Source organism: Burkholderia sp. MSMB1459WGS (genome assembly GCF_001534535.1).
Classification (GTDB): Bacteria; Pseudomonadota; Gammaproteobacteria; order Burkholderiales; family Burkholderiaceae; genus Burkholderia.
The window spans coordinates 1-57,671 of sequence record NZ_LPMU01000023.1 but is presented as its reverse complement, the minus strand read 5'-3'; the positions used below and the strand labels follow the sequence as shown (position 1 = coordinate 57,671).

General features: G+C 62.1%; 50 protein-coding genes and 1 pseudogene. 34 read left to right on the top strand and 17 right to left on the bottom strand.

Features of this window, described 5'->3' with window-relative positions; all coding sequences use genetic code 11:
• Positions 1-820: 820 nt before the first annotated feature.
• The 28 genes from WT97_RS08015 to WT97_RS07885 all read left to right on the top strand — a co-directional run bounded on the left by WT97_RS08015 (position 821) and on the right by WT97_RS07885 (position 22,390).
• Complete coding sequence (locus WT97_RS08015) at positions 821-1,963, top strand: tetratricopeptide repeat protein (RefSeq protein ID WP_060036032.1); 1,143 nt, start codon at positions 821-823, stop codon at positions 1,961-1,963.
• A 368-nt stretch (positions 1,964-2,331) separates the two neighbouring features.
• A complete protein-coding gene (fliQ, locus tag WT97_RS08010) occupies positions 2,332-2,598 on the top strand; it encodes a flagellar biosynthesis protein FliQ (protein WP_060036033.1) in 267 nt (88 codons plus the stop codon).
• 2 nt (positions 2,599-2,600) lie between these two features.
• Positions 2,601-3,362, top strand: a complete 762-nt coding sequence (locus tag WT97_RS08005) for a flagellar biosynthetic protein FliR (protein ID WP_060036034.1) — start codon at positions 2,601-2,603, stop codon at positions 3,360-3,362.
• Positions 3,355-4,422, top strand: coding sequence for a flagellar biosynthesis protein FlhB (locus tag WT97_RS08000; RefSeq protein WP_082742277.1), 1,068 nt, complete (start codon positions 3,355-3,357; stop codon positions 4,420-4,422). The genes WT97_RS08005 and WT97_RS08000 overlap by 8 nt, the downstream gene beginning before the upstream one ends.
• Positions 4,419-6,482: a flagellar biosynthesis protein FlhA gene (locus WT97_RS07995; protein WP_060353264.1), complete on the top strand. Its 2,064-nt coding sequence runs from the start codon at positions 4,419-4,421 to the stop codon at positions 6,480-6,482. Before WT97_RS08000 ends, WT97_RS07995 begins: the two co-directional genes overlap by 4 nt.
• A 47-nt stretch (positions 6,483-6,529) precedes the next feature.
• A complete protein-coding gene (locus tag WT97_RS07990) occupies positions 6,530-7,234 on the top strand; it encodes a flagellar hook-basal body protein (protein ID WP_257127550.1) in 705 nt (234 codons plus the stop codon).
• A gap of 2 nt (positions 7,235-7,236) precedes the next feature.
• A complete protein-coding gene (locus WT97_RS07985; RefSeq protein WP_060036037.1) occupies positions 7,237-8,010 on the top strand; it encodes a flagellar hook-basal body protein in 774 nt (257 codons plus the stop codon).
• Positions 8,007-8,777, top strand: coding sequence for a hypothetical protein (locus WT97_RS07980; protein WP_156440231.1), 771 nt, complete (start codon positions 8,007-8,009; stop codon positions 8,775-8,777). Before WT97_RS07985 ends, WT97_RS07980 begins: the two co-directional genes overlap by 4 nt.
• Before the next feature lies 1 nt (position 8,778).
• Positions 8,779-9,369 (top strand): flagellar basal body L-ring protein FlgH, encoded by a 591-nt coding sequence (locus WT97_RS07975; protein ID WP_060036039.1) that lies wholly within the window; start codon positions 8,779-8,781, stop codon positions 9,367-9,369.
• Positions 9,363-10,484, top strand: coding sequence for a flagellar basal body P-ring protein FlgI (locus WT97_RS07970; RefSeq protein ID WP_060036040.1), 1,122 nt, complete (start codon positions 9,363-9,365; stop codon positions 10,482-10,484). Before WT97_RS07975 ends, WT97_RS07970 begins: the two co-directional genes overlap by 7 nt.
• Before the next feature lie 12 nt (positions 10,485-10,496).
• Positions 10,497-10,862 carry a hypothetical protein gene (locus WT97_RS07965; RefSeq protein ID WP_060353263.1) on the top strand — a complete coding sequence of 122 codons (366 nt, stop codon included), beginning with the start codon at positions 10,497-10,499 and terminating at the stop codon, positions 10,860-10,862.
• Positions 10,863-10,865: 3 nt separating this feature from the next.
• On the top strand, positions 10,866-11,312 hold the full coding sequence (gene flgC, locus WT97_RS07960; RefSeq protein WP_060036042.1) for a flagellar basal body rod protein FlgC: 447 nt from the start codon (positions 10,866-10,868) through the stop codon (positions 11,310-11,312).
• On the top strand, positions 11,309-11,614 hold the full coding sequence (gene fliE, locus WT97_RS07955; protein WP_060036043.1) for a flagellar hook-basal body complex protein FliE: 306 nt from the start codon (positions 11,309-11,311) through the stop codon (positions 11,612-11,614). Before flgC ends, fliE begins: the two co-directional genes overlap by 4 nt.
• 3 nt (positions 11,615-11,617) lie before the next feature.
• Complete coding sequence (gene fliF, locus WT97_RS07950; protein ID WP_060036044.1) at positions 11,618-13,093, top strand: flagellar basal-body MS-ring/collar protein FliF; 1,476 nt, start codon at positions 11,618-11,620, stop codon at positions 13,091-13,093.
• Positions 13,083-13,604, top strand: coding sequence for a hypothetical protein (locus tag WT97_RS07945; protein ID WP_060036045.1), 522 nt, complete (start codon positions 13,083-13,085; stop codon positions 13,602-13,604). The genes fliF and WT97_RS07945 overlap by 11 nt, the downstream gene beginning before the upstream one ends.
• Positions 13,601-14,320 carry a hypothetical protein gene (locus tag WT97_RS07940; RefSeq protein WP_060036046.1) on the top strand — a complete coding sequence of 240 codons (720 nt, stop codon included), beginning with the start codon at positions 13,601-13,603 and terminating at the stop codon, positions 14,318-14,320. Before WT97_RS07945 ends, WT97_RS07940 begins: the two co-directional genes overlap by 4 nt.
• Entirely contained in the window at positions 14,313-15,635 is a 1,323-nt protein-coding gene (locus tag WT97_RS07935; protein ID WP_060036047.1) for a FliI/YscN family ATPase, read from the top strand. Before WT97_RS07940 ends, WT97_RS07935 begins: the two co-directional genes overlap by 8 nt.
• On the top strand, positions 15,632-16,078 hold the full coding sequence (locus WT97_RS07930; RefSeq protein WP_060036048.1) for a hypothetical protein: 447 nt from the start codon (positions 15,632-15,634) through the stop codon (positions 16,076-16,078). The genes WT97_RS07935 and WT97_RS07930 overlap by 4 nt, the downstream gene beginning before the upstream one ends.
• On the top strand, positions 16,078-16,791 hold the full coding sequence (locus tag WT97_RS34035) for a hypothetical protein (RefSeq protein WP_156440230.1): 714 nt from the start codon (positions 16,078-16,080) through the stop codon (positions 16,789-16,791). The genes WT97_RS07930 and WT97_RS34035 overlap by 1 nt, the downstream gene beginning before the upstream one ends.
• Positions 16,781-17,188: a flagellar hook assembly protein FlgD gene (locus WT97_RS07925; RefSeq protein WP_060036049.1), complete on the top strand. Its 408-nt coding sequence runs from the start codon at positions 16,781-16,783 to the stop codon at positions 17,186-17,188. Before WT97_RS34035 ends, WT97_RS07925 begins: the two co-directional genes overlap by 11 nt.
• A gap of 22 nt (positions 17,189-17,210) precedes the next feature.
• Entirely contained in the window at positions 17,211-18,404 is a 1,194-nt protein-coding gene (locus WT97_RS07920) for a flagellar hook protein FlgE (protein WP_060036050.1), read from the top strand.
• A 212-nt stretch (positions 18,405-18,616) separates the two neighbouring features.
• Positions 18,617-19,222, top strand: a complete 606-nt coding sequence (locus WT97_RS07915) for a FliM/FliN family flagellar motor C-terminal domain-containing protein (RefSeq protein ID WP_179949759.1) — start codon at positions 18,617-18,619, stop codon at positions 19,220-19,222.
• Positions 19,219-19,551, top strand: coding sequence for a flagellar motor switch protein FliN (gene fliN / locus WT97_RS07910; RefSeq protein ID WP_060036052.1), 333 nt, complete (start codon positions 19,219-19,221; stop codon positions 19,549-19,551). The genes WT97_RS07915 and fliN overlap by 4 nt, the downstream gene beginning before the upstream one ends.
• Positions 19,548-19,895 (top strand): hypothetical protein, encoded by a 348-nt coding sequence (locus WT97_RS07905; protein ID WP_060036053.1) that lies wholly within the window; start codon positions 19,548-19,550, stop codon positions 19,893-19,895. The genes fliN and WT97_RS07905 overlap by 4 nt, the downstream gene beginning before the upstream one ends.
• Before the next feature lies 1 nt (position 19,896).
• The gene (gene fliP / locus WT97_RS07900; RefSeq protein WP_082742278.1) at positions 19,897-20,670 is read left to right on the top strand and encodes a flagellar type III secretion system pore protein FliP; all 774 of its coding nucleotides are present in this window, start codon (positions 19,897-19,899) and stop codon (positions 20,668-20,670) included.
• Positions 20,667-21,431, top strand: a complete 765-nt coding sequence (locus WT97_RS07895) for a sigma-70 family RNA polymerase sigma factor (RefSeq protein WP_257127552.1) — start codon at positions 20,667-20,669, stop codon at positions 21,429-21,431. Before fliP ends, WT97_RS07895 begins: the two co-directional genes overlap by 4 nt.
• 6 nt (positions 21,432-21,437) lie before the next feature.
• Positions 21,438-22,010 carry a hypothetical protein gene (locus tag WT97_RS07890; protein ID WP_156440229.1) on the top strand — a complete coding sequence of 191 codons (573 nt, stop codon included), beginning with the start codon at positions 21,438-21,440 and terminating at the stop codon, positions 22,008-22,010.
• A complete protein-coding gene (locus WT97_RS07885) occupies positions 21,992-22,390 on the top strand; it encodes a hypothetical protein (protein ID WP_257127553.1) in 399 nt (132 codons plus the stop codon). Before WT97_RS07890 ends, WT97_RS07885 begins: the two co-directional genes overlap by 19 nt.
• 433 nt (positions 22,391-22,823) lie before the next feature.
• Here WT97_RS07885 and WT97_RS07880 read toward each other — a convergent pair whose 3' ends face one another.
• The 15 genes and pseudogenes from WT97_RS07880 to glnT all read right to left on the bottom strand — a co-directional run bounded on the left by WT97_RS07880 (position 22,824) and on the right by glnT (position 50,784).
• The gene (locus WT97_RS07880; RefSeq protein WP_060036055.1) at positions 22,824-23,945 is read right to left on the bottom strand and encodes a DUF2827 domain-containing protein; all 1,122 of its coding nucleotides are present in this window, start codon (positions 23,943-23,945) and stop codon (positions 22,824-22,826) included.
• A 134-nt stretch (positions 23,946-24,079) separates the two neighbouring features.
• Positions 24,080-24,325: pseudogene (locus tag WT97_RS07875) on the bottom strand (transposase); the annotation flags it as partial.
• A gap of 623 nt (positions 24,326-24,948) precedes the next feature.
• Complete coding sequence (locus WT97_RS34030) at positions 24,949-25,131, bottom strand: hypothetical protein (RefSeq protein WP_156440228.1); 183 nt, start codon at positions 25,129-25,131, stop codon at positions 24,949-24,951.
• Between the two features lie 20 nt (positions 25,132-25,151).
• Positions 25,152-25,625, bottom strand: a complete 474-nt coding sequence (locus WT97_RS34025; RefSeq protein WP_156440227.1) for a lytic transglycosylase — start codon at positions 25,623-25,625, stop codon at positions 25,152-25,154.
• Complete coding sequence (locus WT97_RS34020; RefSeq protein WP_156440226.1) at positions 25,625-25,915, bottom strand: hypothetical protein; 291 nt, start codon at positions 25,913-25,915, stop codon at positions 25,625-25,627. The genes WT97_RS34025 and WT97_RS34020 overlap by 1 nt, the downstream gene beginning before the upstream one ends.
• Before the next feature lie 67 nt (positions 25,916-25,982).
• Entirely contained in the window at positions 25,983-26,780 is a 798-nt protein-coding gene (locus WT97_RS34015; protein WP_156440225.1) for a hypothetical protein, read from the bottom strand.
• A gap of 74 nt (positions 26,781-26,854) precedes the next feature.
• Positions 26,855-27,106 carry a hypothetical protein gene (locus tag WT97_RS34010; RefSeq protein WP_156440224.1) on the bottom strand — a complete coding sequence of 84 codons (252 nt, stop codon included), beginning with the start codon at positions 27,104-27,106 and terminating at the stop codon, positions 26,855-26,857.
• Positions 27,103-28,302, bottom strand: coding sequence for a hypothetical protein (locus WT97_RS34005; RefSeq protein ID WP_156440223.1), 1,200 nt, complete (start codon positions 28,300-28,302; stop codon positions 27,103-27,105). Before WT97_RS34005 ends, WT97_RS34010 begins: the two co-directional genes overlap by 4 nt.
• Before the next feature lie 227 nt (positions 28,303-28,529).
• Positions 28,530-28,850, bottom strand: a complete 321-nt coding sequence (locus tag WT97_RS34000) for a hypothetical protein (protein WP_156440222.1) — start codon at positions 28,848-28,850, stop codon at positions 28,530-28,532.
• 1 nt (position 28,851) lies between these two features.
• Positions 28,852-43,410: a LysM peptidoglycan-binding domain-containing protein gene (locus WT97_RS07860; protein WP_082751357.1), complete on the bottom strand. Its 14,559-nt coding sequence runs from the start codon at positions 43,408-43,410 to the stop codon at positions 28,852-28,854.
• 1,419 nt (positions 43,411-44,829) lie between these two features.
• Positions 44,830-46,221 carry an ammonium transporter gene (locus tag WT97_RS07855; protein WP_060036077.1) on the bottom strand — a complete coding sequence of 464 codons (1,392 nt, stop codon included), beginning with the start codon at positions 46,219-46,221 and terminating at the stop codon, positions 44,830-44,832.
• A 189-nt stretch (positions 46,222-46,410) separates the two neighbouring features.
• Positions 46,411-47,772, bottom strand: a complete 1,362-nt coding sequence (locus tag WT97_RS07850) for an FMN-binding glutamate synthase family protein (protein WP_034191060.1) — start codon at positions 47,770-47,772, stop codon at positions 46,411-46,413.
• A gap of 25 nt (positions 47,773-47,797) precedes the next feature.
• The gene (locus WT97_RS07845) at positions 47,798-48,487 is read right to left on the bottom strand and encodes a protein glxC (RefSeq protein WP_060036059.1); all 690 of its coding nucleotides are present in this window, start codon (positions 48,485-48,487) and stop codon (positions 47,798-47,800) included.
• Positions 48,475-49,383 (bottom strand): class II glutamine amidotransferase, encoded by a 909-nt coding sequence (locus tag WT97_RS07840; protein WP_060036060.1) that lies wholly within the window; start codon positions 49,381-49,383, stop codon positions 48,475-48,477. Before WT97_RS07840 ends, WT97_RS07845 begins: the two co-directional genes overlap by 13 nt.
• Before the next feature lie 12 nt (positions 49,384-49,395).
• Positions 49,396-50,784 (bottom strand): type III glutamate--ammonia ligase, encoded by a 1,389-nt coding sequence (glnT, locus tag WT97_RS07835; protein WP_179949758.1) that lies wholly within the window; start codon positions 50,782-50,784, stop codon positions 49,396-49,398.
• Positions 50,785-51,030: 246 nt separating this feature from the next.
• Between glnT and WT97_RS07830 the strand changes: the two genes are divergently transcribed.
• On the top strand, positions 51,031-51,633 hold the full coding sequence (locus WT97_RS07830) for a helix-turn-helix domain-containing protein (protein ID WP_060036061.1): 603 nt from the start codon (positions 51,031-51,033) through the stop codon (positions 51,631-51,633).
• 212 nt (positions 51,634-51,845) lie between these two features.
• Here the strand turns inward: WT97_RS07830 and hutG are convergent, their stop codons facing one another.
• Both hutG and WT97_RS07820 read right to left on the bottom strand, forming a co-directional pair.
• Positions 51,846-52,655, bottom strand: a complete 810-nt coding sequence (gene hutG / locus WT97_RS07825; protein ID WP_060353261.1) for an N-formylglutamate deformylase — start codon at positions 52,653-52,655, stop codon at positions 51,846-51,848.
• A 16-nt stretch (positions 52,656-52,671) separates the two neighbouring features.
• Positions 52,672-53,637, bottom strand: coding sequence for a LysR family transcriptional regulator (locus WT97_RS07820; protein ID WP_060036063.1), 966 nt, complete (start codon positions 53,635-53,637; stop codon positions 52,672-52,674).
• 179 nt (positions 53,638-53,816) lie between these two features.
• Here WT97_RS07820 and WT97_RS07815 point away from each other — a divergent pair, with 179 nt between their 5' ends.
• The 5 genes from WT97_RS07815 to WT97_RS07795 form a co-directional block, all read left to right on the top strand.
• The gene (locus tag WT97_RS07815; protein ID WP_060036064.1) at positions 53,817-55,001 is read left to right on the top strand and encodes an FAD-binding oxidoreductase; all 1,185 of its coding nucleotides are present in this window, start codon (positions 53,817-53,819) and stop codon (positions 54,999-55,001) included.
• 27 nt (positions 55,002-55,028) lie between these two features.
• Positions 55,029-55,808, top strand: a complete 780-nt coding sequence (locus tag WT97_RS07810) for an electron transfer flavoprotein subunit beta/FixA family protein (protein WP_156440221.1) — start codon at positions 55,029-55,031, stop codon at positions 55,806-55,808.
• Complete coding sequence (locus WT97_RS07805) at positions 55,805-56,749, top strand: electron transfer flavoprotein subunit alpha/FixB family protein (protein ID WP_060036065.1); 945 nt, start codon at positions 55,805-55,807, stop codon at positions 56,747-56,749. The genes WT97_RS07810 and WT97_RS07805 overlap by 4 nt, the downstream gene beginning before the upstream one ends.
• A complete protein-coding gene (locus tag WT97_RS07800; protein WP_082742280.1) occupies positions 56,746-57,411 on the top strand; it encodes a HutD family protein in 666 nt (221 codons plus the stop codon). The genes WT97_RS07805 and WT97_RS07800 overlap by 4 nt, the downstream gene beginning before the upstream one ends.
• 21 nt (positions 57,412-57,432) lie before the next feature.
• On the top strand, positions 57,433-57,671 hold a 239-nt coding region (locus tag WT97_RS07795), incomplete at its 3' end, for an NAD(P)/FAD-dependent oxidoreductase (RefSeq protein ID WP_156440220.1).

The window sequence follows — 57,671 nt, the reverse complement described above, 5'->3', positions numbered from 1 at the left end:
GGCCGAATCGGGGGTAACGGAATGGCGGAAGGCGGCAGACTGCAGGTTCCGTCCAGGAAGCCGTGCCAGGTTTGACTCCCATCGTTACGGACCGCCTCCTACCCACGATCGTACCCATACGTCGCATTTCGCCAGTTCCCGTCTCATCGGCAGGCCGTTGAAGAGCGCTATGCCTATCTCAGCAATTCGAGCAGCAAGGCAAACCAGGCGACCAGTTCCATGTTGCCCTGAGCACAAGCCGTCAGATGCGTCGCGTCTCGGCGAATGGAGAAAATGTAATCCGTCTGCGTTCCAGATGGGCTTCACCGCATTCTCGTGATGGGCCGCCATGGCCGTCGCGCGACTGCCGCTTTCACCGAACCTGTTGCCGAGTACGATCACGACTCCTCCACTGCCGCCGCCGGCCATCGAACGTTCGAGCACGACCCGCAACCGGTTCTGCGGGTCGATCCTCCGTCGGTCGTACGCCCACATCAGGGCTACAGCGAGCCACCGCAGGATCGCCAACGCTCCCGTGACGTGTGGTGGTCCCTACCCCACTAAACCGATTTCAATGGTGCTTGCAATTTCTTGGCCTTCGCGACTCTTTTTCGGCGCACCGCCTCAACATGAAATTCAAGGGCTCCGGCTTTCCGGCGTGCCATTGCACCATCGATTTCGGTTTCATTCCGCACTGACTGTCCAATTTGCTACACTACTGTAAAATACACTGCTCCTCAAAAATTTCGAAAGCGATCGATTCCAAGCAATTAACTCTCAACGATCGATACTCAAGAGCAATTGTCACATCATTCGTCCATTCTAGAAGGATTTCAGATTTATGGCCGTCGATCTGCAGGCGTTTCAATCCCTACAAGCCCGTCTCGATCGCCTCCTGACTTTCCTGGACGAGGATTCAGAAAACCTTTCTCTGCTTGCCGATACAGCGACTGCCGCAGCCGACGCCCACCAGTTTCAGCTTTGCAATGAATTGCTGACGCGTTACGAAGCAATTCAGCCTCTCCCGCCATCGCTCGTCAATATGAGGGGCTTGTCAGCCATGTCCGAAGGTCGGTTTGAAGCCGCATTGGCCGATTTCCGCACTCTCGTTGAACACGACGCGAATCCGGTCCTTTACTACAATTTTGCGTATGCGAGCGCCATGTCCGGTTCCTTCGCGCCTGCAGCGGACCTTGCGCCCGCCTGCCTCGACGCGGTCCCGGAGGCGGCTGCCCTGAAGTTGCGGGGCCTTCATTACCTGGGCCGCTTCGACGAAGCCACTCGGATGGGGTCGTTGATGGATCAGGCCGTCCCGCCCCCGGGCTTTGTAGGCGCTTACGCGTCGCTTTTGTTCGATCTGGGTGATCTGGAAAATGCACAACGCCATGCAGCGCGTGCGCCGGATTCTCCCGACAGTCTAGTGATCCTCGGATTGGCGGAACTCGAGGCGGGCAATATCGAACGTGCAACCGAACTGCTCGAACGAGCGACCGAAAGCAACCCGCTGGAAGCACGCGCCACGCTCGGGCGCGGTCTGTGCCTGCTCGCGCAAGAGCGATTCCCGAACGCGGCGGCGATGCTCGATCACGCCGCGGAACGACTCGGGAGCCATGCCGGCTCCTGGCTTGCGGCCGGCTGGGCCTGGCTCTTCGCCGGCAATCTGGCGACGGCAGCCGAACGCTTTCAACAAGCGGCAGTGCTTGATCGAGGATTTGCCGAAGCCCATGGTTCGCTCGCGGTGGCCCTGCAGCTTCAAGAGCGCCGGGACGATTCGCGCCGTCACGCCGATATTGCGCTGCGCCTCGATCCGCAATCGCTGTCCGGCACGCTGGCGAAGACCTTGGAACTTGAGGCGACGAACCATGCCGAATCTGCGAATACCCTCAAGGAAGCGGTGCTGAATCGTCCCCTTGGATCGACCGGCCGGACGCTGGCGCAGTCGCTGACAGCATTCGGCCTTAAGCGCACGCACAATCGATCATAACCCACGTACCCCACCACGACTTCTCCCCCGATCGCCACTGCAGAGTTGCGTGACGGGGAGCCATGGCTCGATCGTGACGATTGCAATCCACGTAGTTTCATCAGCAGACAGTCATTCGATCGCGCCGCCCGCAATATAACTTCCCGCACACCGCATTGAACCCCCGCCAGAAATAATACGTCGCCAGCGCCATGATTTAGCAATATTTATTAACTAAAAACCACCCTCCCAATGCCAGAGATTGACAACTTTCAGTTGATTTTCATCATCGATTAACTCCTTTCAATATCGTTGACATCATTACGATTGCAATTCAACATAGCAAAATAATCGTAATAAACAGTAACATCCCCCGGGGAAACGAGAGAATGTCTAGCGACAATGCCCTGGGCCTTATGGCTCAGCTAATGTGGACAAGTTTACTTGTCGCGGGTCCCATTCTCCTCGCCGCTCTGATAACGGGTCTCGTCATCAGCCTGTTTCAAGTCGTCACACAACTTCAGGAAATGAGTCTTTCCTATGTGCCGAAACTGGTTGTCGTCGGTTTCGTCATTGTCCTGCTCGGTTCCTGGATGTTGGCCCGACTGACCGGCTTTACCCAATCTCTCTTTAATCTCATTCCGACACTGGGCTAACCATGATCGCCAGTCCGAGTATCGGATGGGCTGCGGCGACGCTGTTGCTTTCGTTGCGCGTGGGCCCGGTGTTGACGCTTGCCCCACCCTTCTCGCAGATGGTGACGCCGATGCGGGTTAAAGTTGCCGCGACACTGACGTTGTCCGCCTGCCTCGCATCGACCGTCCCGTATCAGGGGCCAGTCGACGCCGGCATGATTCCCGTTGCCGCATGGGAGGGCCTGCTCGGGCTTGCGATCGCCTTTGCATTCCAGGCCAGTTTCGCGGCTCTGTCGTTCGTCGGACGCGTTCTGGATGTTCAGGCCGGCTATGGCCTGGCGATGGTCATCGATCCGGGCTCGCGTAGCCAGGCGCCGTTGCTCGGTTCCATCCTTACCATGACGGCGGGCGTCATTTTCTTCGCGTCCAACGGGCATCGCGATCTCCTCGCCCTGCTTTTCGCGCTCACGCAATCGTTTCCGCCTGCGTCTGTCCACATCATCGGCGACCCCGCATCGTTCACGTCGTACTTCGGCTCGCTGACTGCCATCGCGCTGGGCGCGACCGCCGCCGTCATGCTGACGCTGTTCCTGACGGATCTTGTGATTGCGTTCCTGGCCCGTGCGCTCCCGCAGATGAATGCATTGATGCTGGGCTTCCAGGTCAAGGCGTTCGTCACGCTTGCCGCAATGGCGTTGGCAGTTGGCACGCTCGCACCGGTCGCGTTGCGGCTCGTGCGGCTCGCGCTCGACTTCGTTCCGACCACGTTCCGACACTATGGCTGAACAAGACGAGAACCGGTCCGAAGCCGCCACTGCCTACCGTCTCGAGCAGGCGCGCAAGAAGGGCATGACGCCCAAGAGTCAGGAGCTCGGCATGCTGGCCAGCCTCAGCGCCTGTGCGGCCTACTTGTGGACCGATGGCACACACCTCGCGTCAGCCATCGCTACCCGCAGCGTTCGCCTGTTGGCAGAGATTCCTGCCGTCGCACATACGCCCGGCGCGATGACTACGTGGTTGATGACAGCAGTGTTGGACGCCTTTCGCTTGATTGCGCCGATGGCGCTGTTGTCGATGGGTGCTGGGCTGCTGGTCACCGTGCTGCAAACCCGCTTCCTTTTTGCGCCGGCTGCCGTCAAGGCCGACATGTCCAGGCTCAATCCCGTCCAGGGATTCAAACGCATCTTTTCGTTACAGACGCTCCTGGATTCGGCTCGCACTCTGACCAAAATGGCTGTTTACAGCCTGATCGCATGGTTCTGCATCGCGTCCATAATCGAGAGCGTCGCACATACGCCGCTCAATCCGCGTCGCTTGGGCGAGCTGATGCAGACGGTCGGACTGAGCTTCCTCGCGAAGCTGCTGATCGCCGCCGCAGTGTTCGCCGCACTCGACTTCGTGATCGTCCATCGCGTCTTCGCAAAGAAGATGCGCATGAGCCGTCACGAAATCAAACAGGAATACAAACAACGCGAAGGCGATCCGCGGATCAAGAATCAGCGACGCAAGATTCGTCGCGAGCTGACCCAGAATGCGCGCAGCCTTCGCAATGTCCGCGACGCGGATGTCCTGATCACGAATCCGACGCACTATGCGATCGGACTGAAGTACGTGCCGGCGCATATGGCAGCACCCAAGGTGATCGCACGAGGCGCCGGCGATTTTGCGCAACGGCTCAAGAAGGTTGCGTTCGTTTACGGCATTCCTGTCGTCGAATCGCCAGCGCTGGCCCGACGTATTTTTCGTGAAACATGCGTCGATCAGGAAATTTCCGCCGGCTCGTATCGCGACGCCGCCACGGTCTACCTGCGCATTCGCCGCCGCGTTGGCGAGGTCGCCGCATGAACGCGCTCATGTCCCGCTTCGGCCGGCAGCAAGATCTCGCGCTCGTGCTCGCCGTCATGGCGATCCTGCTGATCCTCTTTGCGCCGATCCCGGCCGCCGCTCTGGACCTGCTGATCATCACGAACTTCGCGTTCGCGTTCACGATCCTGCTGCTGACGATCTACGTTGTCCGGCCCGTCGATTTTTCGACCTTCCCGTCGCTGCTGCTGATCGCGACGCTGTTCCGGTTGTCGTTGAACATCGCGGCGACGAGACTCATCCTGTCCGGCGGCGAAGCCGGCCAGGTGATCAGCGCAATCGGCGAATTCGTCGTGCAGGGCAATTTCGTCATCGGCCTGATCATCTTTTTCATCCTGATCGTCGTCCAGTACGTGGTCGTGACGAACGGTGCACAGCGCGTGTCCGAGGTGGCCGCCCGCTTCGTGCTCGACGCGATGCCCGGCCAGCAGATGAGTATCGATGCGGACCTCAACATGGGTCTGATCGACCAGGACGAAGCGCGGGCCCGCAGAAAAGCGCTGGAAAAGGAGGCCGCGTTCTACGGCTCGATGGACGGCGCGAGCAAGTTCGTCAAGGGCGACGCGATCGCCGGCATCATCATCATGCTCATCGATATTCTTGGCGGCTGGGCAGTTGGTGTCGCCCAGATGGGCATGCCGCTCGGTCACGCACTACAGAAGTTCACCTTGCTGACGATCGGCGATGGCATCGTCACGCAGGTACCCGCGCTCGTGATCTCGGTGGCAACCGGGATCATCGTCACACGTTCGGCGTCCGACGGCGAACTGAGCAACGAAGTGTTCCGCCAACTCGCTCAGTTCCCGAAGATCCGCTTTCTCGTGACCGGGGCGCTGATCGGCCTGCTGATCCTGCCGGGCATGCCGAAATGGCCGATCCTGATTCTCGCGCCGGTGGTCTTCTTCGCGTGGTGGTTCGCACGCGGCACGTCGGCCGAAGCAGCTACGGCAATGGCCGGCGCCGACGCTCCGGCCACGCCCGCTGCCGGGAGCGACGGGCAGGCCTTGCCCGTTGCACCTGTTGAAGTCGGCTTCGGCCCGGAACTCGCGCGTGCATGGATTCCACTACAGGGCGTGCTGGCCGAACGGGTTGCCGCGTTTCGTAAGCAGTACGCCGACGAGATGGGTGTCACGATCCCGGCCGTGACATTCCGCGATGCAGCGCAGCTGGGCTCGAACGACTACCGGATCTTGCTGTACGGCAATCGCTTCGGCCAAGCCGCGCTGCATGCAGACAAAACCCTCGCGATCCACCCGAACGGCAAGTCGGGCGACCTGATGGGCATCGCGACGCGCGACCCGGCATTCGGCCTGCCCGCGCTGTGGATCGACGAAGCGCAGGTCTCCCGCGCATCGTCGCTCGGCTATACGGCCGTCGACCCGATGACGGTACTCGTCACGCACGTCACCGAGGTTGTCCGTGCAAACATCTCGACGCTCCTGTCCCGCAGCGATGTCGTCGCGCTGCTCGAAGGCGTCCGCACACGGTCGCCGGGGCTCGTCGAGGAACTTGTACCCAACATCCTATCAGTCGGCGACGTGCAGGCCGTGTTGCAGGGATTGCTGTCCGAGCATGTCCCGATCCGGAACATCGACCAGATCGTCGAGGTGCTGGCCGATGCCGGTCGGCATGAGAAAGATCCGGCATTGCTCGGGGAACGCGTACGTCAGAAGCTCGGACATAGTATCTGCCAGCGTCTGATCGGCGAGAAGGAAGCACTCGCGGTGCTGACGCTCGATCCGATGCTCGAAAACACGATTGCACACAATTTGCAGGGCGCTGACGGTAGCGGTGCATTCGTGCTCGATCCGGGGCTGGCCGAATCGTTCCTCACGCGGCTCGCTGAACAAGTCGACGCGATGCTTCGACAGAATCTCGCCCCCGCGTTGCTGTGCCGGCCCGAGCTGCGCCGGCACCTGAAGATCTTTTCTCGCCGTATCGCCCCTCGGCTCGCCGTTCTGTCGATGAACGAGATCCCGCACGCGATCAATCTGCGTTCGTTCGGGATGGTCGGTCTCGACCGTCACGCTTCCGCGGCATGACCGCCCCGCTTTCATGAACGATACCCGCCCCGCCCATGGATAACCTGATGACAACCGCCGTCGGCCTGATCTCGTCCGAGATGCGCCAGGTCGAAACCGCCGCGCAGAACGTCGCGAATCTCGCGACACCGGGCTACAAGCGGCTGATCACCTTCGCCGATGCGGTTTCGCAGGCCGAGTCGTCCGCGCAAACGGCGGCGCCACGTGCATCCACGCGCGACGTTGCAACCGACTTCACGCCCGGCCGCATGATCCACACCGGCAATCCGCTGGATCTCGCGCTGTCGAGCGGCGGCTTCTTCGCGGTTTCCGCTCCCGATGGCACCGCCTATCTGCGCGGTGGCTCCTTCCGGCTGGACGCCGATGGCCGGCTCGTCACGCGACAAGGCTGGGCGCTGCAAGGCAGTGGCGGCGGCGACATCGTCGTTCGTTCGCAGAACTGGCGCGTCCTCGCCGACGGGACCGTGCTTGACGATGGCCAGCCGGTCGCCGTGATCGGCACGGCGTCGTTCGCCAATCCGAATCAACTGGCCCGCACCAACGACGGGTTGTATCGCGCAAACGGTGCGCGACCGGTCGATCTGGCCGATCCCCGCGTGATGCAGGGCTATCTGGAAACGTCGAACGTATCGAACGCCGACGAAATGATCCGGATGATGGCCGCGATGCGACGCGTCGAGTCCGGGCAGAAGCTCGTTCATGCGTACGACGACATGATGGGCAACGTCCTGCAACGTCTCGGAGACATGTAATCGTGAACAATGTGTTCTACATCGGCGCAACCGGCCTCAACGCGCAACAGACCGCCATCGACGTCACGGCGAACAACATCGCCAACATGACCACGCCCGCGTTCAAGCGCGGCACCGTCGCGTTCTCCGAACTGCTCACCACGGTGCCGGCGCCGCTCGTGCGCGATTACGCGAACGAAACGTCGAGCATCGCGGCCGGCGTCAGCGCGGATCCATCGCTGCACGTCTATACGCAGGGCGAATTGCGGCCGACCAACAATACGCTCGATCTGGCGATTCGCGGCAACGGCTTCATCGAGCTCGCGTCCGATTCCGGCCAGACGCTGCTCTGGCGCGGCGGCACGCTGCGGGTCGGTTCCGACGGCTATCTCGCGACCGCGGACGGCCAGCGCCTGAAGGCTATGATTTCGGTACCGCGCGATGCATCGGCGATCACGATCTCGCAGACCGGTCAGGTTCAGGCGACCGTGTCCGGCCAGGCCGATCCGCTCGACATCGGCGAACTCGAAGTGCTGGTGCCGTCCGACGTGCGCTCGCTCGAATCGGTGGGCGGCGGCGTCTATCGCGCACGGGACGATGCGTCGTCGTTGACGCGCGTTCGCCCGGGCGAGGACAACGCCGGCGTGCTGGTCCAGGGATTCAGCGAGGCATCGAACGTATCGATGTCCGACGAACTCGTCGGCCTGATGCTCTACCAGCGAACCTATGCGGCCAACGCGCGGCTCGTTCAAGTCGGCGACGAGTTGATGTCCATCGCCAACGGGCTCAAGCGATGACGCGCGGTTTTTCCAGTCCGAGCAAGTCGCGCGCACCGTTGGCGGCGCGCGCTCGGCTACTTTGCCTCGGTGCGCTCGTTCCTGTGGCCGTGCTCGGCGCGCCGCCGTCGCCCGACGCAGCGATCCGTTTTCGCGCCACCGTCACCGTCGATCGCCCGACAGTCACGCTGGCGGATGTCGCCGACCTGACCGCCCTGCCTGAGTCCATCGCACCGCGCGCGGCGACCGTTCCGGTGATGTCGCTCGCGCGATCGGCAACCGCCGTTCGCGTGGACGCGCGCCGGCTCGCCGCATCCGCACGCCGCGCGATGCCAATGCTCGGCCCCTGGCTCGCGAACGTGCCGGTCGCCGACGTCGAAATCACACTTCTCCGGACCAACGCCGCTGCCAGCACGGCTTCGCCCTCGTGCGTGAGCGTGCTCGCTGATCTCCCGGTCGACGCCAGCCCGTCAGCCGGCGAGATTCAACCGGCAGGCTGCCCGGGCAACGGCGCCGTACGGGCCTGGCGCTACGACGCGGAATCACATGTAGTGCGGGCGGCCCGCGCCATAACCGCCGGCGAGATCGTGCCGGCGCCCGCCACGTCCCGTCTGGCCACCGTTCATCGTGGCGGACGCGTGTTCGACACCATCCAGGTGGGTGCCGTGACGGTGACGCGCTCTGGCACGGCACTGGCCGACGCCGGGCCACGGCATGCGGCACCGGTACTGACCGGCAATGCGGACATCCAGATCTGGCGGGCGCCGTCGGACGGACGGGGGCACTGACATGCGCCGCGTCCTTTCCTTCATCCACGCGGGCGCACTTGCAGCGTCGCTGCTCGGGACGACCGCCGCACCGGCGGCCGATCTCTATCAAGGCTCGACCTACGAATCGCTAACGGCAGACCGACGCGCGTCGCGGCCGGGCGACATCGTCACGATCCTCATCTACGAGAATTCGAGCGCGAGCAACACCGCAGACACGTCGACGAAGACCGGCTTCGGTGTGCAGGGCAACGTGTCGACGCTGTACGCGGGCAAGAATTCTGCACAGGTCGGTCTTGGCGACAACTACGGCGGCAAAGGCCAGATTCAGCGCACGGGCCGGCTGCTCGCACAGCTGAGCGCCAGCGTCACGGGCGTGACGCCGAGCGGCGACCTCATCGTTGCAGGCACGCAGGACATCGACGTCAACGGTGAAAAAACCCGCATTCGCCTCGAAGGCCGCATCCGGCCGATCGACATCGCCGCGAACAATACGGTGCTGTCGACGCGACTCGCAGACGCGAAGATCGACTACACCGGCGAAGGCTTCATCACCGATCGCTCGCGGCCCGGCCTCATTCCACGCTTCTTCGCATGGCTCGGCCTATGGTAAAGCGCTTCTTCATCCATGCCGCGTGGCTGGTCTGCGCGGTCTCGACCGCCGCTAGCGCGGCCACGGCCGACGTTCGCCTCAAGGATCTCGGCCGCTTCCTCGGCTGGCGCGACAACATGCTGGTCGGATACGGGATCGTCACCGGCCTGTCGGGCTCGGGCGACACCCCACGCAATCAGGCGACCCGCCAGGCGATGACGAACATGCTGTCGCAGTTCGATCTGAATCTGACACAAGATCAACTGCAGAGCCGCAACGTCGCAATGGTCATGATCACGGCGTCGCTGCCGCCAACCTCGGACGTCGGCGACAAGCTCGACGTCAACGTGACGTCGATGGGCGATGCACGCAGCCTGTCCGGCGGCACGCTGATCATGACGCCGCTACGCGGGCCCGACCGCAAGGTCTATGCGCTCGCGCAGGGAGCGGTATCCGTGGGCGGTTATCGCTACGATGCCAACGGCAACCTGCGCATGAAGAATCACCCTACCGCAGGCACCATTCCCGAAGGCGCGACCGTCGAAGTACCGGTCACGGCCGAACTGGTCAACCGCGACGGCTACCTCAGCTTCATCCTGAAGGACGCCGACGCGATCACGGCAGAACGCATTGCATCGCAGATCAACCGCTCGTTCGGCAGCGGGACCGCCCGCTCGACCGATGCGCGCACCGTGCGCATCCGCGCGCCGCTGGACGGCGGCGGACTGAACGGCTACGTCGCGCGCATCGAGTCCCTCGCCGTGGCCCCCGACCAACGCTCGCGCGTCGTGATCAACGAGCGCTCCGGCACGGTCGTCGCGGGTGGCGATACGCACATCGCGCCGATCACGATCTCGCACGGCGACATCAAGGTGACCGTCGCCACGCAGTACAACGCGTCGCAACCGGGCCTCATCGGAATCACGGGCCCAAACGTACGCAGCCTCGTCGTCGGCAACAGCGAGCTCTACGTCGACGAACCGGGCCAGACGGTCGCCGCATCGTTTCCGCAAGGCAGCGTCGGTGATCTCGTCCAGGCGCTCAAGGCCAGCCGGATCAGCACGCGGGATGTGATCGCGATCCTCGAAGCGATCAAGGCCGCCGGCGCGCTGCACGCCGACATCATCGTTCAATAAGGAGAGGGATTCATGTCCATCGATCTCGTCGCGTCGATCGCAACCAAGGCGCTCGACGGGCTGTTCGCGCGACAGGCCGCCACTGCGCAGAACATCGCGAACGCCAATTCGGTCGGCTACGTGCCGGTCCGCGTGACATTCGAAGAGGCACTGCGCGATGCCGCCGAAACCCATGCTGGCGACACCGTCGATACGCGTCTCGCGCGCATCCGGTCGGTCGAACCCTCGTTCGGCGCGCCGCTGCCGATCGACGTCAACACGGTCCGTCTCGACGATGAAATCGCGTCCGCGTCCGAAACCTCCGCACGCTACGCGATGCTGATTGGCATGCTCGACCGGACGCTGCAGATCCGCCAACTCGCCATCAAAGGAATGTAAGCGATGGAAAACAGCCTTTTCGCGATCGCGCGCTCGGGGCTCGACGTCGAACGTCAGCGTATGGAAGTCATCGCACAGAATCTCGCCAATGCCGGCACGACCCGCACGTCGGACGGGCAGGCGTACCACCCGTTACGCCTCGTCTCCGGCCCGAGAATCGGCGCAACCTTCGACGATCACCTGCGCAATGGCGATACGTCGCCGACCTTCGGCATGACGGGTGTCCAGAGCTACGGTGTCGAGCGCATCGATGCACCGCCACGGCTCGTCCACGACCCGGCGCATCCGCATGCGGACGCCAACGGCATGGTCGCCTATCCGGGAATCGACCATGCCGGTGAAATGGCGTTGATGGTGCAGACGCTGCGCAGTTACGAAGCCGACACCGTGATCTTCAATGCCGCACGTTCGATGTATATGCGAGCGCTCGAACTCGGGGCCCGCTCATGAGCGCCAATCCGGTCGAATCGATCTCCATGGTGCAGGGCGCCCCGCTGTCGGAAACGGCCGCCATGTCGCCGTTTGCGCAGCAGTCGAGTTTCGCGGACTGGCTCGTCGCGGGCGCGACCCGTGTCGACCAGACCACCAGGCTTGCCGACGACGCCGTCGCCCGCTTCGCGCTCGACGGCGCAGTGCCGCCGCATCAGGTCATGATCGCGCTGGAGGAAGCGCGCATGTCGCTGCAGCTCGCGTTGCAAGTGCGCTCTCGCATCGTCGAGGGATACCAGGAACTGATGCGGATGCAGCTGTAAGCCATGGAATCTCTGCTCACACGTATTCGCGCGTCGTTTGCCGACGCATCGCCGCGCCGCCAATTGATCAGCGTTGCCGTTCTGGTTGCACTCGTCGCATCGTTGATCACCGCCGGCTATTTCGCACTGCGTCCGCGCTATCAAGTGCTGTTCCGGGACCTGAAGCCGCAAGACGCGGCCACCATCGTCGCCGAACTCGAACGGCAGAAAGTCCCCTTCCGGGTCGACGAATCATCTTCTGCCGTGCTGGTTCCCGCCGCGGACGCGCAAGTCATGCGGCTCAGGCTGATGAGCAGCGACATGCGGCTACAGGGGGCCGTCGGCTTCGAACTATTCAACAACTCGGATCTCGGCATTACCGACTTCGCGCAGAAGGTCAACTACCAGCGTGCGCTGCAGGGCGAACTCGCGCGAACCATCATGTCGCTCGACGAGATCGAACTCGCGCGTGTCCATCTCGCGTTTCCCGATTCGTCGATCTTTCGGCGCGCGGACGATCGGCCAAAGGCGTCCGTCGCACTGTTCATGCGTAGCGGCCATACGCTCGGCTCCGACACGGTGCGCGGCATTCAACGCCTCGTGGCCGCCGCGGTCCCGCAGCTGTCTGCGGCCGACGTGACGGTGCTTGACCAGCGCGGGGAATCGGCTTCCGGACGCGATGTTCCCGTCGACGATCCGCACTACGCGCTCAAGCACGCACTCGAACGCGAGTACGAGCGCAAGATCGGCGTGCAGATTGCCCCGTTGCTCGGCGCGCGCCATGCAACCGTCAGTGTCGACGCAACGCTGAATTTCGATCAAGTGCGCGTCACCAACGAATCCGATCTGAATCGGCCGATCGCGAGCGCGGGGTCGACCGGCATTCCGTTGCCGCCATCGTCGGTGAATGCCAAGGGCATCGGAGTGTCCGCCCTTCCGCCGTTGCCGTCCACATCGTCGTCCGATGGCACGCGAACGGAACGCAAGCTGGAGCAGATCGTGTCTGCGCCGGGCTCGCTGAAACATCTGAGCGTCGGCGTCGTGATCGACGGCACGCTACCGGAAGAGACGCTGACGCAACTGAAATCGGTCACGGCCGCGGCAGTCGGTGCGGACGGGTCGCGTGGCGACACGGTCGTCATCTTCGCACGCTCTCAAGCAGCCGACGGGTCGGCAACCGGAATTGCATCGCCGCCGGCAGTCGATGGCGGCGCCCCCACGATGCCGGCGCCGAATCCCGTCGGCGACTTGCTCGCCGACCACACGGCCGTACGACCGGGCGGTATTCGGCAGGTCTGGGCAAGGCTCGGATTGCCGGGTCCAGTTGCCGCGTCCGCAACGGTCCTCGTGCTGCTGATTGGAAGCGCCCTGCTGTGGCGCGCGCTTGCCGGCGGCAGACGACCCGCCGGGCAGCACGCAATGACTTCGACGGAACGCGCCGAGTACGTCACGCGCCTCCGTGTCCTTCTTTCCGAGAGTCGTCAGCATCATGAAGGCTAACGCGCGTATCGACCGACGCCTGCGCGGCCTTGTTGCCGATCTCGCCCATCGGCCCGCCGACGACATCGAGGCAGTCTGGCATGCGTTATCGGACGCCGAGCGCAAGCAGTTGCGCCCGCTGCTCAAAGACGCGGCGTCGCTCGGCCAGGGAGAACCTGGCGGATTGGCGACGGTCCTGTCCGACGCACCGTTGCAAGACGACGGCGAAGGATCGCCCAATCATGCTCCTGCCATCGAGCGTCTCGCCGGCCACTGGCCCGATGCGCTGCTCGCACAACTGGCCGGCAGTGTCGACGACGCGCAGCGCACGCGCCTGTTCGCGGATCATCCGGCATGGCGGCGTCATACCGTCGCGCCACTCGCGCCGCGTGCACGCGATGCGCTGCTGCGCGCCGCTGACGAAGCGATTCGAGCGCTTCCGCCGGCCGTCGAGGTCGACACAACTTCGCAGCGTCCGCCGAGCTCGTGGAGACGGCGCTTGCTCGACGGCCTCCGCAGGAGGCGCACGTGAGCCCGATCATCAAGGCAGAACAGATCGTGCTGAGCGTCGAGCGCGTGTCTCTCGGCGCGCAGTCGGCCGTGACGGAGCCTTGTTCGTCGCCGATGGCACATTCCCCGGTGGCGCATGCGCACGACGATGGCAACACCGGCGATGCATTTGCGCCGGAGCGCGATCGCTTGCTTGCACGGATTGCCGCACTCGAAGCGACAGCATCCGGCCACGAGGCCGAACTCGCGCAATCCGCTCGAACGGCATTCGAGCGCGGCATCGAAGATGGCATTCGGCAGGCGGCGCATGCCGAGGCCGAACGACTCGCGTTGCTGAAAAGCGGCATCGATGCCGCGCGCGACACGTTCATTGCTCGGCTGGCATCGCTGGAGAAGCTCGCGGCAGAGGTCGCACTCGTCGGGCTGGAGCGCGTGCTGGGCGATCCGACCCGTCATGCCGAACTCGTCATTGATACCGTACGCCATCGCCTGATGTCGATCGCGCAGGAGTCGCTCGTCGGAATCCGCGTGTCCGCGGACGATTTCCCCGATCCGGCACGGCTCGACACCGTTCGACACACGCTCGACACGGCACCGTCGGTGTCGCTCGTCGCCGATCCGCAGCTTCCTGCTGGCGCCTGCGTAATCGACCTGACGCTCGGCAAGCTCGACGTCGGTATCCCACGCCAGTTGGCCAGCATCGCTGCGACGATCCGGGAGACGGACAGTCATGCATGAACGGCGCCCCGTGCATCCTTATATCGACGCGCTGCGCCGCCTCGACCCCGTCGCGCGACTGGGCACCGTGACCCGCATCATGCCGACCTTCATCGATGCAAACGGCCCCGGCGTAGCGGTCGGCTCGCTTTGCGTCCTGGGAGAACAGACGCCCCCGCTATATGCCGAGGTCACCCGTGCGGAAGTTGGCAGAATTACGCTTGCCCCTTATCAGGCCACCCTATCGCTCTGTATCGGAGATACGGTACGCGCGGTCGGCTCGGACGCAACACTGCCCGTGGGCGACGCGTACCTGGGGCGGATCGTCGATCCACTCGGCCGGCCGCTCGATGGCGGCGCTGCGATTGCACCGCGACATCCGTGGCCGCTTTCGGGCGTGCCCACGTCGCCGCTCGATCGCACCACCCCCGATCGTGCGCTCGATACGGGGATCCGAGCAATCGATACGCTGCTGACGCTCGGCGTCGGCCAGCGCATCGGCATCTTCGCGGGGAGCGGCGTCGGCAAAACGACGCTGCTGTCCGGACTGGCTCGCCACGTCGATGCAGACGTGTGCGTTCTGTGTCTCGTCGGTGAACGCGGACGCGAAGCCGAGGATTTCTGGCACCGGGCGCTTCAGGATGTGTCACGCGCGCGGTCGGTAATGGTGATCGCCACGTCCGATCAGCCTGCCATCCTGCGTGCACGCAGCGTATCGGCGGCACTGGCCCACGCCGAGTATTTCCGTTCGCAGGGCAAGCATGTGCTGCTGCTGCTCGACTCGATCACGCGCTATGCGCTCGCGCTGCGCGAGATCGGCCTCGCGGCGGGAGAGCCTCCCACCCTTCGAGCCTATACACCGAGCGTCTTCGCCGCATTGCCGAAGGTCGTCGAACGCTGCGGCGCGGTGCGCGACGGCGGCGCTATCACAGCGCTGATGACGGTGCTGGCCGAAACCGACGAAATCGACGATCCGATGGCCGAAACCATGCGCGCGCTGCTGGACGGACACCTCGTGCTGACGCGAACGCTCGCCGAGCAGGGGCATTTCCCGGCGATCGATGTGACGCGAAGCGTCAGTCGGGTCATGCAACACGTCGCCAGCGATGATGCGCGCCATCTGGCTGCGCGTGCCCTCGCCGGGCTGTCGCTCTACGAGCAGTCGCGCACGCTCATCGAAGCCGGTCTCTATGTCGCCGGCAGCAATCCCGTGCTCGACGATGCGCTGCGCATCCGTTCCAGCCTCATTGATTTTCTCCGGCAGGACGTCGGGCAGGCCACCGATCGCGATCACGCGATCGTATCGCTGAAAACCATACTGGAGGCGACGTCATGACACGCCGCTCGCAACGGAACGCTGCGCTCGACATCGCGCTCGTCCGTCAACTGCAACTGCAACAGGCAATCTCGCGTGCCGCGCAGGCACGCGCTGCGCTCGATGTCGAGCGCGACCGGCAGCAGCAAGTCGAAGCCGAGCACGACTCGCATCTCGCGGCGTGGCGCGGCGCGGCCCTGGCCGACCGGCTATCGCCCGCGCTGCTCGCTAATTGCTCGGCCGCACTCGAATCCGTTTCCATCCAACGCAACACCGCGGCGCGGCGCGTCGACATGCGGACCACCGAGTTGGAGGTCGTTCGCGCGGCTCTGCAGCAACGCGACCGCCTCGCCGACGCCGCCGATCAGCACGCCCTGCACATGGAGAAACGACATCGCGCGGCGCTCGACGAGCGACGGATGACCGAACTAGAGATCCGCGTAGCCCTTTCTGGGGAGAATTGATGACAACGGATGTTCAGTTGCTTCGTGCGGCCGACGCGTCAGCCGATCGGCCGCGCATATCGGCCAGCGGCACCGGCAACGCGTTTGGCCAGTTGCTTCGCTCGATGGAGCAGGACATGTGGCGCAACGCCGTGTCAGCGCTTCCTGCCGACAGTCCCGCCCGATCGACGCCCTGCAACCCGGCAACCGTCGAGTCGCCGGTGAGCGCTCCCGCCATCACCGAACAGTACACCGCCTCGATCGCGTCGCCTCTCTCGTCGCAAGCCGTGACGACGGTTGTGCCCGACGTCGGCCCCGCGGTCTCGCTTACGCAAACGAGCGCCCCGACAACGCTGCCACAGCGCGAGGATGCGGCTCGACCTGCGAGCGCATACCAGGCGCCTGGTCCTCGACCGCTACCCGAGCGTTTCGGGCAACCGGACGCAAAAGCACCCGGTTCGACCGAACACATCGCTGGCGTGGCCTCCGGCCGCGACCTCCCGGTCGCCAACGTATCGTCACCACCGGCCGCCTCGCCGTTTCGCGTGACGGTCCTGCCGGGGAATGGCGCGCCACTTGTGTCGCTTCGCATCGCACAGGCCGATCCCGACGACCTCGACTTGCTCGATTCCCATGTTCGCACCGCTCTGCAGCAGAGCGGCTACCCCACGTCGAAGCTCGTGATCAACGGCATCGACCGCAACGCTCCCGGAGAAACCACTCATGGCGATTGATCCCATTGCCTCGTCCGCCAATCTCGGCGCCCGGGCAGATTCGCTCGGCCTGAACATGCAGTCGCTGCTGCAGATCATCCTGACGCAGCTTACCTACCAGGATCCGCTGAAGCCCGTCGACAACTTCGAGTTCGTATCGCAACTCGCACAGTTCACGTCGCTCGAGCAGAGCCGGCAGATGACGGACAAGATCGACAGCCTGCTGACGGTCCAGTCGGCCACCAGGACGGTCGGGCTGCTCGGCCGCAACGTGGATGTACAGACCGATACGGCGCAACTGAGCGGTGTCGTGAAGAGCGTGTCGTTCAAGGACGGCCAGCCGCAATTGACGATCGAAACGGCAGACGGCCAATTCCTGACCAACGCGACGGTCGCGCAGATCGTCGCTGTTCGATAATCGGCGCGACCGGGAGAGATCCATGCTTGAAAGCATCTACATCGGCATGAGCGGCTTGACAGCCTATTCGCGCGGCTTGCAGACCATCAGCAACAACGTGGCCAACCTCAATACCGCCGGCTTCAAGACGTCGACGCCGCAGTTTGCCGACCTCTACTACGGCCAGCAATTCGCACGCGGCTCCAGCGGCAATCCGAACGTCGCCTATTCCGGCAGCGGTGTCGAATACGGCTACGCTTCGCTGAATTTCAAGCAAGGCGACACGCGGCCGAGCGATGGTCAGCTCGATCTCGCGATCCAGGGCAACGGATTCCTGACGCTGCTCGACGGAAAGGACGCCCGCTACACGCGAACGGGCCAGTTCATCGTCGACGACGACGGGTCGATTCGCGACAAGAGCACCGGGCTGCAGCTGGCGGCGCTCACCGGCTCGGGTGGTCTCTCGGGCCTGTCGGTTGCGGGCAAGCAGGTGAATCCGCCGATGGCAACGACCGTCGTCAAGTTCACCGACAACCTGTCGACGGGGTCCACCAGCTTCTCGATTCCCAACATAGACGTATATGACGCCACTGGCGGGAAACACACGCTCAAGCTCGATTTCAAACCCGATTCCGGCCCGCTTCCCGGACGCTGGAAGGTGTCCGTCAGCGACGAAAACGGCGTGCCCGTCCAGGAAAGCACGCTGCAATTCACCGGCGGCATTCCCGATCCCGGGCAGAACAAGATCGGCGTCACGTTGCGCCCTGCCAACGCGCCGCTGCTCACGGTTTCGCTCGATTTCTCCAATGGCGTGACGAGCTATTCCGCGGGCACGACATCGACCCTGCGCGTGTTGTCCAAGGATGGTTACGCGACCGGCACGCTGTCGTCGCTGAGCATCGATCAGGACGGTCAGCTCGTGATCGGCTATTCCAACGGACAAAACGACAAGCTCGGCGCGGTCGCCCTCGCCAGTTTTTCCAATCCCCAGGAACTGATTCAGATGGGCAAGGGACTGTTCGATGCGAGCCACGCCGCCCCGCCTGCGTATCGCTCCAGCAATGGCGCCGGCGTCGGCAAGCTGCTTTCCGGTGCGACCGAGGCGTCGAACGTCGACTTGTCGTCCGAGTTCGGCCAGCTCATCCTGATCCAGCGCGGCTTTCAGGCTTCGTCCCAAGTCGTGAGCGCGGCAAACGAGATGATGCAACAGCTGCTTCAGATGCGGAGTCAGGGATGAGCATCGGCCCCGTCACCTGGCGCCCGGCCAGCAATCGCGATCCTGATCTCGCGCGGGCGCTGTTCGAGACGGCACTCGCCGACTGGCAGTCGCGGTGGTTCGGTCGGACGTGCTTTTCGCTCGGCGACGTCGCGAGCCTGCCCGGCAAGCCGCCCGAACCCGACGCGCGGGCACAAACCAGTCACTGTTGTGCTCCGGGTGTGCGCATCGACATGTCCGAGCGCAGCGATCGGCGTCTGATCGACGCCGCGTTCGCTGCGGGTGGACACGCATTCGACAACCCCGCATGCCATGGCTTCCTCGCATCGATCGCCGCCGAAATCCGCGACGACCTGATTGCGTCGCTGTGCGTATCGTCTGCTTCCGGTCGGACAGCTTCAGCACCCGCCGGCAATGACGTCTCCACCGCCGCGACATCGTTCAGCGGCTACGGTCTTTTTCGGCTGCCGATTGTCGCGCCGAATGGCGACGCGCTTGCGTTGCTGTTCTGCGACGTCCGGCATGTCTGGAACAACGGCGCATCCGACGCGCGCGCCGTCCCGCGTTCGCGGATCGGCACCGAGCTGACACCGCGCCGCATCGCGCTGGATACGTGTCAGGTCGCACTGTCCGTGCGGCTCGGTCGATGTGAATTGTCCGCTGCCCAGTTGACGACGTTATCGCCGGGCGACGTCATCGTCCTCGATCGCACGATCGACGCGCCTGCCACGCTGGTCGTCGACGAAACCTCGTCCACCGTCGCGTTCGGTACGCCGGGCCATACCGGCACATCGCTTTCCTTCAAACTGACGTCGCTCGCGACGCCCGATTCGCCATGACTACCCATACGTTTCCCAAACAGGCCGTAGCGGCCCGCGTCGATCTGCCCGAACAGCACGCCGACGCGAGCGCGGAAGCATCGCCGCGCCCGATGCTCGAGCTGCTCGACGGCGTCAAGGTCACGGTCGACGTGCTGCTCGGTCGCACCACGATGAACGTCAAGGACATGATGACGTTGCAATCGGGCGGCGTGCTCGAGCTGGATCGATCGGTCGGCGATCCGGTCGAGATCGCGTTGAACGGCAAGGCGATCGCGACCGGCGAAATCGTCGCCGTCGACGGCCGTTTCGGCGTGCGCATCGTCAGCGTTGGAACAGCCGATCGATGACCACACCGGTACCCGCATCGTGGCTCGAACGCGCACCGGATGCCGCGCCGGCCGTCAGCCTCTTTTCGCACCTCGGCGTCGACTGGGTTCGCGTCGTGCTGGCGTTGCTGTTGTGCCTCGCGATCGGCGTGGTCGCCGCACTCGTCATCCGGGCACGCTCCGTCCGCGGCACGCCACGCGATCCCGGGAATGTGCCGCGCATTCGCGTGATCGAACATGCCCGACTTTCCGCTCGGGCCACCTTGCATCTGATCGAATATGACCGGCGCGTTGTTCTCCTCATGTCCGATGCGAACGGCAGCCGTGTCGTCGACGCTCGCGACCAGTTGCCGCAGGAGTCCTGAAATGCGCTCGACGTTGCTCCGCGTTCTGGCCGTCATGCTGTTTGCGTTCCTGGGCGGTGCCGCCAATTGGGCCCATGCGTCACCTGCAGTGCAGGCTGCAGCCCCGCTGTCGGCGCTCGGCGTCGCCGACTTCGAGCGCTCCGGGGCCGGCATGTCCGAAGCCGTCCGAATCGCCGTGCTGCTGACGGTACTCAGCCTGCTCCCGGCATTCGTGGTCTCCATGACGGCTTTCATCCGGATCGCGATCGTGCTGTCGATGATCCGCCATGCATTCGGCATGCCCGAAACGCCGCCGACGCCGGTACTGATCAGCCTCGCGCTGTTCCTGACCGTGTTCGCGATGCTGCCGACGCTGCAGACGATCAACCACGATGCGCTTCAGCCGTTCATCGGCGGTCACTTGGAATTGTCGCAGGCGCTCGAGCGCAGCAGCGGGCCGTTGCGCGACTTCATGCTGCGCCAGGTGCGCGAGGACGAACTGAAGTGGATGTACGAGATGTCGCATCAGCCGCTTCCGGCAACGCCCGCCGACGTCAGCCTGCTGCAATTGACGCCCGCATTCATCCTGAACGAGCTGCGAGTGTCGTTCCAGATCGGTTTCGTCATCTTGCTGCCGTTCCTGCTGATCGATCTCGTCGTCTCCAGCGTACTGCTGTCGCTCGGCATGCTGATGGTGCCGCCCGCGACGATCTCGCTGCCGCTCAAGGTGCTGATGTTCGTGCTGGTCGACGGCTGGGGTCTCATTTTGCGCGGCGTGCTGGGTAGTTTCAAATGACGCTGCCGGATCTGCCGGGCGCGATGCGCGCTCTGTCGACAGAAGGACCGGAGCACGATCTGTGGGTCGCCTTCGAGCGCAGGCGCGACCCCGACACCAGGGAGGCGCTGTTCGATTTTTACCTGTCGTATGCGGCCGCGCTCGCCGGCAAGCTGTATCGCGGGCGGCATCGGGACGATGTCGAGTACCAGGACTACATGCAGTTCTCCTGTGTCGGCCTGCTCGAATCCATCGACCGGTTCGACCGGACCCGCGGCGTTGCATTCACGACGTTCGCCACACAGCGGATCAAAGGTAGCGTCCTCGACGGCGTCACCCGGCTGACCGACGGGCAGGAACAGACCGCGCTGCGTGCCAGCATCCGCCGCGAGCGGCTTGAGTCGCTGAAGGATGCCCCCGGTGGCCAGCCACGCGACGTCTTTCGCGTGCTCGCGGGCGTGACCGTCGGCCTCGCTATCAGTTTCATGCTCGACGATACGGGCATGATCGGTGCCGACCCAGGGGCGGCGCAGTCCTTCCAGGACCATCCGTACCGGACGCTGGCGCAGCAGCAGACGCGCTCCCGCCTGTACGAGGCGGTCGACCGCCTGCCCGCACGCGAGCAGAAGATCATTCGCTACCACTACTTTCATCGCTTGAGCTTCGAGCACATCGCCGACATTCTCAACCTGTCCAAAGGCCGCATTTCGCAGTTGCATCGCGCGGCACTCGACGAGCTTCGTCGGCAGATCGGCACCGACGACTTCTATCTTCTTGCGTGACTCGCCATGGAAAACAACCTGTCATCGATTTTGTGCCCGGACGACCGGATGGCCGTGCTGGTGGAATCCATGCGATCCAGCGACGAAGCGGCGCTCCACGCGTTGAACAACGCACTCGAGCGCTGGCCCGACGACTACCGGTTGTGGTTCCTGCGCGGCGCAGTTCATGCCGGGGCGCAGCACTATGAGGCTGCCAGAAGCGATTTCGACGCATCGCGGCAACTGACGCCCGATTTCCCTGTCGCAGGCTTCATGCTCGGCTTTCTCCACTTGACTCATGGTCATGTCGATCGGGCCGTCGATGCGTGGCAGCAACTCGATACGCTGCCGGCCGACGATACGCTGCGCATGCTGAAAACCGGCTTGCTGAACCTCGCTGACGACCGCTTTGCACTGGCCGGCGAGCAGTTACGTGCGGGGATGGCATCGAATACGAAATACCCGCTGATCAATCGCTATATTGCGGACGTGCTCCGGCACGTCGAGTCGATCGTTGATACTTCGCCGGGCAATCACGCGTCATCGGAAAAGACGGGTATCCTTCCGGAAATCGATCCGGCGTGTTCCACGCCCCGCTGATAGGCTTTTCCATCGCCATGATTTCCCGCACCACGCTCGACCAGCTCACCGAGATACTGTGCAGCGAACTCGACAAGAAGGCCCGCGCGCGGCCGGGCGCCGCTGGTGCGACGTCGGCCGCCAGTACAACATCGAAAAGCGGGCCACGCCCGTTGGGTGAAACGCTCCGAGCGCATATCGACCAGTTGCTCGCAGCGGGCGTGACGGACGAGTTCCAGTTGACGCGCGCCGCGGTCGAGCATGTGCTGCACCGGCAATTCGGCGACGAGCAGGTCAACGATCCAACGTTTCAGTCGATTGCGAACCGGGTCGCGCAAGCCATCCTGGAAGATGACAGCCTCAAGGACGATCTGATGGCCGCGTTTGCCCTTCGCAAGTAATACTCGTCAAACTGAGCCAGCGCACTTCACCGGGGGTAAAGTGACAAGCGACCACCCCGCGCCAAGCGCTGGTACAACAGCCATCGCGATACGCCGTGGTACAGGTCCATGCAGCTATAACGGCAAGCAAGATTGGGCGACTGGAGCAGACCGATAATAGAGATGGCGGATGCGTTGGCTGGCGATGATGCAATAGGGGTGATTGCTGCACGGGCGGGGGTGCGGTGATGCCCCGCTTCTACGACGATTTGCTGTCCGTCAGTCCATTCGGCGCAAGCCGGCGCGCTCCGATATCAGCGTGTCACGGGCCGGAGATCTTCCGGTGCCAGATCACGCGCCCGTCCCGCAAAATAGTTGGGCGACATGTCCAGCGCCCGGCGACATCCAGCCCCTTCAGCTTGATATAACCGTCACTGAAGCGGGACGATCGGTCTCACTCAAAAAGCCCGACAAGCAACCTGTCATACGCTTCCACCTGTTTCGGGTTGGTGGACAAAAATCGCCCGATCCGCTCTCGTTGCTGAATTCGGTAACCTTGCCAATCCTCATCGTGAAATTCGACGGCTCGCTCGAGTTGACGGCACCCTTCGTCCACGTCGTTTTTATTGTAAAAGTAACCCAGTTCGCGGCATAGGTCGGCGTTGTGAACCATTGCGTAACCGTTCCAGCAAACATCGAAATAGAAATAATTCAATGCAAGACCGGATTGATGAGAAATGACGATGTCGGTGTATTCCGAAAGAAATTGGGGCGTGTTGTAATAACCGACAAAGCTTATTTTCGAATCCCGCACAAGATCCAGATGAGTTGCGATGCCGATGAATTCGGGGCTGCCTTTCGCGAGGTGTTCCGTGTTCGTCGCGTGCACATACGATATTTTCTCGCCTAGCTTCCGATAACCCAATTCCGCAATCAAGATCGGGTAGAGGCAGAACTTGGTGACGTCGATGTTCGGCTCCATCACGGACAACCGCTTCGGTTGTCCGGTCGGGCGATATTCCCCGCGATGCGGGAGTGCGGCCGATCGTTCTTCCACGCAGATCGGGTCCCAAACAAACGGCACCTCGCGAACAGGCTGGCGTCGCAAAACGCTGAAGAAGCCGGCGCTGGTATCGACGACTTGCGGGATGATCCACACTTGGTCGTAACGTTGGTTGATAAATACCGTTTCGGCATGCCGTCTGCCAAAAATCATCGCCTGCATCATGTGCACGTATTCCGGACCACAACAATAGCTTACGACTTTTGCGCCACGTGCCTGCAGATACGAGGTTTGCTGCTGATCGATTTGCCCCCCGAGCTCGATCAGGACATCCAGCGAATCTTTCGCGTCGTCGAAGGAGCACACCGGAAACTGCTTGATATCCCAGGGAAGAGCGGACGTGATCTCGACGCTCGTTGTGTTGACGAGCTTGACTTGATGACCGAGCGACGAGTGTTGAAAGAGCTTCATCAGATACAAGGCGTTCTGCTTGATGCCGTTGACCCAAAGACTCTCGGTCGCGTGGTGAAGGCCGATTGTGATGCCGATGCTAAGTGATCGTGCGGAACTCATTGGGTATCCGGTGTGCTCGTCAAATAGATGCAAATCATAGCGTCCTCGCATTTTCCGAGCGGTTAAAAACTGTCAAAATTTGGATCCGAACGCTTGGAGGTATCCGGAATTTCGCGTGTGCGGCGGGTTGAGATTCAGATTCCAATGTTGAATCGTTCCGGGTAAAGCAGCGCGAACTGAGTCATGACGCTCTTCCAATCGTGCCGGGAACCGGTCCATTTGGCCACGACGTTGCGCAGCGCCAGCCAGATCAATTTGAGTGCGGCCACGCCCGACGAGAAGTGGCCGCGTGCCTTGATGATCTTCCGAAGCTGCATGTGCAGCAACTCTATCGCGTTGGTCGTATATACAATTTCCCGAATATCAGGCGCGAAGGCATAGGTGCGGCCAACGAAGGCCTTCCAACATCGGCCCCTGTCATACGTTCTGGCACCATGTGCCTATCCTGCAATAGTTCCCTTTGCTCCTCGCACGAACGCCACCAGAACACGACAGGCACATGGGCACACGTCGATGGAACACCGAGGGAACATCACGGCACCACCATCCCGGTTTCCAAAGGGCTACGCCCTTTGGGCACGATATGGTTCGGCAATGCGTCGGCATTTCCGCAAACATATCCGTCGTGCCTATCGCTTTCAGCTGGGCGACACTCGGGATACAGGTCAGAGACACGATCGATACGCGAGGACTACACCAAGGCGACACTGTCGTCGTCGCGCGCTCGACGCGGTGCAATCTGCACCATGCCGCAAAGCCACGTCCATACTGGCTTTGCGCGATCCGCGACCACTGCAACGACGTTTCACCGCTCAGCAATGTGGTGCGCCTCAAACCCGCGCCACGCTTGGGCTGAGCGACCGGTTTGCACGCGTTTTGGCGCGTGCGTCATGTCTGTGCGATTTCAAGGGGGTGGTGCGTTTTGGACCAACACGATATTTACGCTGCAAACGGGACCGACGACAGCGCGACGGCCAGCGACGGAAGTCGGCAATTGTCGGCGTCAACGGCAGCCAGAGCGAACGCCGATCATCGCGTTATTGCCAACCGCTGGCTGCGTCACGCGATAGACGGAATCCCCGTAATGCACCTCGATGACGACGAGCGACGGCGCGTCGCCAAACAGCTCTTCTGAGACTCGAGCGCAGATGCGACAACGCCCGCAGAAGCGGGCGTTGTCGTCCAAATGTGTTACGTCATCCCCTTTTATCCGCGTTCCACACGAACTAAGTCATCGTACTCGCCGAACTCAGGTACAGCGGAATAATTAGGCTTCACGTCGGCCGACGAAGTAGCAGTCTCAATCCGGTGCGGATCGAAGAATTCTCGACGTATCGTGACGCCACCATCACGAGCAAAGATATATGATGTCCCAATTATCACCCTATCCGTATCGCCGTCAAATTCTCGATAAGTGGCCATCGATAGAAATAGCTTACCGGGCTCAACTTCCTGGAAGTCGTATGAAAGTGATTCCCTCAACAAATTGTCAAGAAAACCAAGTCCGATCGCCTTGGCTGTTACTTCAAGAAAACAATATGGCCGCTCAACGGAGTCCACAAGAACCGTGTAAAGTTGGCCATTGACGTGAGCCGACCTGGCTTGCTCCTCAGACCAAATCTCCGTCGGCCGCTTCTTGGCACGGAACCATGACTTACAAAAATAGATAGGCCGCTTCATCAATAAATCCTACCGTTAACATCTCGAATCAACACCCCAGCCTTGTTCGCAGCATCAAGAACCGACTGCGGAACTGGTCTGATCTGAACCGGCACTTCGAGATAGTACTGACCACGCAACATCTGTCCACCCAGCCCGCCACTCGATGGTACGTTTGCAATACCAGCATTCACCGAATATTTTCCTGGAATTTCATTGATATAGCTGACCGCTGTCTGCGTCTTAATATCAGATAGCTGCGTAAACTTGCGAGAAACAATTTCCCCAAGACCGGGGTTGTAGGAATCCAATCGATAGTACCCCTGACCCGTAGACTTGTTTACGTAGACCTCTTTGTACGGATAAGCGGACGAGCGTTCAGCATTGAAATGCGTTACCTTGCTCGACACGCAACAGCCAATCTGGCTTGCCACCTACTCGCGCGGTGGTTCCGCCAACTCCAGCTACATCAACCGCATTCAACTGCATGCCGCTGCGCGACATGTAGTTACTCATCAGTCTATCTACTGTCGGCCCAAAGGTCTCAACTGCCGCAGCCCCGGCCGCTCTTCCAACAGCACCAGCACCTATCAATGTCGAAGCTGCTTCACCAAACGCTTGAAGTTGCTTCGCGGCCGCTGTTCCGTAGTTGCCGTTGCTCCATGCAGCACGTGCAGCATCGGCGCTCGCAGCCCCAGCAAGCTGGTAGCCGAAATCCTTGAAACTTTGCGCCGCATCGCCAACCAACTTGCCGGCATAGGCCGCGCCAGGACTCGGATCCAGCACACCAGCATATCCGCCTCGGTAACCACGAATTGCGGCATCGAGAGGTATTTCACCAGCGCCCGGACCAGCCACCAGAGCACCCGGCAACGCATCAGGGAACTGTGCGCTAAACGCTTGTCCGGCCAACTGCGTAGGCGCTGCCGGTACACCCATGCTCGGACCATACAACGTCGACGCGCTGCTATAGGTTGTCGGTGTCGTGTCGACCAGCCCACCGTATGCGCCATACAGCAACGCGGCATTGCTATACGTCGACTCCGGTGCTACGAATCCGCTGCCAACACCGCCCAAGCCACCGGGCAGGATTTGCCCGTTGAGGCCAGCGATCGCGTCCTGAGCGCGCCGCGTTGTCGAGTCGACGGAAGCAGCCTGCACGTTGCTCGCCACCATGTTCCTGACGGTGCTGGCCACCGCGTCCGCGGCGATTGCCCCGAGGTTGATTTACTCTTCGCGCAAGACTCAGGCTACAAGTATCCGGCTTGCCTTAGGAATTTTGTTAGCAATGCATCTAATTCCTCATCCGATAAACCTTGATCCTTGCCCGGCCCCTTCCAGTGCCATACTAATTGTTGAGCCTCACTAGATAAATCGACAAATTCGTCACCTAGTAGATCTGCAAGGCCGATATTCCCGACAGTTGGATCATTCGCAATGATAGTTCGAAACACTTCGCTCGGAGCGCGTCCTCTGAGAATATCTTCGAGCATAATTTTCATCGTCCAAAAATTACTGTTGTAGCAGAATAGCCAGTGTTAGGGACCCCAACATTGGTAAAGCCGTATCTCGCCGCAATGCGTCCGGTCCAAGTATTTGCGGCCGCTTGTTGAGGTGTCATTCCCTTACTTAGGTTCGACGCATACTGAGCCGCATTCACGCTATCGGTACCACTAATCCAGGTGCCACGAATTGCGTTAACCTGAACGCCATCTTGCTCCAAACGTTGCATCGCACTCGCGAACATGTCCGTTCCGGATGCTGTCGAGAATGAACTGCCGCCCGGTGCTGAACGAATGTTGAAGCCAAGGACACCCTGTTTGTCGACATTGACCACTAGACCATGAATCCCTTCTGGATCGCCAAACTGCAATGAGACGCTACCGTTTTTGCTAGTCCGAACGACAAACTCATCGGAAACGTTGATGCGCGGTGTAGGTGGCCCGAGCGGAACAGTCGTTCCCTCTGGCACAACATACGTCCGCAAAGCTGGAGTCGTACTTTCAACGAGCCTTTCGAATTGTGGTACAAAGGCTTCTCCGGCCGATCGCAACATCGCCTGACCTTGCTGCCGCACCAGCGCTGCCGCCTCTCCTTCAACACCACCAATGCCGAGCGATCCGGCATTGATAATCAAATCTTCCTTCGTTCGCTGCAACTGCTCCGGACTGAGCATCTCGCCCGAAACCGGATTCAGCCCATAGGGGGAGAACAACGCAGCTGTATTGCCGACCAAATTCTCAACAGCGCTATAGGCCGCTCCCAGGATCGCTCCGCCCGGCGTACTACCAACTGACGGATCCGACAGACGGTCACGCAAGCTCGGCGGAAGTGCTCTAACTTCGCCGTACTCCACCGGGAAAGGTCTGAGAGCCGGTCCGCCCGGAATCTCGACAGCCGGCACATACGGCGTCGGGACCGGATACGCCACTGCGCTCGTCGGCCCATTCGAATCAATGATCGATGCGCTGCTCGATGACGCCATCAAGCGCAGCGCCTGCTCCGTCGATAACCCAAGGCTTGCCGCCGTCGAATCGAACGAACTGGTTGTCGGTCGCAACTGTGCATTGGCGGACCATGCGAACTGAGTCGCAGGATCGACCGGATACGCTCCCTGCACCATCGCATTGACGTCACCACCCACACCGTAAAGCGCACTCGTGTTGGTCCCGGATTTCCCGATCGACGCACTTTGCATGCGGTCCGCAACCATATTGCCAAACAGGTGTCTTTACCGCAAACTGCCTTCTTAAAGAGCGCAAACCCTTATAGCACAAGGCTCTCCGGCCCATCAATACGACACAGGGTAATTTTTGCCCAGACGCGAGTTTTGCGCCGAATCTGATTCATCACGCGACACTATGGGCACTCGTTGGAGGAGAAAGCACTTCCCCTTCGACGAGTGCACTAACTCAGCAAGGTTGATCACACAGTTTTGCCTAGATAGTTGGCCAAATCCGCCTGAGTCAATCCCGGAGTTCCAAGTTGGAACCATTTTTCAAAGTAGTCGGGATACGGTAGATATACTCGTCCGCCTTCCTTGACCGGTCCAGCTTGCGTCCCATACTTGGCGACGAATCGCAAGTGCTCTATCGTCATTACATAGGCGTTGCGTTCATCGTCATTAGCAAAGATCACTTCACCAGTAACGCGGCATGGTGAATCACCAAGAATCAGGTCCACCAAATCCGACGCCTTACCCGCTTCCAGTAATTCCAGAACGGCTTCCTTGTCAGCAGCACTCAATTCAGTTCCCCAATCTAGCTCTAATATAGAGTCCATTCACGTCAATCTGCTTGTACCCTAGATTTATCAGTGACTTACCAAGCGGAGTATTTCTAGCAGCCTGTACCGGAGACATTCCCTCCGTAGCAATATTGAACTCATATATTGCCTTATTGGCCAAGCCAAGCTCAGCTGATATAGACTTAACATTCGATACGCCAAAATTCTGAATGGAATTCGAAATCATCTCAGCACCAACACCGCGCCCAACTTCGGTGGTACGGTAGAAATTAATAAACAAATCTCCTGTTTCCGGCTTAAACGTCGATACGATTTCTGAACGAATACCCATAGCTTGCACGACATTACCAGAGGCATCGAACTTTTGCCGCGACGTCAATTCAAGAATATTTGCGCCAAGCGACTCAGACGCATAAGTCAGTCCAGTCGGTGATGCCGGATTGAAACCGCCGGCGCCCAGCGCACTTATAGATTGACCTTCCGGTAAAACATAAGTCCGGATACCGGGCACTGCTCGGCCCAAAATACCGTCGACCTGTGGACCAAACGCTTCGCCAGCCGATCGCAGCATTGCTTGGCCTTGCTGTCTTACCAGCGCTGCCGCCTCTCCTTCAACACCACCAATGCCGAGCGATCCGGCATTGATAATCAAATCTTCCTTCGTTCGCTGCAACTGCCCCGGACTGAGCATCTCGCCCGAAACCGGATTCAGCCCATAGGGGGAGAACAACGCAGCTGTATTGCCGACCAAATTCTCAACAGCGCTATAGGCCGCTCCCAGGATCGCTCCGCCCGGCGTACTACCAACTGACGGATCCGACAGACGGTCACGCAAGCTCGGCGGAAGTGCTCTGACTTCGCCGTACTCCACCGGGAAAGGCCTGAGAGCCGGTCCGCCCGGAATCTCGACAGCCGGCACATACGGCGTCGGGACCGGATACGCCACTGCGCTCGTCGGCCCGTTCGAGTCAATGATCGATACGCTGCTCGATGACGCCATCAAGCGCAGCGCCTGCTCTGTCGACAGCCCAAGGCTCGCCGCAGTCGAATCAAACGAACTGCTTGCCGGTTGCAATCGAGCATTGGCTGACCAAGCGAACTGCTTGGCAGGATCGACCGGATACGTGCCCTGCACCATCGCATTCACGTCGCCGCCGACGCCGTAGAGCGTGCTTGCGCTCGATGCAGAACGACTCGCTAAGTTGTCGGCAACCATATTGCCAACCGTGCCAGCGACCGCGTCCGCGGCGATTGCCCCGATATTACGCCCCAAATTTCCACCACGGACCAGCGTACTCGCAACTCCGGCGCTGAATCCACCGGTTACGCCGCTGGCAAACCGCCCGATGGCCGTACTGGCACCTGCCCCTATTGCTACTTTCCCGGCCTGCTCGCCCACGCCGTATCCTACACCCGACGCAATCGCACTGGCCGCCACACCTTTCCAGTCAAATTGATCCTGCAGGCCCGTTACTACCCCGAGACCCTGTGTCGCAACGGACCTTACGGCACCTTGAGCCGCTGCACTCCACGCACTACCCGGCGTACCTGCCGCGACGCCAATGCCCGCAGTGATACCTGCCGATATAGCACCCAACGTGATGCCTGCAAAATTCAAGCCGTGCTGCTCGCCGCCGGCGATCATCACGCCCTGGCTTGCAAGCGCACCCGCTGCACCGCCAATACCCGCAGCTACTGCCCCGGACGCAGCACCCAACGTACCACCGGTTACACTGCCCGACAATGTCGCCACGCCCAAGCTACCCAATCCACCACCTGCCGTTGCACCGGCCCCAGTTGCCGTCACACCAAGCAATCCGGACGCTGCCCCCGCTGTGTAGACCGTAGCCACGACTGCCACGATGATCGCAATGATCGGCATGAATCCACCACAGCCGCCCGGTCCCGGCGGAGGTGGCGGCGCCGGCAGCGTCGGCTGCGTATTACCGATCGCGAGCCCCGGATCGTAAGGTTTGAACGTCGTCGCCGTATTGTGGACGTTCGTCACCTTGTTCGGTACGGTCAACAACTGTCCGGGCCGCAGCTCATCCGTACTCTTCAGACCATTCGCATCTGCCAGGATGTACCACAAACTCGAATCGCCCCACAGCGCCGACGCAACCGATTTCAGCGTATCGCCCGCACGTACCGTCCACTGGCCCGCGCTCGCCGCCGGATACGTGCCGTTGATCGCCATGTAGTTCTCGTCGAAGTCGGCGGCACTGATCGGCGTGAAGACCCGATACTGATTCTCGTTACCCTTGCCGAGCTTGCCAGCAAGTTCCTGCATGTAGTCGATCTGGTCGATCCCGTCGTTACCCTGGTTCCCGACCCGGTTGCCGTTCAGGTAGTAGTAGTTGTGCTTGCGATCGCCGGCCGCCCCAGAGATCCGGCCATCCGTCCCTACCGTCACGCCAGTCAGCTCGTCGCGCCGCTGCACTTGGCCACGCAGATCGGTCCAGTACTGGAACGCTCGCGCCTTACCTGGATCGTTCCCACCATCGTCATATGTGCTCTTCAGGTTGCCGTTGGCATCGTAGTTGAAGTACGACGTTGCCGGCCGCCAGCCCGGCGCGTTCGGATTCGACGCCTGCACTGTCACGCGCGATTGCTTCGCGCTGTCCCACCACTCGTATGCATATGTGGAAGTCGTGCGCGTCTCGCTCGCGTCGTCCGGCGCTGTTTCCACCTTCGTCAGCGTACCGTCCGCCATGCGCGTATAAACCGAGGTTGCGCGATGCAGATTGTCGCGCTCCTGCGAGATCATCCCGTCTGCATCCCAAGTACGGTCGATCCCGGTTACCTGCTGGCCGCTGTTCGCGTCGCGTTCGACGAAGCCGATCACGCGACCCAGCAGGTCGTTCTTGCGCTCCTGCACGACAATATCGTTGACGCTCTGTGTTGCAAGATAGCCGTTGGCGTCGTATGTGTAGCGCTCCGTCCGGCCGTCTTTCGCGTACACGGCCAACACGCGTTCACCTGCCGCGTTGTAGCCAAGTTGTATGCCGTCTCCGCCCAGCGCTCCCTTCACGATCGAAACGCTTGTGTCGTTCGGGTCCGTTGCACGCGCACCCGACAGGCTGCCCATCGACACCGTGAATCGGTTCAGCGCATCGTATTCGTACCAGTACTCCTGCTCCCGGTCGTGATAGCCGACCATGTCGGTGTACTTCGCGAGCATCCTGCGGCGATTGCCCACCGCGTCGTACTCGTAATACACCTTATACGCATCGTCCTCGATCGCAGTCACGCGATTCAACGCGTCGTATTTCACTCGGGATTGCGCGAACACAAAGACATCGCCGAAATTCGAGAAGTACTCGGCTGTGCGATTGCCGTCGCCATCGTATTCGTACAGCGATTGCGTCTTCGTCGCGTTATCCTGGATCGAGCGCACCAAACCGTTCGAGTAGTATGTGTAGTCGACATCCTGACCACTCGTTCCCGACTGTTTCGTCAGCAGCCCCGCCCAGTTGTACTGGTACTGGAACACGTGCCCACCGAGGTCCGTGTGCTTCATCAAGCGACCGAACTGGTCGTTCTCGTCGACCGTCGTCATGCCGTTGGCATTGGTCGTCGTGCGAATCCAACCGCCCGAGGTCGCCGCTCCGGCCGAGCCCATGCTCGTGACCCACTTATAGTCATACTTGACTTCGCGACCCGCTGCGCTGATCGTCTTTACCACTCGGCCATCGACGTCGTAGAACGTACGCTCGCGGTTGCCCAGCGCATCGGTATGTGCAATACGCCGATCCAGCGCGTCGTATTCGTAGCGGTCGATGCTCCGTTGGCCGTCCGCCAGCGCCGGCCGATCGACTTCGATCAAGCGGTTCATCTTGTCGTAGCCATAGTCGGTGCGTCGCCCCAGCTCGTCGATCGTCGTTCGCAGATTGCCAAACACGTCGTACTGCATCGCCTTGCTGAACCCCAGCGCATCCCATGTCCGGGCGACCGTGGCCTTGGCCGACCCGTAGTTCCACTGCTGGGTGGTCAGGTTGCCGTTTGCATCCTTCAAGCCGACCAGGTTGCCGGTGAGATCGTAGTAGAAGCGCGTGTCCGGCTCGACCTCGACCTGTGCGCCATTCGCGAGCGTCACGCTGACCTTCGGCTCGTGCTTGAGTGTCAGATACCCCATCGTGTTGTATGACGAAGTCGTCCAGTTGCCGCGGCCGTCGCGCTCTGCCGAGACCTCGCCGAATGCGTTGTGCTGCTGCAGCCGGTCGATCGTCATGTCCTTCGCTGTCTCGTCGATCACGCCGACGATATCAACGTTCGTCACCGGGTTATTACGCGTACCCGTCAGAAAATAGCTCTGGCGCTCGGTCAACACCGTGCCGTTTGCATCTTTGGCCAGGTAGCGATATTCGAACTCGGCCCGCGTGGGCAGCGCCGATGCGTCGAACAGGAAGCGCCCAAGTGCGTCACGCGTCAGCGTCACCTCGGTAAACGGACGATCGAACGCCTGATCCTTCACCGTGGATTGACGGTAGTACAACGTGATCGTGTTGACGTTCGTCAGCGGCAGGCCGTCCGCGCCGACAGGCTTGAATTCGAAAATGCTCGGGCGCTCGCTACCCGTCAGCGTCACCTGCGAATTGCCCACCGTACCGACGGTGATGTCGCCGGCGCCCATCGCCAGCGGAATGCCCGCGGCGTCGTAGGCGGTGTATTTGATAGCGTAGGCATATGACTGGCCGGGTTGCGGAATCAACCCGCCGGCCTGGACGTCCCACGTGAACTCGCCATTACCCATGCGGGTGACGCGCGAATAGCGTGTCGTACCGTCCTGCACCCACGACACCATGATGTAATCGGTGTCGGCAGGTTGCGAATGGAACACGATCGTCGATTTCAGGTCGGCGAGGTAGTTCGTGCTGAACGACGGCGAGCCGTTTCCACCCGGCAATCCCACCGAACTCAGCACGGCATCGAGCTTCTGGCCCGCTGCGTTGTACAGGTCGAACTCGACGTCGAGGTTGCCCGGTGCGTATCCCGATAGGTCAACCGAGAATGCGCCCGTGGCCGGATCACGCCAGACCGTTCGTTCTTCGTTCCACGTGGTGCCGCCCTGCTGCCGCATCTTCACGATGACGTGGTCGGCCAGATGCAGCGCGGAATCACGCGCCGAGTAAAGGTTCAGGGTTTGCGGCGACGTCCAGATGTAACTGCCGGATGCATCGGCCAGGAAACCGGCGCGGCTGCTTTCCTCGTAAGTGGGGATCGGCGACGAAGTTATGGTTGAGTTGCCGCCTCTTGCGATATGGGCGTTATAACCGTCCCGACGCAGCAACGTGCCGGGTTCGCGCCCGTCACTGCCGTCCGAAATGGCCATGAAGATCATTTCGTAATCGCCATCGGGTAAGTTCCCGATGTCGACCGTGTACGAGCCCGGCTGGCTGAACGAACTCTTGTCCAGCGTCCGAAATAACTCATTGGTACCTGCCGGCCGATAGTACAGTTTCCCCTGAGCGCCGGCGGGTAACGAGTTCCGTGCGACGCTCAGGAGACTAGCCGCCCCCTCCAGCGGTGTATCGACATCAAGTGCATTAGGCGCTGCGACCGTCACCGTCTCATGATAGGCATCGCCGCCACCATCCTCTACACTCGAAAACAGCGTGGCGGACTGCGAAAATGTGCCGACCGATATAGGTCCTGAAGAGCCGCTCTGGGGTGTCACGAACACTTCCACCGACGCGGAGAAATTCACTTGGTTCTTTCCCGCGAACCCATTTACCCAGAGCGACTCCGGTGTTGTGTAGTTGATTGGTACGCTAACTTGGGTGGCATTGACCGGCATCGGCCCAGACGTCACGGTGGCCGATTTGCCGAATCCATTCGTCTCCATCGACTGTTCGCCGCCAGTCGGAGCCCAGATAAACCCATTGACTGTATAGCTGACGCGTACCTCGACATTGTATGCGCCATACAACCCAGAGAAATCCGGCAACGTGAAATCCAGCGATTGGATCGTGACGTTGCCTCCCGAGCCGCTGCCGCGATCTCCAAAGTCAGGATAGTTGACGGCCCACTTGGAAGTTGCATGCGCCACGCCGCCCGAATTGGACATGCCGACGTCGCCCCCCTCCAGAGGCAATACCGGCCCAGGTACTGGCCGATTCTGCTTCTCGATCCACCCGCCGATACTCAGTTGGGTATTCGCAAAGATCCCGCCGTCGATCGGAATATCAACCGGATGGAAGCTGATGCGCGGCACACTGCCCGACGTCTTCGGCTGACGAATTTGAATGACCTGATTACGCGCGTCGTAGCGCGTAAAGGTCTGCATCATGTCGGCCTTCTGGAGCAACTTCTCGAGATCGTCGCCTGTCTTTATCGCAAATCCACGCAGGTCAGTCTGCATCGACTCGACCTTCAGCGTTGCATTCCCGTTGCGATCGTACATGTACAGATGCGAAATACCGTCGTTGAAGTTCGTGCGAACGACGCGGCCAGCATTGTCGTAGTCCGTGTATTCCTGCCATTCACCGCCTTGCGCGGAAAGTATCCCGTTGCCGTTCGTGCGCCGCCCAATCAGTTCGCCGTACGCGTTGTAACGCAACTCGGTCTCAATACCTTGCTCGGAACCACTCTCCCGCCACGTCCCGCTGTAGCGCCTGATTTCGCGATTCTCAACATCGTAGCGGGTCTCGAAAGAATAGAATTTTCCCGGACCGTCAGCTTCGATGTTACCAAACTGCATACCCGTCACGTTGCCGGCCACGTCGTACGAGTAAATGGTCAGCGTACCGTCCGCATACCACTTGCCATTGACTCTGCCGCGAGCGTAGGTATATGCCATACCCTTATCCCCGCTGCTGTCCTGGTGATTTTCCCCCGTGATATTGCCTAGACCATCATACTGATACACTGTGCGGGCGCGAGCTTGCTTCCCCTGGTAATCTGTGAACTCCGGCAGTACTTCCAACGTACGATGGCTTAGCACATCGTACCCGTAGTCGTACTGGCTGCCGTTGGCATCGATCTGCTTCAACAGATTACCGTTGCCGTCATATGCATAACGCGTCGTCGCCGCACCGACCTGCTGCGTCAGCTTGCCATTGCCGTCAACCGAGGCAAACTGCACGTTTTCGCGAGTTTCGCTCGTCTTTCGCCCGTTGCGATCCCACGTGTAGTCCGTAATTCGGTCGTCCTCGCTGCGCGGCCATGCGTTAATCAGCGTGGCGCCGAGCGACGGGTTTGCCGTCACCGGATCCGGATACGGTTTAGCGAACCGTATCTCCCGCGTCACGTCGCCTCGCTCGTTCAGCGTATAGGCGATGCCGTATCCCTTTGCGTCGATCTCCAGCGTCTTCTTGCCGCTACCGTTGTAGAAGTACAGTGTGCGACCGCCACCCGGGTCCGTTTTGGAGATGACCGCGCCGCGTCCGTCATATTCCCATTGCGTGACCAGCTCGCTCCCGGATGTGATGAAGTATTCACCACGCTGATCTTCGCCCGCACTCGGATCGAAATATCCGGTCGCGACGTTCATCACGCGCGACTGGACGAGGCGTCCGTCTGCGTCATAGACCATACGGGTTTCGCGCACGCTGGCCGCATCGACCGGGGCCGGGGGCTGTGAACCTTGTGTAGCCTTCACCGGATCCCCGAAGATTCGCGTACGCGTCGCGTTACCGGCCGGGTCGTACTCCCACAACGTCAGCGTGCCGCTCGGGCTGACTTGCCCGGTTTTGCGACCAGCGGCATCGTAGTACCACGTCGTGACCGCACCGTTGACGCCGATTTTCGATACGAGGTTGCCACGCGCATCGAAGATCGATGTCTCGATCGCGTCAGCCACTGTATAGTTACCCAAATAAACGGACTGATAGGTTCTGACCTGCCGATCCAGCAGGTCATACCCGTACTCTGTAATGCGCTCTTCGTCGAGCCCCTGCGCCTCCGTCATCTTGATCCGGTTGCCGCGCGAATCGTACTCGAAGCGGTTGACGACGGCCTTGTCCTTCGACCGCACCGGCAACGTCTCGGACGTCATCCGGCCGAGATGGTCGTACGTATAGGTGAACGTGCCGCCCAGCTTGTTCGTATAGCTGGTGCGATTGCCGAGACCGTCATAGCCGTAGGTTTCGAAATACCCTTCCGCATCCGTCGACTTGATCAAGCGACCGAGCTTGTCGTACTCCATTCGCGTGACGGCATCGGCCGGATCGCCGGCAGGCAATACCTGCGACAGATCCGACTTCCAGCCGTCGCGTTTCCACGCGTCATCGACCGCGCCCGACCGTGCGAGCCGGTAATCGGTCACTTGCGACACGTTACCGAACGCATCGTATTGTGTGCCGACGACCCAGTTTTCCGGGCTGACTTGAGCGACGACCCGATTAAGCTTGTCGTAGAAAGACACAGTTGTGGCCGACAACGGGTCAGTCATCGTTACCTGGTTGCCGAACGCGTCGTACTGGTAACGTGTCACGTTGTGCAGCGCGTCTGCCTTCTCGGTCACGCGACCGGCGGCGTCGTAGCTCTGGGTGCTGGTGTAAGCCTGCAACAGCGCACGCTTCTGGTCATCGGTCAGCACGGCCGCCGCCAGCGCGTTGCCGGCGCCGTCCACCAAGCCTCGCGCACCGCGCTCCGCCAGTGCCCAGGCGGTGTCCTGTTCGGCGAGTTCGACACCGCGCGGGTCGGTCATTGCAACTTGCCGGCCGAGTGCGTCATACGCATAGCGCGTCGTGATAGCGACGGCCGTACCGTACGCCTGCGTCTTCGCGATCAGGTTACCCGTCAGATCGTAGACGGCATGGGTCGTCGACGCATCGCTCGTACCAGCGGCCACAGTCGTATCGACGGCTCGGCCGAGGGCGTCAAGCGTGTAGCTCGTTTTGACGCCCAGCGCGTTGGTCGTCTCGATCAGCCGGCCGGCGCCGTCGTAGCGATAGGCCGTGACCGCGGCCTGGTCAAGCGACTCTGACCGGAACGCCAGCCACATGTCATAGGTCTTCTTGTAGCTTGCCGCTTCGGGGTGAGCACGTGCGTAACGAATCGTCTTCGCGAGCCGACCTGCGTTGTCGTATTGGTTTTCGGTAACGTAGCCTTCGGCGTCGACCGTATACAGTGGACGACTCGCGTCGTCGTAGAACCACCGCGTTTCGCGCGCCGTATTCTGTACGCCCTGCGCGTCCCATGTGTTCAGCAGGTCCGTGAACGTGGCGTAGTTCGGATTGTCGGTGCCCGCATATGGCGTCGCGTAGTACTTCGTGCCGACCAGTTGCCCGTACGCGTTGTACGTATTTCTCGTGACATAACCAGCCGCGTCGATGGTCGCGACCAGACGATGCTTGCTGTCGTACACCATGCGCGTCACGCGGTCACCGGCCTGAACCTGGGCGTCGATCCGCGACAATGCCGTCCGGATAGCGTCTTGCGACTCGCCTTCAGCCGGATTGATGAACCCCGCGTACGCCGTCTTGCGAACCACGTTGTTACTGGCGTCGTACGTCAATTCCGTGACGGCGCCTGCTGCATCGACGGTGAAGCGCAGTCGGCCGTCCGCATCGTAAACGTTCCGCGCGATCTCGTCCTGTTGCGATGCCGGCACCAGGCCGTGCAATTGTTCCGACGTCAGTTGGTCCGGCAAGCCGGTCAGTGCTACCGACGTTGCATAAACGGTGCGTTTGACGATCCGCCCTTCGGCATCGCGATCGATGGCGGTTACGGTACCCGTCGGACCGACTGACCCAATCGCCCTGCCCGCGGCATCGTAGACATGGCGCGTGACGCCCCCCGCCGCATTGGTCTCGGACACAAGGTTCCCCGCCGGATCGTACGCATAACGCGTCGTCAGCTTCAGACCAGCTGGATCCACGATCTGCTCGATCAACCGACCTGCGCCATCGTAGGTGTTCTGCGTGACCTTTGCGGTCGCGCTGCCCACACCTTCAGTCACCGTCAGGATCTGGCCCGTGCCGTCATAGGTGAAGGCCGTCGTGAGCTTCAGGCCGTCCGGATCGACGATCACCGTCATCTTGCGGCCGTTCAGGTCATAGTGCGTGTCGGTAATCGTTCCGGACGGGTCGGTCGTGCGGATCTGCTGCCCTTTTGCGTCGTATTCGTACTTGGTGACCAGCTCGACCGGAACCCAGCCGTCCGGGCCGCTTGCCGGCGAACTCTGATTGGTTCGTTCCTTCCGCGTCAGAATGCGACCGACCGCGTCATAGCTGTACTCGACGGACTTTCGATCTCCCTCGTACTCGGTCAATACGTTCCCGGCATGATCGCGGTCGTATCCGTGGGACTGGTCAATGTCGTAGCCGTGCAGCGCCCGGCTTTGACTACTCACATTCTTCAGCAGGCCGTCGCGATCGTACTGATACTTGACAACGTTGTCCTGGCCATCGATCACACTGTCAATCTGGCCGAACTCGTTGTACTTCGTGGTCGTCACAACCCCCTCGGGCGTTCTGACGATCATCCACTGCATCTTCGAGCTGTAGCTGTACGCGGTCGTGTTGCCCAGGCGATCCGTTTGCGTCAGCACGTTGTTGAACGCGTCGTACGTCGTACTGGTCCGGCCCGCCGCATCACGCATGCCGACGATGCGCCCGTTTCTATCGTACTCCGTAATGCGTGACACGCCGTTCGCATCGACGGATTGAACTACTCGGCCGAAGGCATCATAGACGGCTTTGGTGATCAGATTCAGGTAGCCGGGATCTGTCGCTTGCTGAATCTGATGGCCGACGCGATCGTAGTCGTATGTCGTGATCCGGTGTGTATCGCCCCCTACCTGCTGCGATTGCGACGTCACCTCTCCGAATGCGTTGTATGCATACTCGGTGGTCGCACCCATCGCATCGGTGCGCCTCGTCAAGCGGCCCGCCGTGCTGTAGTTGAAAGACGTGCGCGACGCGTCGGCGTTGTCGAGGGACGCAATGGCGGTCGACACATCATCCGTGAGACGGCCGCCCTGCAGCGTCTTGAGCACATCGGCCGACAGTCGAACCGCGTAAACAGTGGTCTGAGCTATATCCCCGAAAGCATCGCGGTTATGCTCGACGACTTCACCGGCCGCGTTGATCGTCGCTGCGAGATTGCCGTTTGCATCGTAGTAGTAGAGCGTCTTGCGGCCATCTGCGTCGGTCGCGGATGTCCGAAGACCAGCGGCATCGTACGTGTAGGCTTCGTAGAACTCGTCACGCCGGAGCTGCGCGAGCATGGCTGTATCGCCGCTCTTTTCGTACACGTCGATCAGTTCGAGGATCCGGCTACCTTCTCCGGAATACTTGCGGATCACCCGGCCTTCTTCGTCGTAGCGATACGTCGTCGTGCGATTGAACGGCGGCTTACCTTGCGTTTCGGTCAGCACGCGCCCCATTTTGTCGTACGTGAAGCTCGACGTCTTGGAGCCCATTACGCCGTAGGTGACCTGCTCCAGCAGACGGCCCATCGCGTCGTACGCGTAGGTCGTACGCTCGAGACTGCTTGGTGTCGATGCCGATGCGAGCAAGTCGGCGGCGTTGAGTGTGTAGCGAACACTCTGTTGATCACTAGAGGTCACTAGCCTGGATGGTGCTGCGACAACACGGACGAACTCATGATCGCCGAACGTAGCATCGCGCACCACAATCGGCGCGTTCCTCGAACTACGGAATTCGACTGTGTGGCTGGCAAGCGGCACTGTATTGGGGACCGTCAAGGTGTAACGCGTGTAGTTCTCTGAGCTGAGCGTCACCGTCCCGACCTGTACACCATCAAGCCAAATCTCCAGCTCCGCACCAACCTTGCCGGACGCCTCGATATTGACCGCCACCTGTTGAGGTTGACTCAATGCGCCCAATTCAATGCGCTGCCCCCGCGTACGCTCGACAACGTTGCCTTGCGCATCGTAGCGATAACGCGTGACGTAGCCTTCGCCATCGATTTCCGCTGCAAGCAACCCACGTGCGTCATACACGAAGCGTGTTGACACATCTTGTGCACTGCCAGCCGGGATGAGTTCTGCGAGCTTCGGTCCAGACCATATTGAAAATGCCGTACGCTGTTCTTCGCTTACAGCCGTCGCATACCGAATAACTTCCGTGCGTTCGCCTGCAGCGTTATAGCGGTATTCCGTGAGATAGCCCTGAGGGTCCAACTCACCACGTAACGACCCATCCCGATCGTAGAAATATCGCGTTGTCCGATCGTGGTCCACATCGGCCGGCGGAAGCGAACCATCCGGCGCAGCGGTCATATCGAGGCGATTTGAAAACACCGTCTTCGAAGTTACACGCCCAAAACCGTCATAACTCCACTTCGTAACGGTGCCGTCGGATTCAATCGTTCTGTCAACCCAAGAGTTGTTCAGCCGGAGTAGCCATTCCGATCTATCTGCGGGCGTCGCACTCGGCCTGAGCCCAAGCGCCTCGAGCGTCAATGGACCGCCTGCTTCCAGTAGTTCGACCGGACGCCCGGAGGAATCCGTGAGCGTCGCGAGTTGGGCAGACGTCAATCGTGTCGCATAAGTGACCGTTTTCGTCTGGTATCCCAACCCCTTGTCGTAGACGTATTCCGTCAGGACACCGTCCGGCCCGATTTGGGCAATTTTCTGATTTCGTGCGTTATACAGGTAATGTGTGCTCTGTCCGTTCGCGTCGGTTGACATGCGCGGCCGACCATCCGCGTCGTACCAGTTCTTCGTCTGCGAAACGAGTACACCTGAAGTGGTATCGGCAACCGCAACGAGCTCGCCCGCCGCATTCCAGCTCGACGTACGGGTCAGGCCATTTGCGAAAGTGACCGCGACCGTATGATTCTTGTCGTCATACTGATACACCGTGAGCGCTCCATCGAAACTCACGGAGGTCAAAATCCGCCCCAATCCGTCATAGGTGATCTGCTCAACCTTCTCGTTGCCCGATTCGCCCACGTAGCGCTGCAGTAAACGCCCGTGCGGGTCGTAGACGTAACGCGTTTGCGAAACGATGCCAGTCGGATCACCCGTTCCGTCTGCGAGGAGACGTTCGTACCGTGTCTCGACTGCCAGATTCCCCCGCCAGTCGTAGGTAGAGTCAATACGCAACGCATGCTGCCGATCACTCGACGCTCCCGCCCATGCGTCGAGAGAACCGACCGACAGTGCATCTGTCTCGCCGAGTCCCGTATTGTCGAATACCGCATTCTCGTAACGGATTTCCGACACGCGTTGTCCAACCGCGTTATATCGATACTCCGTGACTCGACCCTCGGCGCTGACGACATACCGGATATGACCTTTATCGTCGTAAGCGTAACGTGTCGTCTGAGAAGAAAATTCTGGTCTACCGAGCGTACTGATAACCGTTTCGGTCAGCAGCTCGTTCTTCGAGCCAAACGTGCGCCTGACTTCTGTTCCGATACCTCCGCTCGACGTCACGAGATTGCCGGCCTTATCGTAGACAAGCCACGCCCCCCCCAACACGTTGTCTGTCTGCGAATAAAGATTACCCTCAGCATCGTAGTCAAAGGCAATCCATTGACCGTCCTGCTGACCGGTAGTCGGCCGCTTCTCAACACTCTTCAGCCGCCCCGCATCGTCCCAATACAAAACTTGCACGAGACCAAGAGGATCGGTCACGGTCGTTTGCCGACTTGCAAGGTCATACTGCAATCGCGTGATCCTCATTGCGCCGTTATCCGCCGCCTGAGCAATCGTCGCGACACGATACTCACCGTCAATCAACTGGTACGTGAATTCCACTCGGGAACCATCGGTTTGTCCGATAGACGCAATCCGGTCGCTCGTACCGTCATACGCGTACGCCGTCGTAAACACGTTGCCGTCGGCAATGCTGTTGTCTTCCGGCGAGAGGTCGGTCACGACCTGCGACAATCGCCCCTGCGCGTCGTAGGCATAGCGCACCGTGGTCTCGGTCGCCAACTGCCCGTTCGCTTGCTGATAGACCGAACGCAGCGCCGAAAGCCGCCCGGCCGCGTCGTAGTCAAGATAGGTGACATCCCCGCCCGCCGTCGTGATCTGTGCGAGCTGACCCGAGGCGGTATAGCCGTACTTCACGGTATTGCCGTCGACGTCCCGGCTCGACACCAGCCGCCCGCCCTGGGCCGCGTCGTACGTTTCCATCACGTGCTGGGTACCATCGGCCCACGTCCAGCTGTTCGTGGCAGCATCGAACTGCAGGGTCGCACGCGGCCCCGTCGTCGTCACGGCCGTCGGTCCGGGCTGATTCGCGTCGCCGACGTTCGCACCGACACCTGCCGTCGACACATAGAGATTGCGCGCGGCATCGAACGCAAACTTCGTTTGCGAGCCGTCCCAGTCGGTCAGCGTGATCGTGCTGCCGACCTCGTTCAGTGTGCCGGTCAATCCGTCCACGGCACGGGAGGCGCCTTCACGCCAGTTGAGCTGCCCAAGGCTGTTGTACGCGCGGTACACAGCGCCGTTGATGCCCTGACCCAACAGCAGTTGGTCGCGATCGCGCAGCATCAGGTTGCCGTTCGCCGCGTTGACGTAGACCTGTTCGCCCGTCTGGCCGAACACGGCGTTACCCAGCACGCCTCTGTTGCCCAACGCCGTGGACGAAGATGATTGCAGACCCAGCCCTTGGCCCGTAACGATCGCTACCATGCGCTTGCTCTCCCGTATTCGGTGTGGTTGCCGCCTGGCCAGATGGGCCGGATACGGCTTTCATGCGGGAGTTATCTGAAACGTTGGAAATTCGTTTAGCGATCTGACCCAAAAGTTACATTCTGTTACAAATAGACTGCATGACGTAGAAACATCCGTTCCCGAACATTTGTTAATTGCCTTGAGCGACCGCCAACTGGTCGGCCATTTGCCTTAACATCCAACCGGCATATTGGCTCATGTCAAACAGGATCGACCGACCATCGGGCATCGATCGCTGGATGTTCTATCGGCAGGCCCGCCCGAGGCACCGATTTCATCCGCATACTAGGGTCGCTCATATTCCAGAGCACGTTGGTTTTCATGGGGGCCGCTTATCGAGAGCGAGCTGCGTGATCACCGCATAGCGGTATCCAAGCGCCGGCGGTTGGGAGCACCGCCGTGCATCGCGATCAGCGGCATCACTCGGTTCGTCGTCCCGTACCCGTGCGAATGGGCTTCGGTCGGATCGAGATCGTCAGGCTTCGAACCAGGGCAGCCGACTTGGACTTCAGTTTCATTGCGTTCCTCGAAAAGAAAAAAGCGAGGAACGCCCGTACGGGGAACGCTCCCCGTCAGGCTTAAGAATGTGTCTGCATATCGATCCGGGGAAGACTGGGGAAAAATTGCGAATGGCGGTTTCGGGAACACTGAAGCGCCGTGATCGCTAGGATTCGCGCACGCAAGTCGGTTACCGAATCGTCAGTACGGTCCCCATCGTCAACGGGATGGGGCGGCGCATGACGCTCGATACGCTGCAGCGGCGCTTTCGAGAGGGCTCGGTGGGCGGCTGGCGTCGAGGATGAAGACTTTCAGTTGCGAGATTTGCGCGCCAAAGTCGGTACCAATGAGACTGGCAGCACAGGCGACGGTCGGCAGGCTCAAATGCAACTCGGGTATACATCCGCCACCATGACGGGGCACTACGTGCGCAACTACCGCGCGGACACAGTGAAGCTGACCAAATGATGGCTTTGGGAAAAAAGTATAAATTTGCCGAAATCAATCGCGCTACGTTTGATAGCGCGAGATCCGCTATAAGCCATGTGGCGGAAGGCAGCCGACTACAACCATCGGTCGCGGAGACCCGCCAGGTAAGGCTCCCGCAGTCGAAGATAGCCAGCTATCCACAAATCTTCCCATATCGGGCCCAGCAGCAATCCAATATCGGCCCGAATACCTTACCGGCAAAGGGATGCCGATAAGTTTCCCGCCAAAATGCCCAAAAAGTCGCTCGCACGGTCCCGATTGTGTTCGAGTCGCCCCACAAGCCGCCGCGGGGCCGGCATGTGGTTTCCGACGAGAAGATAGACGTAGGCCCGAAGACTGGCGCGGCCCCGGACCTCGTCGGCAAAGAGAGTGGCGCGACTGCGCCACGCCTCACGAATGATAGGCCGTCTCCCCGTGCGAGCTGACGTCGAGCCCTTCACGTTCGCCGTCGCCGTCGACACGCAGGCCGATCGTCATATCGACGAGCTTGAATGCGACGACCGACACGACCGCCGACCACACGAGCGAGGTCCCGACGCCCCAGCACTGTGCAATCAGTTGCTCGCCGATGTGGTAATCGGCCACCTTGTTCGCGACGTAGTCGTAGATCCCGGTTCCGCCCAGCGACGGCGACGCGAATACCCCGGTGAGCAGCGCACCCGCGATCCCGCCGATGCAGTGCACGCCGAATACGTCGAGTGAATCGTCGACACCGAGAAGGCGCTTGAGTCCATTGACGCCCCAATAGCAGACGATGCCCGCGATTCCCCCCATCACGATCGCACCCATCGGCCCAACGAATCCACATGCCGGAGTGATCACGACCAGGCCGGCGATCGCACCGGACACCGCGCCGAGCATCGACGGCTTCTTCTTCAGCGACCACTCGACGAAAGTCCACGACACCGTCGCCGCACATGTTGCCAAAAGCGTCGTGACGAATGCGAGCGTGGCCGCGCCGCTTGCCTCGAGCGCGGAACCCACATTGAATCCGAACCAGCCGACCCACAGCAGCGAACCGCCGATCATCGTCATCGTCAGGTTGTGCGGCGCCATTGTTTCCCGGCCGAACCCCGCCCGCTTGCCGATCATGATCGCACCGACCAGAGCCGAGATGCCCGCATTGATATGCACCACGGTGCCGCCGGCGAAATCGATCGCCCCCTTCTGGAACAGGAAGCCGGCAGTCACGTTGGCCTTGTCGGCCGCCGCGCCGCTCGTGTAAGCGTCGGGGCCCGGCCAATACCAGACCATGTGCGCGATCGGCAGGTACGAAAACGTGAACCACAGCACCATGAACGCCAGCACCGCGGAGAATTTCGCGCGTTCGGCGATGCCGCCCACGATCAGCGCGGGCGTAATCGCGGCGAACGTCAACTGGAATGACACGTAGATGAACTCCGGAATGACGACACCCTTGCTGAACGTCGCGGCGGTGGAGTCCGGCGTGATGCCGACCAGGAACGCCTTCGAAAGGCCGCCGAAGAACGCGTTGCCCTCGGTGAACGCGACGCTGTAACCGTACACCGCCCATAGCACGCCGAGCAGGCAGAACACGACCAGTGTCTGCATCAGGATCGACAGCATGTTCTTGGCGCGCACCATTCCGCCGTAGAAAAGGCCAAGCCCGGGCGCCGCCATCATCACGACGAGCAGCGTCGCGACGATCATCCACGCGGTGTCGCCCTTGTTCGGCACCGCCACCGCCTTGTCGTTCGCGAACGCGGGCAACGCCTGCATCGCGAGCCAGGCCCACAGAATCCAGCCAATCGTCTTTTTCATGTCGTTTCCCAGAATCAAGGCCTGCGCCGCACCGCGATGCACGTGCGAACCGATGACCCACCAGCAACACAAGGAATGGCCGCGACACCGCACGGATGCACGGAGCGAGTCGCGCCGTCTGAATCGGCCGACGACACGGCGCCGCATGCCGCAAGACGGCGTCGTGTCATGCGAACCGTCACACCGCGGTCATGACCGCTCGCCCGGAATCCACGACGTGCCGGCCAGCGGCACGCGCGCCATCGCGGCCGCCTCCACCGTCAGCGCGACGAGATCTTCCGGTTCCAGGTGGTGAACGTTCTGCTTGCCGCATGCGCGCGCGATGGTGGTCAGCTCCATGTTCAGCGTCTTCAGGTAGTTCCGCACACGGCGCGCGCCCTCTTCCGGCTCGAGACGCTTTTCGAGGACCGCGTCTTGCGTCGTCACGCCCACCGGACACTTGCCGGTATGACAGTGATGGCAGAAACCCGGCGACGTATGCAGCGCCGCGTAATCCGCCGCAGCCGAATGCAGCATGCCGTCCTGGAAGTACGATTCGCTGTTGCAGCCGAGCGCCATCAGCACACCCTGGCCGATCGCGACCGCGTCCGCGCCGAGCGCGAGCGCCTTGGCGACGTCTGCACCGGTGCGAATGCCGCCCGACACGATCAGTTGAACCTGCCCCTTCATGTTCAGGTCCTCGAGCGCGGCGACGGCCTGACGGACCGCCGCCAGCGTCGGAATGCCCACGTTCTCGATGAAGCAGGTCTGGGTGGCCGCCGTGCCGCCCTGCATCCCGTCGACCACGACGACATCCGCGCCCGCATGCACCGCGAGCTTCACGTCGTTGAACGTGCGCGTTGCGCCGACCTTCACGTAGATCGGCTTCTCCCAGTCCGTAATCTCACGCAGTTCCTGGATCTTGATCGCGAGATCGTCCGGGCCGGTCCAGTCCGGATGGCGACTCGCCGAGCGCTGGTCGACGCCCGCCGGAAGCGTGCGCATCGACGCCACGCGCGGATTGACCTTCTGCCCGAGCAGCATGCCGCCACCGCCCGGCTTCGCGCCCTGCCCGATCACGACCTCGATCGCATCGGCACGGCGCACGTCGTCGGGATTGAAGCCGTAGCGCGACGGCAGGCACTGGTAGACGAGCGTCTTCGACGAACGGCGCTCCTCCTGCGTCATCCCGCCGTCGCCGGTCGTCGTCGACGTGCCGGCCGCCGTCGCCGCGCGACCGAGCGCTTCCTTGACATTCGCCGACAGCGCGCCGAAGCTCATCCCGGCCACGGTGATCGGGATGTCGAGCACGACGGGCTTCTTCGCGAAGCGCGTGCCGAGCACGGTCTGTGTCGTGCATTTCTCGCGATAGCCTTCGAGCGGGTAACGCGACAGCGACGCACCGAGAAACAGCAGATCGTCGAAGTGCGGGACATGACGCTTCGCCCCGAGGCCGCGAATCTCGTACAAGCCGCGCTGGGCGGCCGTGTGGATGTAGTCGATCGTCTTACGGTCGTAGCCGTACGACTCTTCCTGCTGCAAGCGGGCGAAATGAATGGGTTTGACTTCCATGGCGTTGTCTCGATGGAGCGTGGATTCAATATTCCTGGTTCGCGTCGGCGTTCCAGTGGTAGAGCGTGCGGGCCGAAGCGATGCGCCTGAACGCGCGCGGATCGTGGTCGAGCCCGGCCGCATCGAGCAGCGCCGCGACTGCACTGAAGTCGGCGTCGGCCATCGGCTCGAACTGCGCGTCCGCGCCGAGCGACTTCACTTCGCCCTTCACGTAGAGCACCGCTTCGTATAACGAATCACCGAGTGCGTCGCCCGCGTCGCCGCAAATCACCATCCGGCCTGCCTGGGCCATGAATGCGGAGAAGCTGCCGACCGACCCGCCGACGACGATGTCGCCGCCTTTCAGCGAGATGCCGCAACGCAATCCGGCATCGCCATCGATCACGAGCAGCCCACCGTGCGCGGAAGCACCGGCGCCGTTCGACGCGAAACCCTTCACGTGTACCTTGCCGCTCATCATGTTTTCCGCGACGCCGGTCCCGGCGCTGCCCTCGATGACGATCGTCGCGCGCTTGTTCATGCCCCCGGCGTAATAGCCCGCGTGGCCGTCGATCGTCACGGTCACGTCGGCGTCCACGCCGACCGCGATGTTGTGCGCGCCGTTCGGCGAGGCCACGACGATCGCCTGCCCGTCGAGTACGTCCGCGCTGCCGTGCAGGTACTGGTTGACGTCCCGGACGGTGGCGCGTTCAAGGTCGAATGTCATGCGTTCCATACGTACATCTCCTCGGGTGCGGGTTCGAATACCTTGGCGTTCCTGATGTCCGGCAGATGCGCGAGCGAACGGAACTCCGACGCGATCGCGACGTAATCGTCGTTCTCGGCGACGACGGCCGGCTTGCACGCGAACGGGTCGCGAATCAGCGCCAGCTCGGTGGGTGTCCCCATCAGGAACGTGTAGAAGCCGTCGAGCTCCTCGAAGCCCTTCTGCAGTGCCACGGGCAGCGTGTCGCCTTCGCGCAGTCGCCATTCGAGGAAGCGGCACGCCGCCTCGGTGTCGTTGTCGGTATCGAAGTGAATGCCCTTCGGCTCCAGCTTCCGGCGCACGCCGTAAGGGTTCGAAAGCGAGCCGTTGTGGACCAGGCAGAAATCCTCGCCGGCCGTAAACGGATGCGCGCGATCCGGCGTCACCGCCGACTCGGTCGCCATCCGCGTATGGCCGACCAGATGAGAGCCCTTGAGGCCACCGAACGCGTAACGCGCGGCGATGTCGGCGGGCAGGCCGATGTCCTTGTACAGGTCGATCGAGCGACCGACCGACAGCAAGTACACGCGCGGATAGTGCTCGTTCAGCCAGTGCCTGACCGTGTCGGCCTGCGCGTGAACGGTCAGCACCGCGTGGTTGCCCTTCGCATCGACACGCGCCGCCGCGTCGACGCACGCCTTCAACCGGTCGAGCAGCACGTCCCACGGAAAGTGCTCGCCTTCCTCGGTAAAGCCCGAGTACAGGCTCAGCTTGCGCTGGGCCGGCTCGACCGCGTCACCGAACACAGCGAGGCCGGCCGAGTCCGGGCCGCGTTCGGTCATGCCGATCAGCATCGGCACCATCAACTCGCCCAGCCGGTCGCGCAACGCCGGTGTCTTGACCAGCAATCCTACGATTCCACACATGTTGCCTGCTCCTCAGAAAAATTCGACGTACTGCTTGATTTCCCAGTCCGATACGTGGCGCATGTATTCCAGCCACTCCATTCGCTTGAGCTTGATGAACTCGTTGACCACCGGCCCGAGCGCATCGCAGATCGTCCGGTCGGCTTCGAGCGCGTCGAGCGCCTCGCCGAGGTTTTGCGGCAGTACGCCGATGCCGTGGTCGCGGAGTTTCTGTGCGGGCCACTCGTACAGGTTCTCGTTCGCGGGCGCGCCCGGCGACAGGTCGCGGTCGATGCCGTCGAGCCCGGCGACGATCACGGCGGCCGTCGCGAGATACGGGTTGCACGCACTGTCCGGCAAACGCAGTTCGATTCGGCCGCCCGGCATCCGCACCATCGTCGAACGGTTGTTGTCGCCGTAGCTGACGTACGCAGGCGCCCAGGTCGCGCCGGTCAGCGAGCGGCCGACAACGAGGCGCTTGTACGAGTTCACCGTGGGGTTGCAGAGCGCCGTCAGCGCGGGTGCGTGCGCGAGCAGGCCCGCCGTGAACCGGTAGCCGAGCTTCGACAGGCCCATGCCCAGCGCGTCGCCGTCGTCGGCGAACAGGTTGCGCTTGCCGTCGCTGATCGACATGTGCATGTGCATGCCGTTGCCCGGGCGGTTCGCGAACGGCTTCGGCATGAACGAGCAGATCATTCCGAGCTCGTTCGCGATTTCCGACGCCGCCATCTTGAAGAACACGTAGTGATCGCACGACGTCAGGCAATCGGTGTACGTGTAGTTGATTTCGAACTGTCCGTTCGCATCCTCATGATCGATCTGGTAAACGTCGATGCCGACCGCGCGCAGCGATTCGGTGAGCTTTTCCAGGAACACACGCGTGCGGGACAGCCCCTTGTAGTCGTAGCAGGGCTTCGCCAGCGTATCGCTCGGATCGCACGGCTCGAGCGTGCCCGACGCCGAGCGCTTCAGCAGCGAAAATTCGGGCTCGAGGCCGATAAAAAGCGTCCAGCCGCGCTCGGTCAGGCGGGCAACCTGCTTCTTCAGCGTCACGCGCGAATCGAACGCCCACGGTGCGCCGTCGACGTGACCGTCGCACGCGATGCGTGCCAGCCCGGACTGCCACGGCACCGGCGTCAGCGTCGCGAGATCGCCGACCGCCATGTAGTCCGGCCCGTTCGGCTCGATGCCGACACCCCAGATCGCAAAGCCCGCGAAACCCGCGCCCGCGGTAAGCACGCTGCCCAGATGCGCGACCGGCACCGACTTCGCCTTGGCCACGCCGTGAATGTCGACGAATTGCGCGAGCACGTACTTCACGCCGTGTTGCGCGAGATATGTCTGCGCTTCGTCCACCGAGTCGAAGCGCGGTACGCTTCCAAGCGCGTTGGCTGGCAACGGGCTCGCATCGTTCAGGTTCATCGTCTCTCCTTGCAACTGCTTCGTTCACTGGTTTGCGGATTCCGCCCGACTGGCGAGCGGCCCATTGCGCGACATGGGCAAGCACCGTGTCCGGTACGTTGCGGCCACACCTTCTGCCTACGACGGGATTTATTGATATGAAACAATAATTCCTTGTATGAAACTTTCGGCGCGCAGGCCAGCGCTCGCGACCATGCCAGCGCGCACGCCGCAATCTGCTACCCTTGCCCCTTTTCGAGGTCGACGATGCACACCGCTGACGACACCAAGACCCCGCTCGAACGCTATCTCGGGTCGACCATCCGCGAGCTTCGCCAGCGCCACGGCCTGACCATCGCCCAGGTTGCCGAACAGGCCGGCATCAGCCGCGGCATGCTGTCGAAGATCGAAAACGCACAGACCTCGACCGGCCTCGACGTACTTCACCGCATTGCGCAGGCGCTCGGCGTCTCCATGGCCGTGCTGTTCCGCAACTTCGACGTCCCGCAGGGCGGTGCCCAGCTCGTGAAGAAAGGCGCCGGCATGGAAGTCGTCCGCAAAGGCACGAAAAGCGGCCACACCTACCATCTGCTCGCCTACGACCAGGGTCCACGCAAAATCTTCGAGCCGTTCCTGATCACGATGGAGGACCAGGCGGAACGCTTTCCCGTATTCGAGCATCCTGGCACCGAGTTCATCCACATGCTCAAGGGCGTGATCGAATACCGGCACGGTCAGCAGACCTACATCCTGCATCCGGGCGACACCCTGACGTTCCGCGCCGACGTACCGCACGGCCCGGAGCGCCTGATCAAGACGCCGATCCAGTTCCTGTCGATCTTCGTCTACGGCCCGCCTGCCGACGAATGACCTCCGCGTTGCAAGAGATAACGCAAGCGTCGTGCCAGGTTTATCTGCAGGAATCAAAGATTCCCGTGGATAAACACTTCGAGCAGAACGGCGCCCGTGCGTCACCGGGTGACGACCCACTCCCTGCGTACTACGGGTGCGGCTCCACGCCAACTTCGGTGCAACGCCGCACTGATACGGGAACCACGGTTACGAAGATGTATCAGTGACCCTTATGCTGCGATCGGCGGCAGTGCCGCCAGCACATCCAGCGCCGCGCAGATCATGCGGCGCACCGTCGGCTGCACGAGCGCCGCGCGCGCGGTGTCGTAGGCGAACGGGACGGCTTCGTCCATGTAGGTCGACTGGCACATCTCTAGCTGGATCGCGTGCACACCGCGCGACGGCCGGCCGAACGAGCGGGTGATGAAGCCGCCCTTGAAGCGGCCGTTCGCGACCGACGTGAACGGGCTTGCGGCGGCCTCGCGCTCGACCGCGGCCTGCACGGACGGCGCGACGGTCCTGCTGTCCTGCGTGCCGATGTTCAGGTCCGGCAGCTTGCCGTCGAACAGCCGCGGCAGCGTGCTGGCAATGGAGTGTGCCTCCCACAGCAGCACGTGCCCGTGGCGCTCGCGCAGCCGTGCCAGCTCGGCCGCCAGCGCCGTGTGGTACGGCTGCCAGTATGCTTCGACCCGGCGGCCTTTCTCCGCCGGATCCGGTGCGCATCCTTCGCGATAGACGGGCTCGCCTCGAAACGTTTCGGTCGGACACAGGCCCGTCGTCGTCTGGCCCGGGTACAGGCTCTCGCCGTCCGGCGGACGATTGAGGTCGATCACGTAACGCGAGACCGTGGCACCGAGCATCGTCGCGCCGAGCGTGGTCGCGAACGCGTACAGCCGATCGAGATGCCAGTCGGTATCGGCAAGCGTCAGCGCGCGGTCGGTGTACGCATCGCGCAACGGCGCGGGTATGGCGGTTCCCAGGTGCGGAATCGAAATCAGCAGCGGCGCATCGCCGCGTTGCAGCGTGTAAAGGTCGTTCATCAGGGCTCCGGACGAATTAAAGCAATGCATCTTCGGGCAACTGCGGCACCGCGCGCGCGAGCGCGGGCCGGATCGAATGGTCGAGCACGGCGCGCGTCAGCTCGACGATCTCCGTGACGAAGTCCTCCCACTCACCCTGCCGATGCAGGAGAAAGAAATCGCGCCGGCCGAGCCGGCCGGACGGCAGCGGCACGACCGCGACATCGCCGAGGTAATGGCGCGCCTGCCACAGGCACAGCGGCGTCGAGATCGCGAAACCGAGTCGGGCGGCAACCAGGCTCAGCAGCGGATCGGTCGCGTCGAATTCGAAGCGCCTCGGGCAGTCGATGCCGAGATGGCGCGCGAACCGTTCGACCTGCTGGCCGATCACGGAGCGCGCGGTGTAGCGGATCAACGGCAGTTCGGCGGCCAGCGTTCGCCAGTCGACCTTCGGGCGCCCGGCCAGATGCGCGCGCGCGACGACCGCGACGAAGGCTTCCGAGAACAACGGCACTTCGACGATGCGCGCATCGCTGAGCGTGGTCTGGGTACATACGGCGACGTCGATCTCCCGGTCATGCAACTGCTTGCTCAATCCCGGCGTGATCCCCGACCACATCGAAATCTGCCGCGACGTGCCCGACACCGCCCGGATCAACTCCGGCCCGACCGTCGCCGCGAACGAATCGACGCAGCCGAGCCGCACGGGCAGCCGCCCCGTGTCCGACGCGTCGCCGACGCGCGTGCTGACCATCTGCGCATGCTCGAGCAGCGGACCGGCCAGCTCCAGCAAGGCCCGTCCGGCGATGTTGGGGCGCGGCGGGCGGCTGTCGCGATCGAACAGCACCGTCCCCTGCTCGCGCTCGAGTGCGGAAACCGCCTGGCTGATCGCGCTCTGGCTGACGCCGATGCGCCTGGCCGCGCCGGTCATCGAACCGGTCTCGCACACGGCGACGAAGGCCTGCAGCGCACGCAGGTCGATGGGCGGTGGGGTACGTCGCATAGCGGCTCCAGTGGCGGCGGGGTCGGCCGTTCGGCAATACGGGATGAATGGTGCGCCGGTTCGGCCTGCCCGGGCGCTGGATGAGTGCTACCGGGCACGTTGCATAAGTTTGCCTAATACAAAATTCGGCGCTGCCGCGGCTCCCTAGAATCGGCTCGTCGCTTACCCAGAGGGAAACCATGAGCCACTTCGATTTCATCGTGATCGGCGCCGGCGTGATCGGCACGTCGGTCGCGCATCATCTTGCGTCGCTCGGCGCACGCAACGTGCTCGTCATCGAACGCGGCATGATCGGCGCCGGCACCACGTCGCAATCGTCCGGCCTGCTGCGCACGCATTACTCGGTGCGCCAGAACGTCGAGCTGGCGCGCTCGTCGTGGTCGGCCTTCAACCACTTCGCCGAATACGTCGGCGACGACGAGGCGTCGTGCGGGCTCGTCAAGTGCGGCTACATGATCTGCGCGCCGGAGGGGGCGAAGCTCGAGCCGCTGCGCGCGTCGCTCGACGCGCAGCGCGCGATGGACATCGAAGTGCAGTTGCTCGATCGTGACGACGCACACGCCCGCCTGCCGATCGCGCAGTTCGACGACGCCGCGCTGATCGGCTTCGAGCCGGAAGCGGGCTTCGCGGACGCATACCTGGTCGCGATGAGCTTCGCCAAATCGGCCCGCCGGCGCGGCGTGAAGATTCTCGAAGGCACGACCGTCACGGGCGTCGTGCGCGACGGCCGCCGCATCGTCGGCGTCGACACGAGCGCCGGCCGCTTCATATGCGGCACGCTGATCAGTACGCAGAACATCTGGACGCCGGAACTGTCCGGCTGGATCGACGTGCCGCTCCCCGTCAAGCCGGAACGGCACACCGTGCTGGCGCTCGAATGCGACGCACGTTATTCGTTCCAGATGCCGGCGTTCAAGGACCTCGGCTCGCCCGGCATGCTCTATTACCGCAGCTACGGCGGCAGCCAGATGCTGGTCTCCGAGGGCATCGTCGGCGAAACGCTGAACGCGCCCGAAACCGAACAGGGCGACATCTCGCTGGATTACGTCGCCGAAGTCGGCGCGCAGGTCGCCGAACGTTTTCCCGCCTACGAGACGGCCGGACTCGCGTCGTCGTGGACCGGCGTCTACGACGTGACCCCCGACTGGAACCCGGTGCTCGGCAACGTCGGCGACCTTGAAGGGCTCGTCGTCGGTTTCGGCTTCTCGGGCCACGGCTTCAAGTTGTCCCCCGGCATCGGCCGGCTGCTCGCGCAGCATGCGCTCGGACAGCCAACCGACGTGTCGCTCGCCCCTTACTCGCTCGAACGCTTTACGACCGGCGCGTTGCTCACCGGCAAGTACGGCCTGGGCGCCGTGTCCTGATTGTCATCCTTCCGACGAGATATTCCCATGCCCCTGAAGATACTGGTGCCCATCAAGCGCGTCGTCGATCCGAACGTGCGCGTGCGGGTCGGCTCCGCCGGCTCGATCGAGACGACCGGCCTCAAGACGTCCGTCAACCCGTTCGACGAATGCGCGCTCGAAATGGCGCTGCGCCTGCGCGAAGCCGGTCATGCCGCACAGGTGAGCGTCATCACGTGCGGCCCGTCCGCCTGCCAGGACGTGCTGCGCACCGGCCTCGCGATGGGTGCCGACGACGCGATCCTGGTCGACACCGGTGACGCTACCGCGTCGCTCGACTCGCTGGGCGTAGCACGGCTGCTGCACGCGTACCTCGGCACGTCGCCGTACGACCTCGTGCTCTGTGGCAAGCAGGCGATCGACGACGACACCGGCGGCGTCGCGCCGATGCTGGCCGGCCTGCTCGGTTGGCCGCAAGGTCTCGATGCAACCGCTCTGGTACCCGACGGCGACGGCTGGCGCGTCACGTGCGGCGACGACAGCGGCACCGCGATCTGGCGGCTGGCGGGAAGCGCCGTCGTGAGCGCCGACTTGCGTCTGGCCGAACCGCGCCGCGTGACGCTGCCGAGCATCGTCAAGGCCAAACAGAAGCCGCTCGCGATCATTCCCGCCGCTCGATTCACGGTCGACCTCGCGCCGTCGTCACGCGCGGTGCGACTCGACGAGCCCACCGTACAGCGCTCGGGTCACCGCGTGGCCGACATCGATGCGCTGATTGCCGCGCTCGCCGCACACAACGTCTTTGCCCATACAGGAGTCTGCGCATGAGAACGCTGGTTGTTGCCGAAGCCTCGGCCGACCATACGCTGCCGGACGTGGTCCGGCGCGTCGTGACCGCGGCAACGACACGCCGACATCCCGTCGACTTGCTGGTACTCGATCCCGCGACCGCTGCGGAAGCCGCGCTGATCGACGGCGTCGACCAAGTGCTCCGGCCCGATCTGCCGGACGCTTCCGGCCTCGTCGCGCCGGAAAGTCTCGCCGCGTTGCTGGCCGAGCTGGCACCGTGCTACACACTGATCGCGGCTGCCCATCGCACGCTGGGCCGGAATGCGTTGCCGCGGGCCGCGGCGCTCACCGCTGCGGCGTTCGTCGCGGACGTCACCGGCATCACAAACGACGGGCGCTTCGTGCGCGGCTGGTATGCGGGAAGCATCGTCGCGACCGTCGAAAGCGTGCGCGAGAACACCTTTGCGACCGTGCGCGCATCGTCGTTCGCGGCAGCCGGTGCGCGAGCCGAACCGGCACCGATCGATTCCGTAGCTGCCCCGCCCGCCTTCGCCGCGACCACACTGGTCGAACGCAACGGCGCCCAGACGGCCGGCATCGATCTCGCGAATGCACCGATCGTCGTGTCCGGTGGACGCGGGCTCGCGTCCAGCGAGAACATGGCACGGCTCGGCGCGCTCGCGTCGCGTGTCGGTGCAGCCCTCGGCGCATCGCGCGCCGCGGTCGACGCCGGCTACGCACCGAACTCGATCCAGGTCGGGCAAACCGGCAAGATCGTCGCCCCCGACGCCTATCTGGCGTTCGGGATCTCGGGCGCCGTTCAGCACCTGGCCGGCATGAAGGATTCGAAGTTGATCGTCGCCGTCAACAAGGATCCGGATGCGCCAATCTTCTCGTTTGCGGACGTGAGCTTCGTCGGGGACCTGTTCGACGTGATGGCCGCACTTGAACGTCACGTCGAGGCCGGAGGTGGCGCATGACGAACGCGGATTCCGGGCAGGAGCGCGCCCCGCGTGCGACTGCTTCGCTTTCCTCGACCGGGCGAGCACCGTGGACGTCACGCTTCCCGTCTATCCGGTTCATCGATTGCACGCAAATCGAGCCAGAGGCGTGGGCAAACGGCGCGGGCGTCACGCGTACGATCGCAAACCGCATCGGCCCGAACGGCAGCGTCGACTGGCGTATCAGTCTCGCCACGCTCGAGGGATCGGCCCGCTTCTCGCAATTTCCGGGCGTCGACCGGATCCTCGTGCCGATCGACAACACGAGCGTCGAGCTTCGCGCACAGGACGGGCATCTCGTCGCCCACCCGATCGTGCCGGCACGCTTTCCCGGCGACTTGCCGGTGTGGACGACCGATATCGCGCGGCCCATGCACGTGCTCAACGTGATGACGCGCAGAGCTTCGTGCCAGGCCGCCGTTAGCGTGATGACGCATTCGTGCCGCGTAACGCCTGCGTCAACGCATCTGCTGATTTGCGCGGCCGGCCGATGGCGCTTCGGCAGTGCGTCGCTCAGCACCCAGACGCTGCTGCCGATGCACGGTCTATGGCTCGACGACCGTGTAGAAGAACTCGATCTGCAATCCGACACACTTGACTCCCGTCTGATCTCGGTCGCGATCGAGTCAGTCGAACGCTGATCCTTGCCCGTTTATCCGCTCATGTCTCACGCCTCGCTTATCGAACAATACGGCCCGCGCGAATCGATGGAATACGACGTCGTGATCGTCGGCGGCGGCCCCGCCGGGCTGTCGGCGGCGATCCGGCTCAAGCAGCTGGCCGCCGAGAAAGGCGCCGAGATCGGCGTGTGCGTGCTCGAGAAAGGTTCCGAGATCGGCGCGCACATCCTGTCGGGCGCGGTGATGGACCCGCGCGCGATCACCGAGCTGTTCCCCGACTG

Coding starts and splice junctions, on each gene's coding strand:
- WT97_RS07880 (WP_060036055.1), bottom strand. CDS start 23,945: ATGAGTTCCGCACGATCACTTAGCATCGGCATCACAATCGGCCTTCAC.
- WT97_RS07855 (WP_060036077.1), bottom strand. CDS start 46,221: ATGAAAAAGACGATTGGCTGGATTCTGTGGGCCTGGCTCGCGATGCAG.
- WT97_RS08005 (WP_060036034.1), top strand. CDS start 2,601: ATGATCGCCAGTCCGAGTATCGGATGGGCTGCGGCGACGCTGTTGCTT.
- fliP (WP_082742278.1), top strand. CDS start 19,897: ATGCGCTCGACGTTGCTCCGCGTTCTGGCCGTCATGCTGTTTGCGTTC.
- hutG (WP_060353261.1), bottom strand. CDS start 52,655: ATGAACGACCTTTACACGCTGCAACGCGGCGATGCGCCGCTGCTGATT.
- fliQ (WP_060036033.1), top strand. CDS start 2,332: ATGTCTAGCGACAATGCCCTGGGCCTTATGGCTCAGCTAATGTGGACA.
- WT97_RS07800 (WP_082742280.1), top strand. CDS start 56,746: ATGACGAACGCGGATTCCGGGCAGGAGCGCGCCCCGCGTGCGACTGCT.
- WT97_RS07845 (WP_060036059.1), bottom strand. CDS start 48,487: ATGGAACGCATGACATTCGACCTTGAACGCGCCACCGTCCGGGACGTC.
- fliE (WP_060036043.1), top strand. CDS start 11,309: ATGAGCGCCAATCCGGTCGAATCGATCTCCATGGTGCAGGGCGCCCCG.
- WT97_RS07805 (WP_060036065.1), top strand. CDS start 55,805: ATGAGAACGCTGGTTGTTGCCGAAGCCTCGGCCGACCATACGCTGCCG.
- WT97_RS07850 (WP_034191060.1), bottom strand. CDS start 47,772: ATGGAAGTCAAACCCATTCATTTCGCCCGCTTGCAGCAGGAAGAGTCG.
- WT97_RS07980 (WP_156440231.1), top strand. CDS start 8,007: ATGACGCGCGGTTTTTCCAGTCCGAGCAAGTCGCGCGCACCGTTGGCG.
- WT97_RS07820 (WP_060036063.1), bottom strand. CDS start 53,637: ATGCGACGTACCCCACCGCCCATCGACCTGCGTGCGCTGCAGGCCTTC.
- WT97_RS07815 (WP_060036064.1), top strand. CDS start 53,817: ATGAGCCACTTCGATTTCATCGTGATCGGCGCCGGCGTGATCGGCACG.
- flgC (WP_060036042.1), top strand. CDS start 10,866: ATGGAAAACAGCCTTTTCGCGATCGCGCGCTCGGGGCTCGACGTCGAA.
- WT97_RS07905 (WP_060036053.1), top strand. CDS start 19,548: ATGACCACACCGGTACCCGCATCGTGGCTCGAACGCGCACCGGATGCC.
- WT97_RS08000 (WP_082742277.1), top strand. CDS start 3,355: ATGGCTGAACAAGACGAGAACCGGTCCGAAGCCGCCACTGCCTACCGT.
- WT97_RS07830 (WP_060036061.1), top strand. CDS start 51,031: ATGCACACCGCTGACGACACCAAGACCCCGCTCGAACGCTATCTCGGG.
- WT97_RS34005 (WP_156440223.1), bottom strand. CDS start 28,302: ATGCAAAGTGCGTCGATCGGGAAATCCGGGACCAACACGAGTGCGCTT.
- WT97_RS07930 (WP_060036048.1), top strand. CDS start 15,632: ATGACACGCCGCTCGCAACGGAACGCTGCGCTCGACATCGCGCTCGTC.
- fliF (WP_060036044.1), top strand. CDS start 11,618: ATGGAATCTCTGCTCACACGTATTCGCGCGTCGTTTGCCGACGCATCG.
- WT97_RS07895 (WP_257127552.1), top strand. CDS start 20,667: ATGACGCTGCCGGATCTGCCGGGCGCGATGCGCGCTCTGTCGACAGAA.
- WT97_RS34035 (WP_156440230.1), top strand. CDS start 16,078: ATGACAACGGATGTTCAGTTGCTTCGTGCGGCCGACGCGTCAGCCGAT.
- WT97_RS07965 (WP_060353263.1), top strand. CDS start 10,497: ATGTCCATCGATCTCGTCGCGTCGATCGCAACCAAGGCGCTCGACGGG.
- glnT (WP_179949758.1), bottom strand. CDS start 50,784: ATGAACCTGAACGATGCGAGCCCGTTGCCAGCCAACGCGCTTGGAAGC.
- WT97_RS07995 (WP_060353264.1), top strand. CDS start 4,419: ATGAACGCGCTCATGTCCCGCTTCGGCCGGCAGCAAGATCTCGCGCTC.
- WT97_RS07920 (WP_060036050.1), top strand. CDS start 17,211: ATGCTTGAAAGCATCTACATCGGCATGAGCGGCTTGACAGCCTATTCG.
- WT97_RS07810 (WP_156440221.1), top strand. CDS start 55,029: ATGCCCCTGAAGATACTGGTGCCCATCAAGCGCGTCGTCGATCCGAAC.
- WT97_RS34015 (WP_156440225.1), bottom strand. CDS start 26,780: ATGGTGGCGAGCAACGTGCAGGCTGCTTCCGTCGACTCGACAACGCGG.
- WT97_RS08015 (WP_060036032.1), top strand. CDS start 821: ATGGCCGTCGATCTGCAGGCGTTTCAATCCCTACAAGCCCGTCTCGAT.
- WT97_RS07945 (WP_060036045.1), top strand. CDS start 13,083: ATGAAGGCTAACGCGCGTATCGACCGACGCCTGCGCGGCCTTGTTGCC.
- WT97_RS07915 (WP_179949759.1), top strand. CDS start 18,617: ATGTCCGAGCGCAGCGATCGGCGTCTGATCGACGCCGCGTTCGCTGCG.
- WT97_RS07975 (WP_060036039.1), top strand. CDS start 8,779: ATGCGCCGCGTCCTTTCCTTCATCCACGCGGGCGCACTTGCAGCGTCG.
- WT97_RS07860 (WP_082751357.1), bottom strand. CDS start 43,410: ATGGTAGCGATCGTTACGGGCCAAGGGCTGGGTCTGCAATCATCTTCG.
- WT97_RS07990 (WP_257127550.1), top strand. CDS start 6,530: ATGACAACCGCCGTCGGCCTGATCTCGTCCGAGATGCGCCAGGTCGAA.
- WT97_RS07890 (WP_156440229.1), top strand. CDS start 21,438: ATGGAAAACAACCTGTCATCGATTTTGTGCCCGGACGACCGGATGGCC.
- WT97_RS07840 (WP_060036060.1), bottom strand. CDS start 49,383: ATGTGTGGAATCGTAGGATTGCTGGTCAAGACACCGGCGTTGCGCGAC.
- WT97_RS07925 (WP_060036049.1), top strand. CDS start 16,781: ATGGCGATTGATCCCATTGCCTCGTCCGCCAATCTCGGCGCCCGGGCA.
- WT97_RS34025 (WP_156440227.1), bottom strand. CDS start 25,625: ATGAAGCGGCCTATCTATTTTTGTAAGTCATGGTTCCGTGCCAAGAAG.
- WT97_RS34010 (WP_156440224.1), bottom strand. CDS start 27,106: ATGAAAATTATGCTCGAAGATATTCTCAGAGGACGCGCTCCGAGCGAA.
- WT97_RS07970 (WP_060036040.1), top strand. CDS start 9,363: ATGGTAAAGCGCTTCTTCATCCATGCCGCGTGGCTGGTCTGCGCGGTC.
- WT97_RS07935 (WP_060036047.1), top strand. CDS start 14,313: ATGCATGAACGGCGCCCCGTGCATCCTTATATCGACGCGCTGCGCCGC.
- fliN (WP_060036052.1), top strand. CDS start 19,219: ATGACTACCCATACGTTTCCCAAACAGGCCGTAGCGGCCCGCGTCGAT.